The 57671-nt window shown below is 67.0% G+C and carries 45 protein-coding genes and 1 tRNA gene (1 of these 46 running past the window's edge); 12 read left to right on the top strand and 34 right to left on the bottom strand.

Annotated features, from left to right (window positions below):
- Positions 1-2488, bottom strand: partial view of a DNA polymerase I gene (polA, locus tag F7O44_RS00230; protein ID WP_222850910.1) — the 5' portion only. It extends 197 nt beyond the left edge of the window; the window shows 2488 of its 2685 coding nt (coding positions 1-2488); it begins with the start codon at positions 2486-2488; the stop codon falls past the left edge of the window.
- 62 nt (positions 2489-2550) lie between these two features.
- Between polA and F7O44_RS00225 the strand changes: the two genes are divergently transcribed.
- The 4 genes from F7O44_RS00225 (at position 2551) to F7O44_RS00210 (ending at position 6426) form a co-directional block, all read left to right on the top strand.
- Complete coding sequence (locus F7O44_RS00225; protein WP_162448204.1) at positions 2551-2988, top strand: PaaI family thioesterase; 438 nt, start codon at positions 2551-2553, stop codon at positions 2986-2988.
- Positions 2989-3221: 233 nt separating this feature from the next.
- Complete coding sequence (locus tag F7O44_RS00220) at positions 3222-4175, top strand: ABC transporter ATP-binding protein (protein ID WP_162448203.1); 954 nt, start codon at positions 3222-3224, stop codon at positions 4173-4175.
- On the top strand, positions 4172-4948 hold the full coding sequence (locus tag F7O44_RS00215) for an ABC transporter ATP-binding protein (RefSeq protein ID WP_162448202.1): 777 nt from the start codon (positions 4172-4174) through the stop codon (positions 4946-4948). Before F7O44_RS00220 ends, F7O44_RS00215 begins: the two co-directional genes overlap by 4 nt.
- A 125-nt stretch (positions 4949-5073) precedes the next feature.
- A complete protein-coding gene (locus F7O44_RS00210; protein ID WP_162448201.1) occupies positions 5074-6426 on the top strand; it encodes an ABC transporter substrate-binding protein in 1353 nt (450 codons plus the stop codon).
- 421 nt (positions 6427-6847) lie between these two features.
- On the opposite strand, the gene F7O44_RS00205 is transcribed toward F7O44_RS00210, so the two are convergent.
- The 5 genes from F7O44_RS00205 to F7O44_RS00185 form a co-directional block, all read right to left on the bottom strand.
- On the bottom strand, positions 6848-7840 hold the full coding sequence (locus F7O44_RS00205; protein WP_162448200.1) for an ABC transporter permease subunit: 993 nt from the start codon (positions 7838-7840) through the stop codon (positions 6848-6850).
- A 13-nt stretch (positions 7841-7853) separates the two neighbouring features.
- Positions 7854-9212 (bottom strand): branched-chain amino acid ABC transporter permease, encoded by a 1359-nt coding sequence (locus F7O44_RS00200; protein ID WP_222850909.1) that lies wholly within the window; start codon positions 9210-9212, stop codon positions 7854-7856.
- Positions 9213-9451: 239 nt separating this feature from the next.
- The gene (locus F7O44_RS00195; RefSeq protein ID WP_162448199.1) at positions 9452-10864 is read right to left on the bottom strand and encodes an ABC transporter substrate-binding protein; all 1413 of its coding nucleotides are present in this window, start codon (positions 10862-10864) and stop codon (positions 9452-9454) included.
- Positions 10861-11502 (bottom strand): response regulator, encoded by a 642-nt coding sequence (locus F7O44_RS31440; RefSeq protein WP_162448198.1) that lies wholly within the window; start codon positions 11500-11502, stop codon positions 10861-10863. The genes F7O44_RS00195 and F7O44_RS31440 overlap by 4 nt, the downstream gene beginning before the upstream one ends.
- Before the next feature lie 55 nt (positions 11503-11557).
- On the bottom strand, positions 11558-12325 hold the full coding sequence (locus F7O44_RS00185; protein ID WP_162448197.1) for a transcriptional regulator: 768 nt from the start codon (positions 12323-12325) through the stop codon (positions 11558-11560).
- Between the two features lie 51 nt (positions 12326-12376).
- Between F7O44_RS00185 and F7O44_RS00180 the strand changes: the two genes are divergently transcribed.
- Positions 12377-12459, top strand: a tRNA-Leu gene (locus F7O44_RS00180).
- Between the two features lie 64 nt (positions 12460-12523).
- Here F7O44_RS00180 and F7O44_RS00175 read toward each other — a convergent pair.
- Positions 12524-13465: a DUF6263 family protein gene (locus tag F7O44_RS00175; protein WP_162448196.1), complete on the bottom strand. Its 942-nt coding sequence runs from the start codon at positions 13463-13465 to the stop codon at positions 12524-12526.
- A gap of 108 nt (positions 13466-13573) precedes the next feature.
- Complete coding sequence (locus F7O44_RS00170) at positions 13574-13939, bottom strand: rhodanese-like domain-containing protein (RefSeq protein WP_222850908.1); 366 nt, start codon at positions 13937-13939, stop codon at positions 13574-13576.
- Between the two features lie 310 nt (positions 13940-14249).
- Here F7O44_RS00170 and F7O44_RS00165 point away from each other — a divergent pair, with 310 nt between their 5' ends.
- Together F7O44_RS00165 and F7O44_RS00160 are read left to right on the top strand one after the other, a co-directional pair.
- Entirely contained in the window at positions 14250-15599 is a 1350-nt protein-coding gene (locus F7O44_RS00165) for a pyridoxal phosphate-dependent decarboxylase family protein (protein WP_162448195.1), read from the top strand.
- A complete protein-coding gene (locus F7O44_RS00160; RefSeq protein ID WP_162448194.1) occupies positions 15596-17698 on the top strand; it encodes a hypothetical protein in 2103 nt (700 codons plus the stop codon). The genes F7O44_RS00165 and F7O44_RS00160 overlap by 4 nt, the downstream gene beginning before the upstream one ends.
- Before the next feature lie 59 nt (positions 17699-17757).
- Here F7O44_RS00160 and F7O44_RS00155 read toward each other — a convergent pair whose 3' ends face one another.
- The 4 genes from F7O44_RS00155 to F7O44_RS00140 form a co-directional block, all read right to left on the bottom strand.
- Positions 17758-18723, bottom strand: coding sequence for a hypothetical protein (locus F7O44_RS00155; protein ID WP_162448193.1), 966 nt, complete (start codon positions 18721-18723; stop codon positions 17758-17760).
- Entirely contained in the window at positions 18720-21302 is a 2583-nt protein-coding gene (locus tag F7O44_RS00150) for an acylphosphatase (RefSeq protein WP_162448192.1), read from the bottom strand. Before F7O44_RS00150 ends, F7O44_RS00155 begins: the two co-directional genes overlap by 4 nt.
- A 91-nt stretch (positions 21303-21393) precedes the next feature.
- Positions 21394-22293 carry a hypothetical protein gene (locus F7O44_RS00145; protein WP_162448191.1) on the bottom strand — a complete coding sequence of 300 codons (900 nt, stop codon included), beginning with the start codon at positions 22291-22293 and terminating at the stop codon, positions 21394-21396.
- A complete protein-coding gene (locus F7O44_RS00140; protein ID WP_162448190.1) occupies positions 22263-23459 on the bottom strand; it encodes a homogentisate 1,2-dioxygenase in 1197 nt (398 codons plus the stop codon). Before F7O44_RS00140 ends, F7O44_RS00145 begins: the two co-directional genes overlap by 31 nt.
- A gap of 159 nt (positions 23460-23618) precedes the next feature.
- On the opposite strand from F7O44_RS00140, the gene F7O44_RS00135 reads away from it, so the two are divergent.
- Positions 23619-24290 carry an IclR family transcriptional regulator gene (locus F7O44_RS00135; protein WP_162448189.1) on the top strand — a complete coding sequence of 224 codons (672 nt, stop codon included), beginning with the start codon at positions 23619-23621 and terminating at the stop codon, positions 24288-24290.
- Positions 24291-24393: 103 nt separating this feature from the next.
- On the opposite strand, the gene pyk is transcribed toward F7O44_RS00135, so the two are convergent.
- The 7 genes from pyk to trpB all read right to left on the bottom strand — a co-directional run bounded on the left by pyk (position 24394) and on the right by trpB (position 36893).
- Positions 24394-25833 (bottom strand): pyruvate kinase, encoded by a 1440-nt coding sequence (pyk, locus tag F7O44_RS00130; protein ID WP_162448188.1) that lies wholly within the window; start codon positions 25831-25833, stop codon positions 24394-24396.
- A gap of 256 nt (positions 25834-26089) precedes the next feature.
- Positions 26090-27559, bottom strand: a complete 1470-nt coding sequence (locus tag F7O44_RS00125) for a glutamate synthase subunit beta (protein ID WP_162448187.1) — start codon at positions 27557-27559, stop codon at positions 26090-26092.
- Positions 27552-32084: a glutamate synthase large subunit gene (gene gltB, locus F7O44_RS00120; RefSeq protein WP_162448186.1), complete on the bottom strand. Its 4533-nt coding sequence runs from the start codon at positions 32082-32084 to the stop codon at positions 27552-27554. The genes F7O44_RS00125 and gltB overlap by 8 nt, the downstream gene beginning before the upstream one ends.
- 346 nt (positions 32085-32430) lie before the next feature.
- Positions 32431-33558 (bottom strand): prolipoprotein diacylglyceryl transferase, encoded by a 1128-nt coding sequence (lgt, locus tag F7O44_RS00115; protein ID WP_222850907.1) that lies wholly within the window; start codon positions 33556-33558, stop codon positions 32431-32433.
- Between the two features lie 27 nt (positions 33559-33585).
- Complete coding sequence (locus tag F7O44_RS00110) at positions 33586-34407, bottom strand: DsbA family protein (protein WP_162448185.1); 822 nt, start codon at positions 34405-34407, stop codon at positions 33586-33588.
- 328 nt (positions 34408-34735) lie between these two features.
- On the bottom strand, positions 34736-35536 hold the full coding sequence (trpA, locus tag F7O44_RS00105; protein ID WP_222850906.1) for a tryptophan synthase subunit alpha: 801 nt from the start codon (positions 35534-35536) through the stop codon (positions 34736-34738).
- Positions 35537-35621: 85 nt separating this feature from the next.
- A complete protein-coding gene (gene trpB / locus F7O44_RS00100) occupies positions 35622-36893 on the bottom strand; it encodes a tryptophan synthase subunit beta (RefSeq protein ID WP_162448183.1) in 1272 nt (423 codons plus the stop codon).
- Positions 36894-37166: 273 nt separating this feature from the next.
- Here trpB and F7O44_RS00095 point away from each other — a divergent pair, with 273 nt between their 5' ends.
- Together F7O44_RS00095 and F7O44_RS00090 are read left to right on the top strand one after the other, a co-directional pair.
- Positions 37167-38066: a hypothetical protein gene (locus F7O44_RS00095; RefSeq protein ID WP_162448182.1), complete on the top strand. Its 900-nt coding sequence runs from the start codon at positions 37167-37169 to the stop codon at positions 38064-38066.
- Positions 38066-39847, top strand: coding sequence for a GMC family oxidoreductase N-terminal domain-containing protein (locus tag F7O44_RS00090; protein ID WP_162448181.1), 1782 nt, complete (start codon positions 38066-38068; stop codon positions 39845-39847). Before F7O44_RS00095 ends, F7O44_RS00090 begins: the two co-directional genes overlap by 1 nt.
- A 572-nt stretch (positions 39848-40419) precedes the next feature.
- Here F7O44_RS00090 and trpC read toward each other — a convergent pair.
- The 6 genes from trpC to hisI form a co-directional block, all read right to left on the bottom strand.
- Positions 40420-41229 (bottom strand): indole-3-glycerol phosphate synthase TrpC, encoded by an 810-nt coding sequence (gene trpC, locus F7O44_RS00085; RefSeq protein ID WP_162448180.1) that lies wholly within the window; start codon positions 41227-41229, stop codon positions 40420-40422.
- A 210-nt stretch (positions 41230-41439) separates the two neighbouring features.
- Complete coding sequence (locus F7O44_RS00080) at positions 41440-41844, bottom strand: winged helix-turn-helix domain-containing protein (RefSeq protein WP_162448179.1); 405 nt, start codon at positions 41842-41844, stop codon at positions 41440-41442.
- A gap of 2 nt (positions 41845-41846) precedes the next feature.
- Positions 41847-42110, bottom strand: a complete 264-nt coding sequence (locus tag F7O44_RS00075) for an HGxxPAAW family protein (protein WP_162448178.1) — start codon at positions 42108-42110, stop codon at positions 41847-41849.
- Positions 42111-42202: 92 nt separating this feature from the next.
- Positions 42203-42814: a Trp biosynthesis-associated membrane protein gene (locus F7O44_RS00070; protein WP_162448177.1), complete on the bottom strand. Its 612-nt coding sequence runs from the start codon at positions 42812-42814 to the stop codon at positions 42203-42205.
- A 7-nt stretch (positions 42815-42821) separates the two neighbouring features.
- On the bottom strand, positions 42822-44351 hold the full coding sequence (locus tag F7O44_RS00065; protein WP_174255861.1) for an anthranilate synthase component I: 1530 nt from the start codon (positions 44349-44351) through the stop codon (positions 42822-42824).
- A gap of 3 nt (positions 44352-44354) precedes the next feature.
- Positions 44355-44756, bottom strand: a complete 402-nt coding sequence (gene hisI, locus F7O44_RS00060; RefSeq protein WP_162448176.1) for a phosphoribosyl-AMP cyclohydrolase — start codon at positions 44754-44756, stop codon at positions 44355-44357.
- 214 nt (positions 44757-44970) lie between these two features.
- On the opposite strand from hisI, the gene F7O44_RS00055 reads away from it, so the two are divergent.
- Positions 44971-45489 (top strand): septum formation family protein, encoded by a 519-nt coding sequence (locus F7O44_RS00055; protein ID WP_162448175.1) that lies wholly within the window; start codon positions 44971-44973, stop codon positions 45487-45489.
- A gap of 130 nt (positions 45490-45619) precedes the next feature.
- Here the strand turns inward: F7O44_RS00055 and F7O44_RS00050 are convergent, their stop codons facing one another.
- The 6 genes from F7O44_RS00050 to hisH all read right to left on the bottom strand — a co-directional run bounded on the left by F7O44_RS00050 (position 45620) and on the right by hisH (position 52753).
- The gene (locus F7O44_RS00050; protein ID WP_222850905.1) at positions 45620-47413 is read right to left on the bottom strand and encodes an ABC transporter ATP-binding protein; all 1794 of its coding nucleotides are present in this window, start codon (positions 47411-47413) and stop codon (positions 45620-45622) included.
- Entirely contained in the window at positions 47410-49353 is a 1944-nt protein-coding gene (locus F7O44_RS00045; RefSeq protein ID WP_222850904.1) for an ABC transporter ATP-binding protein, read from the bottom strand. Before F7O44_RS00045 ends, F7O44_RS00050 begins: the two co-directional genes overlap by 4 nt.
- A 354-nt stretch (positions 49354-49707) precedes the next feature.
- Positions 49708-50469: an imidazole glycerol phosphate synthase subunit HisF gene (hisF, locus tag F7O44_RS00040; protein ID WP_162448174.1), complete on the bottom strand. Its 762-nt coding sequence runs from the start codon at positions 50467-50469 to the stop codon at positions 49708-49710.
- 85 nt (positions 50470-50554) lie between these two features.
- Positions 50555-51283, bottom strand: coding sequence for a bifunctional 1-(5-phosphoribosyl)-5-((5-phosphoribosylamino)methylideneamino)imidazole-4-carboxamide isomerase/phosphoribosylanthranilate isomerase PriA (gene priA / locus F7O44_RS00035; RefSeq protein ID WP_162448173.1), 729 nt, complete (start codon positions 51281-51283; stop codon positions 50555-50557).
- A gap of 85 nt (positions 51284-51368) precedes the next feature.
- Positions 51369-52118: a class I SAM-dependent methyltransferase gene (locus tag F7O44_RS00030; protein WP_162448172.1), complete on the bottom strand. Its 750-nt coding sequence runs from the start codon at positions 52116-52118 to the stop codon at positions 51369-51371.
- Positions 52115-52753 (bottom strand): imidazole glycerol phosphate synthase subunit HisH, encoded by a 639-nt coding sequence (gene hisH / locus F7O44_RS00025; RefSeq protein WP_162448171.1) that lies wholly within the window; start codon positions 52751-52753, stop codon positions 52115-52117. Before hisH ends, F7O44_RS00030 begins: the two co-directional genes overlap by 4 nt.
- Before the next feature lie 29 nt (positions 52754-52782).
- Here hisH and F7O44_RS00020 point away from each other — a divergent pair, with 29 nt between their 5' ends.
- Positions 52783-53982 (top strand): alpha/beta fold hydrolase, encoded by a 1200-nt coding sequence (locus F7O44_RS00020; RefSeq protein ID WP_162448170.1) that lies wholly within the window; start codon positions 52783-52785, stop codon positions 53980-53982.
- A 77-nt stretch (positions 53983-54059) separates the two neighbouring features.
- Here the strand turns inward: F7O44_RS00020 and hisB are convergent, their stop codons facing one another.
- The 3 genes from hisB to hisD are packed head-to-tail and all read right to left on the bottom strand — an operon-like array spanning position 54060 to position 57090.
- Positions 54060-54659, bottom strand: coding sequence for an imidazoleglycerol-phosphate dehydratase HisB (hisB, locus tag F7O44_RS00015; protein ID WP_162448169.1), 600 nt, complete (start codon positions 54657-54659; stop codon positions 54060-54062).
- Complete coding sequence (locus tag F7O44_RS00010; RefSeq protein WP_222850902.1) at positions 54656-55768, bottom strand: histidinol-phosphate transaminase; 1113 nt, start codon at positions 55766-55768, stop codon at positions 54656-54658. Before F7O44_RS00010 ends, hisB begins: the two co-directional genes overlap by 4 nt.
- Positions 55765-57090: a histidinol dehydrogenase gene (hisD, locus tag F7O44_RS00005; protein WP_162448168.1), complete on the bottom strand. Its 1326-nt coding sequence runs from the start codon at positions 57088-57090 to the stop codon at positions 55765-55767. The genes F7O44_RS00010 and hisD overlap by 4 nt, the downstream gene beginning before the upstream one ends.
- Positions 57091-57671 lie beyond the last annotated feature (581 nt).

Here is a 57671-nt window from a genome sequence, read left to right as displayed (position 1 = left end):
GCTCGACTCCGAGCATCGCGACCTTGATGATGTCCGCGGCGGATCCTTGAATCGGCGCGTTGAGCGCCATCCGTTCGGCCATCTCACGCCGCTGGCGATTGTCGCTGGTGAGATCCGGGAGGTAGCGCCGCCGGCCGAGGATGGTCTCGGTCCAGCCCTCGGCCGAGGCACGCTTCACGATTTCACGAAGATAGTCGCGGACGCCCCCGAAGCGTTCGAAATACTCGTCCATCAACGTTTGGGCTTCGGAGACCTCGATGGTCAGCTGCTTCGACAGTCCGTACGCGGACAGGCCATATGCGAGCCCATAGTTCATCGCCTTGATCTTGGCCCGCATCTCGCCGGTGACTTCTTCAGCCGGAACCCCGAAAACACGGGACGCGGTGACCGAGTGAAAATCCATCCCGGAACTGAAGGCGTCGATCAAGCCTTCGTCGTCCGACAGGTGAGCCATGATGCGCATCTCGATCTGGCTGTAGTCAGCCGTCAGCAAGCTCTCGTGCCCCTCGCCCACCACGAAGGCCTCCCGGATACGCCGCCCTTCGGCGGTACGGATCGGGATGTTCTGCAGGTTGGGGTCGGTGGACGATAGCCGACCGGTGGCGGCGATGGTCTGGTGGAACGTGGTGTGGATCCGGCCGTCGTCCGCGACGGACTTCAGCAACCCTTCGACCGTCACGCGTAGCTTCGCCGCGTCACGATGCCGCAGCAATGCCTCGAGGAACGGGTGTTCGGTCTTGGCATAAAGCTCGGCCAGCGCCTCCGCGTCGGTTGTGTAGCCGGTCTTGGTGCGCTTCGTCTTGGGCATGTTGAGTTCTTCGAACAGCACGACCTGAAGTTGCTTCGGCGAACCCAGATTGACTTCGTGCCCGATCGCGTCATAAGCGTCCGCGGCCGCCTGTGCCACAGCCGAGGAGAACGAGGATTCCAGCCCCTCGAGGTAGTCGACATCAACGGCGATCCCCCGGCGCTCCATACTGGCCAGCACACCGACCAACGGCAGCTCGACGTCGTCGAGGAGCTTACGCCCGCCGCGCTTGGCCAGCTCGGCGTCGAGCGTGTCACCGAGATCGAGGACGGCGCGGGCCCGGACGGCCTCGTCCTGCCCGAGCTGCAGCTCGTCCCCACCATCGAGGGAAAGCTGCACCTGCGCCGGTGTGTTGTCGCTGCGCAATTCCCGCCCGACGAAGCGCAGCACCAGGTCCGCGAGGTCGTAAGAACGCTGGCCCGGCAGCGCGATGAACGCGGACAACGCGGTATCGGCGGCCAAGCCGGACACTTGCCAGCCACGCGCGGCAAGAGCATGCAGTGGGCCCTTCGCTTCGTGCATGACCTTGGGACGCTCCGGATCGGCCAGCCACGCGGCCAAGGCGGCGTCGTCATCCGGCGTCAGCTTGGCGGTCTCGAACCATGCCACCGCTGAGTCGGCCGCCGCCAGCGCTACCTCCGTGACGTAACCGCTGGCCCGGGCCCAGATGCCGCGGACCGACACGCCGGTACGACCGGTGGACGCGTGCTCGGTGAGCCACCCTCGCACCTCTCCCGGCTCGAGCCGGACGGCCTCGATCTCGTATCCGCCTTCCGCCTCTGGCTCCGCTGCCTCCAGGGTCTGGTACAGACGGTCCCGCAGCACCCGGAACTGCAGCGCGTCGAAGACGCTGTGGACTTCCTCGCGGTCCCATGACTGGCGTACAAGGCTGTCTGTGCGCACCTCCAGAGGGACGTCTCGAACAAGCTCGGTGACCTGTCGGTTGGTCATCACCTGTCCCAGGTGTGCCCGCAGCGCATCGCCGGCCTTGCCCTTGACTTCGTCGGCGCGCTCGACCAGCTGCTCCAGCGAGCCGAACTGCACCACCCATTTGGCGGCCGTCTTCTCTCCGACGCTCGGAATGTTCGGCAGATTGTCCGACGGGTCGCCACGCAGCGCAGCGAAATCGGGGTACTGAACCGGGCTGAGGCCGTAGCGCTCCTGCACGGCATCCGGCGTCATCCGCGAGAGGTCGGACACACCGCGCTTCGGGTACAAGACGGTGACGTGTTCGTTCACGAGCTGGAAGGTGTCTCGGTCGCCGGTGCAGATGAGGACATCCAGCCCATCCGCTTGCGCGTGGTGAGCCAGCGTGGCGATGACGTCGTCGGCCTCGAATCCTTCTTTCTCGATGGCCGGTATACGCAACGCGGCGAGGATCTCCTTGATCAGGGCGACCTGCCCTTTGAACTCGTCCGGCGAACTGGTCCGGTTGGCCTTGTACTCCGGGTACATCTCGTTGCGAAACGTCTGCCGGGAGACGTCGAAGGCGACGGCCACGTGCGTCGGCGCCTCATCTCGCAGCACGTTGATCAGCATCGAGGTGAAGCCATACACGGCGTTGGTGTGCTGTCCGGTGGTGGTGGAGAAATTCTCCACTGGCAGCGCGAAGAACGCCCGGTAGGCCAGCGAATGACCATCGAGCAACAACAGGCGAGGAGTCTCAGCAACATCGACCACGGCGCCACCTTAGTCCCCGCCGCCGACAATGTCCCCAGCCGCATGAGGCAGGATCGTCTGCCATGAATCAGATCGAGCCTGGCAAGACAAGCACGAAGGTGAATCCGGAGGACATACCGGCTTCGGCACTCGATCAGCGGATGGGCATCACCTTCGTGGAACTGTCACCGGATCGTGTCGTGGGCCGGATGCCGGTCGAGGGCAATACCCAGCCGTTCGGACTGCTGCACGGCGGTGCTTCGTGTGTGCTCGCCGAGACCCTGGGGTCGACGGCGGCGGCGCTACACAGCCGGCCCGGCCGAGTTCCACTCGGCGTCGAGATCAACGCCACGCATCACCGTGCGGCTCGCGAAGGACACGTCACCGGGGTCGCCACACCGATACACCGCGGCAAGACCTTCGCGACGTTCGACGTCGTCATCACCGACGACGACAACCGCAGGGTGTGCACCGCACGTATCACGTGTTTCCTCCGCGAGATGCCTCCAGAGCCCTCCTGAACGCATGCTGACCAGGGTTGAAGGCGGCAGACAGTCCCGCATCGCGGATCACCCTGACATATCGGTCTGGAAACATCTGAGCGGTACGAATCGCGGCGATACGTCAACGCCGGGTCCAACGGTTATGCTCCTCCAACTGCGGGCCGTCCCGCGTGGTATCGAAAACGAGGCCACGCGGAGGATACTTGAACCGTGACGAGCGATCCTCGTCGACAGAAGGGAGCTGGCATCCCATGGCACCATCGGTTGCCACAGACCTGTTCGCCGACGTTCCGCACACCCCGGGTGCGCCCAAACGGGACGCCATCCTCGTGGCGGACAACGTCGTTCGACGGTTCGGCGGGCTCACCGCCGTCGATATCGAACACGTCGAAATCCAACGCGGCGCGATCACCGCATTGATCGGGCCCAACGGGGCGGGGAAGACGACGTTCTTCAACCTCCTGACCGGTTTCGACCGCGCCAACTCCGGCACCTGGACGTTCGAAGGACAGCAGTTGTCCGGCCATCCCCCCTACCAGGTCGCGCGCGCCGGAATGGTCCGCACCTTCCAGCTCACCAAGGCGCTCACCCGCATTCCGGTCATCGAGAACATGCGCCTCGGCGCCACCAACCAGCGCGGCGAGCACCTCTGGCGGTCGTGGCTGCCGTTCCTGTGGAACCAGCAGGAGCGATCCATCACCGACCGCGCTGAGCAGCTACTGGCCCGTTTCAAGCTCGATCACATGCGCGACGAGTACGCCGGCGAACTCTCGGGCGGGCAGCGCAAGCTCCTCGAGATGGCCCGCGCGCTGATGGCGGAACCCACCATGGTGATGCTCGACGAGCCGATGGCCGGCGTCAACCCGGCGCTGACGCAATCTTTGCTCGGCCATGTCAAAGACTTGCGCACCTTGGGCATGACCGTGCTGTTCGTCGAACACGACATGGATATGGTGCGCGACATCTCCGACTGGGTCATCGTGATGGCCGAAGGCCGCATCGTGGCCGAAGGTCCGCCGGAGGCCGTCATGGCCGATCAAGCCGTGATCGATGCCTACCTGGGTTCGCACCACGACGCCCCGTTGACCGAAGCCGAAGAAGAGCGCCAGCTCGCCGAGATCGGCGCCGAACTCTTCGCCGAACCGGCGTCGAACGACACCACCGGTGCCGAGGAAACAACACCTGCCAGCGGGGAGCCACGATGAACGCCGCCGATGCCGTCAGCTCCGACCGCAGCGTGCACCTCGCGGGCGCCGAGAACGCATTGATCCGCACAGACAAGCTCGTCGCCGGATACTTCACCGGCGTCAACATCCTCCACGAAACCGACATGTACCTGAACGACGGCGAGCTGGTCGGCATCATCGGGCCGAACGGCGCCGGGAAATCCACCCTGCTCAAGGCGATGTTCGGGCTGGTGAAGGTCACCTCGGGCACCGTGCAGTTCCGTGGCGAGGACATCACCGGGCTCAAAGCGAACGAGCTGGTCTCGCGCGGGGTCGGGTTCGTCCCGCAGAACAACAACGTCTTCCCGTCGCTCACCATCGCCGAGAACCTCGAGATGGGCCTCTATCAGCAGCCCAGCCGGTTCGACGAGCGTTTCGAGTTCGTAGCCTCGCTGTTCCCTGCACTCGCGAACCGGCGCAATCAGCGCGCCGGCTCGCTCTCCGGCGGTGAGCGGCAGATGGTGGCGATGGCGCGGGCGCTGATGGCCGAGCCCGCTGTACTGCTCCTCGACGAGCCGTCGGCCGGCCTGTCGCCTGTGCTGCAAGATGAAGTGTTCATCCGGACTCGGCGAATCAACCGGGCAGGCGTGTCGGTGATCATGGTCGAGCAGAACGCCCGGCGGTGCCTGCAGATCTGCGACAGAGGTTACGTGCTGGACCAAGGACGTAACGCTTACACCGGCCCAGGCCCTGACTTACTTCACGATCCCAAGGTGATCGAGCTGTACCTCGGCACACTGGCGCGTGCCTGACCTGCCCGGAAGTACCCCGGAAGGTCACCTCTCGATCACATCTAGGCGTCACGAGCGCGACATCGCTGGCGCACGCAAGTTCGCAGATGTAGCGTCCCGAACACGGACCTATGTACGGAGGAGACATGAAACGATCCCGAATGCTGAGAGGGGCAGCGGTCGCGGCAGTGCTCGCGCTCACGCTGTCAGCATGTGGCAATGATGACGATGCCGAGGTTGATCCCGAGGACATCGTCGAGGAAGAGCCCGACGAACCAGAGGAAGACGAGCCTGAAGAAGACCCGGAGGAAGACCCCGAGGCAGAAGACGTCGAGATCGACCGTCCAGGTCGAGATGACGTTCTGGACTTCGGCTACGTCATGCCCGAGACCGGCCCGCTCGCTTTCCTCGGGCCGCCCCAGATCAACGGCGTTCAGATGGCCATCGAGGAGATCAACGAGGCAGGTGGCGTCAACGGCAACGACGTCACGCTCGACACCGGCGATGAGGCCGGCGACGCCGCTATCGCCCAGCAGAGCGCTGCTCGGCTGATCAACGGCGGTGCTGACGCGATCATTGGCGCGGCGGCATCCGGCATGTCTCAAGAGATCATCCAGATGCTGTACGACAACCAGATCGTGCAGTGCTCGGCCTCCAACACATCGCCGGCGTTCACCGACCAGGACGAGAACAACGGCTTCTACCGGCGCACGGTGCCGCCGGACGAGGCCGTGACCCCGGTCATCACCGACACGCTCTTCGGTGACGGACACCAGAACATCTCGATCGTGGCCCGCGCTGACGACTACGGCGTCGCACTCGCCGACCTGATCCAAGACGGCGTGGAGGCCGCCGGTGGCTCGATCGTGTCGCGTAACGACTACGACCCTGACACTGCTGACTTCTCCGCCGAGGTCTCCGACGTGACCGGCGCCAACCCGGACGCGGTGGCCGTGGTCGCATTCGGTGAAGGGGCCATCTTCATCCGGCAGGCGATCGAGGCCGGTATCTCCGCCGACCAGATCTACGGCAGTGACGGGCTGTTCGGGCCGACACTGTCGGACGACGTGAACCCGGATGACCCAGGGTTCATCTCGGGCATGAAGGTGATCGGTGCGGCCGGTGGCGCCGAGTTCAACGAGCGCCTCGAGGAAGCCCTGCCGGACGCCGAGTCTGGCAACTACATCTACGGTGGCCAGGCTTATGACTGCGTGATCATCGTCGCCCTCGGCGCGATCGCTGCCGACTCGGTGGACCCGGTCGATTTCAACGACGCCATTGCTGACGTGACCAAGGACGGAGAACCGTGCTCGTCCTTCGCTGAATGCCGTGATCTGCTTGAGGCCGGCGAGGACATCGACTACCAGGGCGCCAGTGGCCCGCTTGAGATCGAAGGTACAGACCCGGCGTTCGGCCGTTACGCCATCGCCGAGTTCCAGGACGACGGCTCGCTCGAGGTCGTCGGCGACCAGGACATCGACCTGGGCGAACTGGAATGATCATGAGTCGCTGACTCAACAGAAACAAGGCTTGTGGGCCGGTCCCCCGTCATCCGGGGTGCCGGCCCAAAGTCGTTTCAGCTACACTCCGCCGCTCTGGCTCTTCCCACGTTCCGCTAGTCGCTGCGGGTGTGGAGGTCGGCCACGAAGGTAGCCTCACGCCGCCGTCAATGATCGTTGGCGGTTCCGTACTGCTGTGAGGTGAGGGTTGGCGGCCCCACCCCGACGGATCGGCCGAGAATGTCGTTCAGGGGTACCAGGCCAGCCCCACAGGATACCGACGATGAGTCCCTACCCTTGGTGATCGTCAGTGCGCTGTGGTCGCCGCATGAGGCGATTTGCCCCGATTTTGCTCCGTCATCAACGACCACAACCCACTGACGATCACCGGCATGGTGGGGCGGGTGACCGCTGAGACCGGTCAACGGGCGCCGAGAATCATCTCTTTCTTGCTCCCGAGAATGCCTTGCGGCCGGAAGATCATCAGCAACACCAAGGCCAAGCCGACCAGCGCCATGACCGTCGCACCGATCGCACCTCCGGTGGCCATGAAGCCCGGCAACAGATCGGCGCCGGCGGCCTGCCGGAACCCGGTACTGATCGAGCCAAAGAGGAACCAGAACAACACCGCGCCGAGCAAAGGACCGAATCGTGAGGCAGCGCCACCGAGAATCAAGATCGTGTATGCGAAGAACGTCACCTGCGGCTGATACGTGTCCGCGTTGACCGTCTGGCTCCCGAGGGAGAACATAATGCCTCCCATCGCACCGATGACACCACCGATCATCAGGCTCTGGAGCTTGTAGCTGAACACGTTCTTACCCAGCGAACGAGCCACTTCCTCGTCCTCGCGAATGGACTTGATCACGCGGCCCCACGGACTCCGAATCAGCATGATCACGAGTACCGTCGCGAGGATCGCGACGGTCCATGTGACGATCAGCGTCCACAGCTGTCCGTGCGGGTACGAAACCCGGCCGATTCCGTAACTGCCCACGGGTATGGGATTGAGTTGCTGAAACTCCGGCGCGATTGTTTGCAGGCCGAATGGCCCACCAGTAACATCCCGCGCCGGACTGGATCTGACGATCAGCCTGAGGACCTCAGCCCCGGCGATGGTAGTGATGGCGAAATAGTCTGCCCGCAGCCGGAGCGTGGGAATCCCGACGATCAACGCCAGCACGAGTGCGCCACCGAGACCCACCAGGATTCCGAGCCACAGCGGCCCACCGTAGGTGACCGTGGTGATGCCGACTCCATACGCGCCCACGAGCATGAAGCCCACCTGGCCAAAGTTGAGCAAGCCAGTGAAACCGAAGTGCACGTTGAGGCCGATTGCCAGCAACGCGTACGCGGCCGCCTGCGGGCCCAACGCGGTACGCATACCGTCGGTCAGTATTACTAGCCAATCCACGTCGCGCCTCCCACTAGCCGACCCGCTCACGCCGGCCGAGGATGCCTTGCGGCCGCACCAACAAGACCACGATCAACGCCAGCAACGCCCACATGAACTTCAGCTCAGACGGGAACCACAGCACCGACAACTCGGTGACCATGCCGATAACGAGGCCACCCACCATGGCGCCGTAGGCTGTACCGATACCTCCGAGGATGACCGCCGCGAACATCAGCAGCAGCAGCCTGAACCCCATGAAATAGTCCATCGACACGGCAGACCCGAAGAAGATGCCGCCGGTGGCCGCTAAACCCGCGCCCATGACCCACACCGTCAAGATCACCCGGTCGACGTCGATTCCGGAGGCCGAGGCCAGGGCCGGGTTGTCCGACACCGCCCTGATTGCTTTACCCATGCGAGTGCGCTGGAGCACCGTCGCAACGCCAGCCAGGATCAACAGAGACAGACCCATGATGGTCATGTCCCGCGGCGTCAGCGACACCGGCCCCATCTGGATCGCCTGTTGACCGACGTAATCACGATATGTCCGCGGCGAGCCACCGAAGGCCAGGAGCAGGATGTGGCGGATGATCAGTCCCAGCCCGATCGTGATGATGACCAGCTGGAATATCCCCAGCCGCCGTCTTCGAAGCGGCCGGAACAGGCCGCGCTCAAGCCCAGCGCCGAGCAAGGCGACCAAGGTAATGGACATGATCGCGGCGACAATGAGCTGGAAGCCCGGGCCACCCTGGTTGGCCAGACCCACGTTGAAGAACCACGCCAGCAACGCGCCGACGGCGACGAGCTCGCCGTGGGCAAAGTTGATGAGTCCGGTGGTACTGAAGATCAGCGAAAGCCCGACCGCCGCCATCGCGATGATCAAGCCGAACTTCACGCCATTGGCCGTCGCACGCCCCACGGCCTCGATCTGCGCTCGCCCCAGACCAGCTTCACCTAGCTGGAAGATGGCAGGTGCCGACCTCCCCGAAGTAACCCGGACCTCCAGTGGATTCCGTTCCGGGTCACGCAGGTCGACGCCTTCGGGCAAGCTGGTTTCGTCGAGGAGCACAGAGTAGGTGCCAGGCCCTGGTAGCGGAACCTGCCACCGCCCGTCCGCGTCGGTCGTGGCCACACCGATTTCATTGTCATCGGTGTCGCTGACGATGAACACCACATCTGGTACGGGCTCGTTCTCGTCGTCTCTAAGCGTGCCGCCGACGCTCTCGTCGGCTTCTTCCTGAGCGCTGACGACCTCTCCGGCTTGTGCCGGAACGCTGGCCGATGCCGCATTGAGCTGACCGGACACGGCCGCTGCGGCCGGGACCCCGATGAGAATGGCGAGCAACGACGTGACTCCGGCTGTCACGATGATGCGGCGAATCCGCAACAAGCGCGTCTCCTCCCGACATGCCCGCATGGTGGTGCGCACAGTGGACAGACAGCCCCATCCGCACGTTTGAGGCAATCTATGCTGTCTTGGCGTCTCGCGCAGCAGCAGACCGACCTTAACGGCAGGTTGTTAAGTCACTGTGACCTGGGTGCCCACCAAACGGTGATTTACCAGCCTGCCAGGCCGTTACGGCAAAGGGCAGCACCGGCCGGACCGCCGCACCTGGTTCCGGAAGTGGCTCAGGAACCAGGCTCCAGCGTTGTCCATTGACCACCGCGGACGACCATGAATACCGGGATTGAACCCGCCCGGTCGCCGTACTCGTCGAAAGCCACCTCCGCCGTTGCACCGGCTACGGCGACCTCCGCCAGCTCGCCGATGCACCCGCGCCGTGCCGCGGTCGCCGAACTGGCCGGCGGCAGGCACGCGGTCAGGACAGTGCCGACGGCCATCCCGGCGTCGTACGCACCCGCCACGTTCGGATCGGTGACGTCGAGTCCGGCCCCGGACAGATCGGACTCGGCCTGTTCCGCGACGGCGTTCGCCTCCGTGCCGAGTTCGCCGTGGGTAGCCGTCCATGCTCCCTCGGCCGCGGAGCCCGCCTCGGCCAGGAAGTCGTCGCTCAACATCACTGAGCCGCCCAGCAGCTCGATATCCCCTCCGGTTCGGGCGAGTTCGTCGGCGACCGCCGCGGCGAGGTCCGCGCTCCCGGCAACGAAGACAGCCTCGGCATTCTCCGCGCGGGCCGAGGCGACCATCGCGGCGGCATCCGGCGTCCGCGAAGACTCGCCGTCGCCGGCCTCGCCGTCGTCACCGTTTTCATCGCCGTCGTCACCGTTCTCATCGCCGGCCTCGTTCTCGTCGCCGTCGTCGCTGTTCTCATCCGCCTCGCCGGCGTTCTCGTCGCCGTCGCCCGCGCCAGAGTCGGTGTTTGTGTCCTCGCCGCCCTCGTCGTCGGCTTCATCCTCGAGATCTGGGCTTTCCTCGTCGTCGTGCCCCGCGATCCGGACCAGGTCGCCACCAGCGTCGTCAACGGCCTCGGCGAAGACGGCAGCCTCATCGGACTCTCCGGCGTCGATCACCGCTACGCGGCTCGCTTCGAGGCTGCCCACCGCATACCGGGCAAGCGCCTGCATGGGGTCTTCGCCGATGGCCGACGTCCGGTAATAGTTGGAATACGGCCGCAGCGGGTTACCTGGATCGGCACCGCGCGTGTGTTCTGGAACGGTATCCGCCGGCGAGACGAACAGCACCGAGCCGGAACTCAGGACGGGCTGCACGGCCCGGACAACGTCCGTGGACAGCCCGCCGATCACCGCGATGACGTCGTCGCCGACCATTTCCCGGGCCAGCTCCGCCGGGCCGTCGTCGTGACCGGCGTCGTCGACGAAATCCACATCGATCGTCCAGCCGCCGATGTCGCCGGCGGACTTGTCGATCGCGAGTTCAACTGCCGCCAGGACACTCTTGCCGCTGGCCGTCCCATCCGGCGCGAGTACCACCACGGTCGCCTCCCGCGGACCGGCCTCGTCATCGGCGACAACTCTCTCGAACAGGCTGCACGACGTGAGCGCGGCGGCCGCGCTGAGCGCCAGGCCCGCACCCAGCGTGCGGCGGCTCAGGCCGAGCCGGCCTTGCCACCCGCACGTCATTGGTCCGAACCGGTCTCCTGCACTGTTTCAGCCTCGGCAGCTTCACTCAAGATCACTTCGGCGACATTGCGCATGGAGGTGCGCTTGTCCATCGCCGCCTTCTGGATCCAGCGAAAGGCGTCGGGCTCGCTCAGACCGTACTGGCTCTGCAACACACCCTTGGCGCGGTCGACGAGTTTGCGGGTCTCCAGCCGCTCGCCGAGATCGGCCGCTTCTTTCTCGAGCTGGATGATCTCCTCGTGCCGGGACAGCGCCATCTCAATGGCGGGCACCAGATCAGCCTTGGTGAACGGCTTCACGATGTAGGCCATGGCGCCGGCCTCACGTGCCCGTTCGACGAGGTCACGCTGCGAAAAAGCGGTGAGGAAGAGCACGGGGGCGATCCGCTGCCGGGCGATGCGCTCCGCAGCCGAAACGCCGTCGAGCACCGGCATCTTCACGTCCATCATGACCAGGTCGGGTCGGTGTTCCTCGGCCAACCGCACCGCGGTCTCTCCGTCGGCGGCCTCGGCAACGACGTCATAACCCTCTTCCCTGAGCATCTCGATGAGATCGAGACGGATCAGGGACTCGTCCTCCGCCACGAGTACGCGTCGGGCCGGAGCGGACTGGGGCTCGGTAGCTGGCGTATCGGTCACCCCGGCAGCCTACCGGCACCGGCCGGTCCGATAGCACGCGACACCGTACAACCCCCTAGTTCTTCGGCCCGATGAACGAATCGAGGATGGCCACGCTGGCACGCCGCGCGACCGAAATCACCCGCGGTCGGCTACGTCGCCACTCGACGCCGAGCGCATCACAAGCCTGGGTGAAGATCTCCCTGATGTCGGCCGACGCGTTCGTGAACTCGTACCGAGGATAGGGCGCGTAATCCGTCCCCACCGCACGGTTGAGCACCCGGCATCCGTCCGAGTGGATGAGACCACGCAGCAATGGACGCGGATCCTCGTCGACCAGCACTTGCTGCCACGGAGCCAACTCGATCTTGCGGGTGTGCTTCATGCCAGGTCCGTGCTGCGGAAACAGGCACGGCCAGTGCTTCGAATAGGAGTAGACCTCCACGTAGCCGACATTCTGCACACGGCCGACCTTCGTCGGAAGCACCGCGGACATCGCATTCTCACACTCCTGCATCAATCCCGGGTGGCTGTCGGCACAGGCGATACGCAGCCGGTACACCCCTCTCCTGCCGCCGCTCAGGCAGCCGTCACCTAGGTACAGTCCAAGGAGATAGACGTAAGCCGGGCGCGGCAGGCTTTCCACTCGGTCCGCACATACCGGGCAGCCGTACCGGCTAGCTCCCGAGAATCCCGAACGCCCACCTTCGAAGTCCGGCACGTTCCCGAACAGCCACTCGCGGATTGTCCACCGCGAGATGCCAGTAGCACGAGCGATCTCGGACTTGTTCATGCCATCGGCCCACAGTCTCATCACGAGGGCGACTTCGTCCGGGCTTCGCATCCACGCTATCCTTTCCGTGGTCCGAGTCGCGATGGTCGGCTCAGCCACGATGCCCGAGTGATGGAACGGCAGACATGATGGATTCAAAATCCATTGCCCTTTTGGGCGTGTGGGTTCGACTCCCACCTCGGGCACCTCAGCAGTCTCCCAACCTAGCGGCTGACACCGACAGAGTCCGGTCGGCGCAGGCTCAGCGGTTCAGCGGCGTCGTTCGAACCCTCGCTCGTGGACGGTCGTGCGCTCGCGCGTCTCCACTGCCCCGTCTCGCTCGACTTCCTCCTCGAGCTCATGGCTGACCACGATGGATGAGGTTTCCGGTAGAGGGGAGCCGAGAGTGCCACTGCTGGTGATGGACCCCGCTGTGGAGCCGCCGACGACCTCGGCCGACATCGCGCCGTCACGTTCCACGGTGGTGGGAACGACGTCCTCGGCCCACTCGACCGATACCTCGTAGGATTCGTCGTCCAACGCTGTCAGGGTGTACGTCGTCTGGATACACGCCGGCAGGACGTCGCCATCGGTGGGATACGCGGTGGTCCACCGGCCGCCTATGCCCACGGCTTCGTCAGGGAACAGCACCGGCATGTCTGTCAGCATCCACTCGAGATCGCCGAGTACCACGGGCACCTCGTGTCCTGCGCCGCTCTCCAGCTGTGCGCGATCGGCGATCTCGACATCGGCGAACCCACCGGACCTGCTCGTGGTCAGGGTGCCCGTGAGGCCGGCCACACTCTCCACGGCTTCGGTCATCGCCACGTGGGTTGCGGTGGTGGCGCGGGCGTCGTCGTACTCGAACGACATGACGATCTCGTCGTCGTTGACCTCGTCGACGGTCACCACCATCCCGAGGTGGATGTCCGGAGTGTCCACGAAACTTGAATCCTCGCCATCGATGAGCAACTCCGTCTCGACAGCGGTCCACATCTCAAGCTCTATCCGGTCGCCGGCGGCGGGTGAGAGCTCGAGGATGCGTTGCGGATCATCGCCAGCGTCGTGCAGCGTGGCTTCCAGGGGCCAGCCGCAGTCCCCGGCGGCTGCGCCCGCATCGCCGGACGGTTCACCGTTCAGGTCGTCGCCGCTGCAAGCCGCCAGTGTGAGCAGCAAGAGGGCACATGGCACACTGGCGAACGTCCGGGGCATCACGTTTCCTGTTCGTCTCGGGGAATGCCTAGATCAACCTGAGCGACGATAACAAGCGTCGTCATCAGGTGAGGCACGAGGTCCGGCGTGTGGAACGCGTCAGCGTCGTCATCGGCTGAACCACCGCCACGGGAACCTACGACGACGCGCGCGCACCGGTTCCGGACCGGCCACGGTGGGCAAACCGGCGGCTTCCCACGCCTTGGTACCGCCGCGCAGGGAGAATGCTGTCCGGCCGAGCCGGGCCAGCGTTTGAGCGCCTCTGAGTGAACGGTTGCCCAGGGAACACACCGTCACGATCTGGCCGTGCGGAAGCTCTCCGATGCGCGCCGGCAACTCTCGCAGTGGGATGTTCACCGCCCCGGCCACGTGGCCGCTCGCGTACTCCTCCGGCAGACGTACGTCGACAACGACGTCACCGGAGCGCACCATCGCATATGCGGTAGCCACGTCGATCTCCTCCGCCGTGGTCACGCTCGGCCACCTCCCGCGATCTCATCTGGTGCCATTGTGCCGCCATGTACCGCGTCCCGAGCGGACTTCCCCTGCCGAACGGGCTGCGGGGGGTGTGTTCGGAAGATCGCAACGAAAGACAACGAATCGATTACGCTGGAATATCGAAATGATCACGTCGGTGATTGACTTCGAGTCGCGCCGATGGCACCGTCGGTGCTTGGCAAGCCACCGCGATCATCCAGCGAGGCCGTCCGAACTGGGCTATGCAGCAGGTCAAAGGTCATTTTCAGGCAGCCCCGGCTGCCGAGAAGGGAGCGCGATTCAGGACATGAGCGTAACGCCGGGGTCTGCTGATCAACCTCTCTCCCGATTCCCAGCGCACGGCCTGCCGGCCGGCGAACTCCGTGACCGGCTGCGTGCCAAGAGCTCCGGAGATGTCGACTGGCGCAGCGGGCGAATCTGGAGCCTCGTCTACTCCACGGCGTCCGAACACGACGACGTCGTACACGAGGCCTACCAGCAGTTCGCATCCGAGAACCTCCTGGGCCCCACCGCGTTCCCTAGCCTGGCCACCATGGAGAAGGAAGTCGTGTGGATGCTCCTTGATCTGCTCGGCGCCGATCCCGGGACGGCCGGCGGCACCATGACCTCGGGCGGCACGGAAAGCATCGTGCTCGCCGTCAAGGCGTACCGCGACCGGGCCCGCGTGCAGCGCCCGGAAATCACCGCGCCGGAGATGGTCGTGCCCGTCACCGCTCATCCGGCTTTCCTGAAAGCTGCCGACCTGCTCGGCGTCCGGGCGGTCCCGGTGCCGGTGGACCACACCTACGGTGCGGACCCAGCCGCCTTCGCCGCCGCGATGTCCCGATCGACCATCCTCGGCTGCGCCTCGGCGCCTTGTTTCCCGTACGGCGTCGTCGATCCCGTCGAAGAGCTCGCCGACATCGCGGCCCGGCGGGACGTCGGCCTCCACATCGATGCCACCATCGGCGGCTTCGCTCTTCCGTTCGTGCGGGAACTCGGCTACCAGGTCCCAGCGTTCGACTTCAGTGTCCCGGGAGTCACGTCCATCGCCGCCGATATGCACAAGTACGGCTACGGACCGAAAGGATCCTCGACGATCCTGTACCGCGACCGGGGCCTGCGTCGGTACCAGTTCGCGGCCTACACGGACTGGCCCGGGGGTATTCTCGCCTCGCCCACCTTGCTCGGCACCCGGCCGGGCGGTGCGATCGCCGGCGCCTGGGCCGCCATCGTGTACGAGGGCCGGGAAGGCTACCGACGGATCTTCTCCACAGTTATGCAGGCGACCCAGCGGCTTCGAGACGGTATCGCCTCGATCCCGCAGCTGAACGTGATCGGCGATCCCCCCATGAGTGTGCTGGCCGTCGGATCCGACGAGGTGGACATGATGACCGTGGCTGACCGGCTCGAGACCCGCAAATGGCGGATCGACCGCCAGCGCGACCCCGACAGTATCCATCTCATCGTCAACCCGACGCACGTACCGGTGATCGACGAGTTCGTCGATGATCTGCGCTGGGCCACCCACGACGCCCCACCGGCCGGGTCCGCAGACAACGGCGCCACCCTGTACGGCGTCACGTCACGCCTGGAAGCCGGGGCCGACGTCGAGGTCGCCGTGCTGGATCAACTCGAAAGCCGCTACGATTCGTGACCGACGCATCGCTTTCCCCCGCCGTACTGGAGAGTTCCGGGCGGACACCACCGGTGCCCTGGCCCGTCATCGAAGCGTGTGGACTACCGGAGATAGGCCCCCGGCTGTCCGGACTGTCGGTGCGTATCGACCCTATGCTGGAACGGTCCTTCGTCCTCGCCGACGCCACCGTCATCTTGCGGCCGGACAACGCGGCCACAGTCACCGGTGCCGCTCTGGTGCTCCGTGAGGCCATCGAGCTCACTGCCACTGGCAACGTCCACACCGGCTGGGCCGAGCGGATCCTGGCACACGCGACGGCGGTGTGTTTCGGCGCCACCGGTCTGACCGCACGTGGCGAGCCGGCAGCCCTCGCGGCCTTCTCACCGGTCTCCGAACGCGCGACGGAGATTCTCGGGCTCGCCGACAATCTTGATGCACCGGGCACCGCGCGGGCCATCGCGGCACACATCGCCCAGTTCCTTCACGAGCGCGACAAATCGTCGGAGCCCTGCCCGGACAACGAGATCACCCGCGCTGCCCGGGCGCTGCCGCTGGCCGCGCCCACGGACGTACTCCTCGCCAGCGGCGGCGACAGCCGGCAGACCATCGACTGGCGCTCCGGGCTGAACTCCTACGGAATACCACCGAGCCCGACGCCGTGGACCTGCCTGTTGGGCTCGTGCACCGCCTCGTCCCCCACACCGCGTGCGTTCGAAGCGGCCACGACGCTGCGCCAGCAGCTGATCGAGGCGGCATTGGCCGACCGGCTGGGGCCGGTCGCGGATGCACACGCGGCGGTGATGCGACACACCCTGCTTGCGGCGCTGGGCGTCACCGCCGATGTCGAAGTGGTCTTCACGCCGTCGGGAACCGACGCCGAACTCGTGGCGCTGCTGATAGCACTGGGCACCGGCGAGCCAGTTCACTCCATCGTCGTCGGACAACACGAGATCGGCAGTGGCGGCCTGCAGGCGGCGGCCGGACGCCATTTCTGTGATCGATTGCCGTCAGGCCGCGCCGGCCACGCCGGCGAACCGATCGCCGGCCTCGATGAAAACCAGGTAGTCACCTCGGTGGTCGACCTCCGCGACGAGCACGGCGCCATGCTCGCTCCGGACGCCCTCGAAGCCGCCATCGAGCAGGCGATGGCCTCGCACGCCGGACAGCACCGGACACTGGTGCACGTCGTCGAGGGCTCCAAGACCGGCATCCGGTTGCCACGCGCGGACACGGTGCGCCGTTGGCGGCAGCGGTACGGCGACCGTCTCGATGTCGTCGTCGATGCCGCCCAGATGCGAGTGGACCAGCACACCGCCGTCGAACATCTCAGCGACGGCAACATCGTGATCGTCACGGGTTCCAAGTTCTTCGGGGGCCCGCCGTTCTCGGGCGCAGTCATCATCCCTGCTGAGCTAGTGTCTCGCCTCGCCCGCGGACGCCGGCTCCCCGCCGGGTTGGCCGAGTACCTGACGCGCGCCGACGTTCCCACCGCGTTGACCGACCTGCATGCCACCGCCCGCTCGGGGCTGAACGTCGGGCTGCTGCTGCGCTGGGAAGCGGCACTGGCCGAGATGCGCTCATTCCACAACGTCTCCCCCGAGATCCGCGATGAGGTCCTTCGCCTGCTGGCGTCCGGCCTTCGGGCGATCCTCGAGCGCACCCCGTGGGTCACACTTGTCGAAAGCCCGTACACCCAGATTCCGGCACCTGATCGGCGCGGTCTTGACGACCTTCCGACGATCTTCACGTTCTTGGTGGTCAAACCGGACGGCGGGCCACTCACCATGGACGAAGCCCGGGTAGCCCACCGCCTGCTGGCGCAGGACCTGCACGACCGGGTACCGGCCGACGACTCCGTGCTAGGGCGCACGTTCCAGCTCGGCCAGCCGGTGCGGATCTACCGGCACGACGACGAGTGGATCGGCGGACTGCGCATCGCGATCGGAGCACCTACGGTGTCCGAGGTCGTCTTCGACCACACCCGCGGCCGGGTGTGGACCGAACGGATCGAGCGCATCCTGGCTGACAGCACGGACGCGCTGCACAAGCTCGGCCTGATCGTGCGGCACCTCGATCTGGACCCCGGTGTCTACTGTGGCTGCGGAAGCTGCCGATGAGCCGGTCGGGCGCCATCCGGTCAATCCGCGGTTGCCGGTGACCGGGCATCAAGGATGCGTTAAGAACCCGCGCGAATAGGCGCGAAGGATCCGGTATGCAGTGGCTCAGCAGCCGCGGCGCTGTGTATCGCCAGCGCACGGTGGCTGGTCTCGCGGGCCGTACGCCATCGAGGCGACGTCACGTAATGGTCCAGGATGGCACCGGCGACGTCACGAGGGGGCCCGTGCACGGGAAAATGCGCCACCGGCGCGGGAGCTGGATCAAGGTGTGTGACGACGGCCCGTGGCGGACCGGCGTCGTTGGCGTCCGCCGTTGGCATCACGAGATCCACCCCGCCGTACGGCAAACCGGGAACCGCGCGCAGGGCGTCGACCGCCAGCTCGGCCACTCGTGGGTCGACCTCGTCGGTCACGTCTACCGCCTCGCCCGTCATCGAGGATTCACGGCTGATCAACCGGTGCACGGCGGCAGGATCGTCGCCCCTGAACCGGGTCGCCGCGACCACAGCGCCGTCAACCACGAACACGTGCAGCCGCTGCCCGGTCACTTCCTCCTCGACCAGCACCGGCCCGCCTTTCGTTGTTTCGTAGGCTCCGACGGCCCGCCGCCACAACGAACGGAACTCGTCGGCGCCGGCGCTGGCCGCTCCACGCCCGCCAACCCGCAGCCTGGCCGGCCTCACGCTGACCCGGCCGCCCAGCTGGGCGGCGAAACGCTCGGCCCGCTTGTACTGCGTCGGCGCGAAAACCGCCCACCGCGGCACCGGAATGCCGCGTGCGTCGAGCAGCGATCGTTGCCCGTCGCGGATCGTGCGGAACACGCGGCCGGCCTCACTGGAATCGGGTCCGTTCATGCCGTGGAAGGTGAGCGCCGCGTCCGGCAGATGCACGAGAACGAGCACCCGGCTCAGCCGTTCGGTCTCGAGGCCGCGCTCTCGCGCGGTGTATTCGAGCACCGCCGAGCTCGCCCGCACACGTTGCGAGAGCCGGTCGGTGACAAATCGTTCCAAGCTGGTGAGGCTCACCGGTGCACCTCGAATCGGTTGGCCGGCTCGACGCCGCTCACATGGGTTGTGGTCACTTGCAGAACCGACGCGCGTCGCGGGCCGTTGATCGCCGCGGCCGCCACTACCCATGCGGCGTGCGGCCCGCCCGTCACCAGCGCCTCGACCCCGCCTCCCGGCAGGTTCCGGATGGAGCCCGCCAGCCCGTTGTCTTCGGCCAGCCGCGCGAACCACTGCCGGTAGCCGACACCCTGGACGCGCCCTTCGATCTCGATCCGCATCGAGAGCACGTCCCGGGGCGGGCCGGGATCGAATCCGGCCAGCTCACAGCCCCGAAGAACCAGATGACTCGAGACGTCCCGCGGGGTGCCGGAGAGTGGGAAGTGATTGAAGGCGGTTGCGGGATTGCCGTTGATCTCGATGATCGCCGCGGCCTCGTCGGTGCCGCGCACATGGTCTCCCATGAGGTCTACCCCGGCATGGTCGAGGCCGGGTACCGCGTGCACGGCTCGCACCGCGAGGTCGAGGATGCTCGGGTGGGTCTGGTCGAGCACTTCGATGCTCTCGCCGCCGGCGGCGATGTTCCCGGCACTGCCCAGACGTACGTGCCGGCCTTGTTCGGGCACGCTGTCCGGGGTCAGCTCCTGGCGCTGCAGCCAGTGCATCGCGGCAGTATCGAATCTGAGGAGGCAACTACGTGTGTGCGGATTCTCCAGGCGTTCCTTGTTCTTCTCGATGACGAGATCGACAACGCTGGACCGGCCGTCGCCCGTCACCGACGCCGGCTTCTTCAGCACCACTGAGACGACCTGGTCGCCGACCACGAGCAGGCGGTAGTCGTCACCCGGGACGTAGGTCTCGACGACGAACGGCTGGCTGCCGAATTTGGTGCCCGCCAACGATTCGATGGCCGCCCGCACGCTTTGTTCGGTCCGCAGGTCCGTGGAGACGCCGGTCCCGTGGATGCCGTTCTTGGGTTTCACGACGACCGGCTTACCCAGCGACGCGGCGTACTGGACAGCCCGTTCGGGCTTCGCCGCGCTGAACGACGCGCCCTGTGGAACCGGAACACCGGCAGCCTGGAGGAGCCGGCGGGTCAGCTCCTTGTCCACCGTGGCTCGATGCGCAGGGGTACCCGTGGAAGCCGTCTTGCTCGGCGTGAAACACAACGGTTCGGCCAGGCGAGGGTGTTCCACCATCACGACGTCGCGGGAGAACCGCCTGGTATTCAGGCCCCGTATCAGGGCGGCGCGCTCGATCAGCGGACTGGCGGACCTGATCTCGCCGCGCTGGGTCGTGAACGGCTGCAGCGGGCCGGTGTCGAACCTGTTCACCGGCAGACCGCCGTACGTCGAGCGCGGTGCCCGGCGCCGCGGCCACTCGAGATGGCGGGTCAGCAAATGGGTGGCGGGTGTGAGCACGGCGGTGCCGCCGAGGCCTGGCCCTTCCCCGGGACGGATCCGACGTGTGTCGTCGTGTTCGACGGGTGGCACGCAGGTGACGGGCCCGCTGATGATCGAACTGGAGAGCGCGCAATAGTCCAAGTTGGGCAACGCGGTCGCCAGTTCGGCCATCGTGCATGCGCCGACCCCCGATATATGGGGCACCGTGGACAGCCCCAGGCGGACGTCGGCGTACTCGGTGTGAAGTTGCCGGGCGACATCCAGGACCGCCAGCGCGCCGCCCACCCGCTGGACATTCAGGCTGATCTTCTTCAGCCCGCTTCCGGCCAGCTTCTTGGCGGTCGCGGCACAGGCGGCGTCGCCCATCAACACGATGCCCGGACCGGACGGATCCGGCGGCACCTTGACGTCGGCGATCGCCTGCCATTCAACCAGGTCGGCCGGTGTGACCGAGTCGTGCGGAGGCTGCAGCACCAGATGACGGGGCAGTTCACCGGCGCTCATACGGTCGGCCAGCATCTCGACGAGCTTCTCGCCTTGAGCGCGGGTCAGTGTTCCCCCCAGCCCAAGCCAGAGCGGCGTACCGAGGCCGGCCACACTGGCTGCCGTCGCCGCTGCATCGATTGCGGCGTCGGGGCCGGCGATGTCGACGAGATTGATCGCCGGGTATCCGGCACACGCGCGCAGATCACGGAGCAGCCGGCTCGACGTACGGTGTGCGCGCACCACGGCGGCAGCCTCGACCGGACGCCGCGTTCCACCCAGGAAGTCCGCCAGCGCCGTGCCCACCGTTTTGGCCGCGAGGTCGGCCAACGCCGCGTCGACGCCGGCGAGCATCCCGCGGAACGCCGCGGCTTCCGGCTCCTTCGACACCGTCGCCGCCAGCGAACGCAAGCCCGCCATGATATCCACGAGATCCGCCCGGGCAGGCTCGGCCCGTGCACGCAGTGTGGTGCCCTCCAGCTGTTGGAGGGCAGAGCGGAGGAACCGCCACGACCGACTTTTCGAATCGCCGGTCAAGGCGCGCCCGCGCGGGGAGGCCTCACCGATTCCCTCGATCGTCCGGCCCCGCATGCCGGCCTCGATCCGGATCAGGACGTTGTGTTCGTAAGAACCGTCGACGCGAGCGCCCCGAGACGACGGGACCCGGAACTCGAGGGCGGTAGCTCGCGTGACGGTGGCACGCTTGCTCAGCATCGGCTCCACCATACCCGCGTGCCACCCTCACCCACCCATGATCATGAACACTAATTGACGAATGTGGTCATCTAGTGTTCATGATCATGGGTTAGGTGAGCCCGAGCACCCGTGCCTCGGTGAGTGGCGTGCTGGTGCTGCATGATCCGTAGCTGACGAGCACTGCGCGGGTCCTGGCCACATGGTCGGGATCCAGCGCCGCGGCTTTGGCGGTCAGCGTGGCCGGATCGGTCACGCGCAACGTTGCCGCGACTTCTTCCAGACCGGATCTGCCGCTTACCGCTTCGGCGGTGGCCATCAGCAGGTTCAGATAGCCGTGGTGGGTGAAGCCCGTAGATGGATCGGTGTAGCGAACGGCATGGTGCAGACCGGCCGTCGCCTTCACCACCACACCGGCGCGGGTCACGGCTATGAGCGCGGCAGCCAGCTGTTCCGGGGACGGGAAGAGCTCGGCCCGGACACCGCCACAGCGCAGTTTCAGGCCCACCGGTCGTTCGTCCTGCAGTTGCGCGACGGCTGGAGCCAGGCTTTCGACGTCCGCCAGCGCCCGTGGCTCCATGAACACCGGGACAGTATCCGCGACCTTCGCTTCCCGAATCACCGCCAGGGCGCTACCGACAGCAGCCGGCGGATCGCTCTCCACGGTCCGTGCCAGCGGAAACTCGACGCTGACCAGCCGCAGCGCTTCATCGGCCGTCGCCGCGGCCACCGCCTGTGCCAGTCCGTCCGGACCGTTGTCGGCGATCAGACCCAGGTCGATGCGATCGCCGGCCCGCAGTTCGGCGCACAACTCGGCCACCCGTGAAACCGGGCAGAGAAACCGGTGGGTCAGGACCCGGCTCCGCCCGGACTGGTCCACACGGTGCCGTGCCACCGCCGCAGGCATGCTCAGCGCGGTGGGGGGAAAGAGCCCGGCATCATCGACCAGGTCCTGCATCAGCTCCGGCTCGGCACGTTGCCTCACCCTGGCGACCTCCGGATCCAGCTCCATGCATACTCCGGATCCTCCGAGGCGAATCCGCCCTCGCCTATGTCCAGCGGACGGAACGTATCGACCATGACCGCAAGCTCGTCGGAGCGCTCCATGCCGATACTGCCCTCGTAAGCCCCAGGCTGCGGGCCGTGTGACCAGCCTCCGGGGTGCAACGAGATGGAGCCCTGGCCGATGCCGGAACCCTTGCGGGCTTCGTAGTTGCCGCCGCAGTAGAACATGACCTCGTCGGAATCCACATTGGAGTGGTAGTACGGCACCGGGATGGACAACGGGTGATAGTCCACCTTGCGCGGCACGAAATTGCAGATGACGAAGTTATGCCCTTCGAACACCTGGTGCACAGGCGGCGGCTGGTGCACCCGCCCGGTGATCGGCTCGAAGTCCGAGATGTTGAACGTGTAGGGATACAGACAGCCGTCCCAGCCGACCACATCGAACGGATGCCGCGGATACACGAAGCGGGTTCCGGCCACCCCCGTTGGCCCGCGATGCTTGACCAGGACCTCCACATCCGCGCCGTCCACGAGCAACGGCTCCGATGGTCCGTGTAGATCACGCTCGCAGTACGGAGCATGCTCGAGCAGTTGGCCGTAGCGAGACAGGTACCGCTTGGGCGGCGCGATGTGTGAGTTCGCCTCGATCACGTACGCGCGCAGTGGTTCGTCGGCGCTCGGTACCCAGCGATGTGTCGTGGCCCGCGGCAGCACAACTTGATCGCCCGGACGTACCGGCAGCACACCGAACACGGTCTCCACCACACCGGATCCGGATTCGACGTACACACACTCGTCACCGATGGCGTTGCGGTAGAGCGGGGACGTCTCACCCGCGACGACGTAGGAGATGCGCACATCGGCGTTGCCGAGCACGAGCCGTCGGCCGTTCACCACGTCGAGGGCTTTCCACTCCTGGCCCTCGAAGAGATTGTGCAACTTCAGGTGCCGGGGTTTCAGCGGATGATTCGCCGTCAGTGACTGATCCGGCAACTCCCACGGCTGGGCATCGGCGATAGCCGACGGAATGTTCTGGTGATACAGCAGTGACGAGTCGCTGGAGAAACCCTCCTCACCCATCAGCTCCTCGTAGTAGAGCCCGCCGTCGGGCCGGCGATGCTGGGTATGTCTTTTCGGTGGGATCTCGCCCACGTGCCGGTAGTACGCCATCGGTGGCCTCCTTGCCGTTACCGCCTTACACCCACCGCACCATGCGTGTCGTTGCACGTCCGATGCGAGGTGCGATAATCGCCCCTATAGTGCATTTACAGCACTACCCGTCACGCTAGGCAGTGGCGGAGAACACGTCAAGGTGATGAGCGAGGTTCCATGGCCGCAACAGGCTCGAAGACGGTCGACAACGGCGTGCAGATCCTCAAAGCCCTGGCCGGGAATCCCCGCGGGCTGACCACCACGGAGCTGGCCCGAGCCGTGGGTGTGCACCGCACCGGCATCTACCGGCTATTGACCACGTTGTCCGGCCATGGCCTGGTCAGCCAAGGCTCCGACAGCCGGTACCGGCTCGGCCTCACGATCATCGAACTCGCCGGCGCCGTGCGGCCCGATCTGCAGAGCATCTCCCAGGCGCCGCTGCGTGAGCTCGCCGACGAGACCGGCGCCACGGCGTTCTTGTCGTTGCTCGACGGCGAGGAAGTCGTCAGCACGGTGGTGGTCGAACCGCTGCACGCCGACGCCCATGTCGCCTACCGGGTCGGCACTCGGCATCCCGCCACGCGCGGATCAGCCGGCTTGGCCATTCTGAGCGCCCGGCCACCCCAAGAGGGAGAACGCGACGAGATCAGCCTGGCACGCCGCCAGGGCTACTCAGTCAGCCAGGGCGAGCTGCAACGCGGCGCGTGGGGCCTGGCCGCGCCGCTGCGCCCGCGCGCAGGTGATGCGGAGGCCTCAGTGGGCGTCGTCGCCCTGCAGCCGCTGGACGAGGACACGACGGCCAGTATGGTCATCCACGCCGCCGACGTGATCGGCAAGGCCCTCCCCTGACCGGTGATCGTGAGCGGATTCTTGCTCCACATAAGCGACATTTGCCCTCAGGGAGCAGCTGATTAACGCCGATTCTCGCTCACGATCACCGGTGGGGTGAAGGTCAGTTGTAGGCGGGGGCGACCTTACCCACGGCGTCGCCAATACGGTGCACCCGCATGGCGTTCGTGGAACCTGGGATGCCTGGTGGCGAGCCGGCGACGATCACGACGATGTCGCCCCTCTCGCAGCGGCCCTGCTCCAGCAGCACCCGGTCTACCTGCTTGACCATCTCGTCGGTGTGCTCGACATGTTCGGCGGTGAATGCCTCGATACCCCACGACAACGCCAGCTGGTGGCGAGTGGACTCGAGCGGGCTGAACGCGAGCAGCGGAGTGACCGGACGCAGCCGCGACATCCGCCGCGCGGAGTCACCGCTTTGGGTGAAGGCCACGATGAACTTGGCTTCCAGCAGCTCAGCGGTCTCGGTTGCCGCCTTGGTGATGACTCCACCCTTGGTACGCGGCCTCGTCCCGAGTGCGGGGATTCGTTCCAGACCGTGTTGTTCGACCGTCTCGACGATCTTGCTCATCGTCGTCACGGTCTCGATCGGATAGGTCCCGACGCTGGTCTCACCGGAGAGCATGACGGCATCCGCACCGTCGAGCACGGCGTTGGCGACGTCGGACGTCTCCGCCCGGGTGGGCCGCGGGCTGTTGATCATCGAGTCGAGCATCTGGGTGGCCACGATCACCGGCTTGGCCTGCCGCCGGCACAACGTGATGGCCTGCTTCTGAACCAGCGGCACATCCCAGAGGTCCAGCTCGACACCGAGGTCTCCACGGGCGACCATCACGCCGTCGAAGGCGTCGACGATCTCCTCGAGATTCTCGACCGCTTGCGGCTTCTCGACCTTGGCGATGACCGGAAGGCGGACGCGTTCCTCGTCCATGATCCGGTGCACGTCTTCGATGTCGGCCGCCGAGCGCACGAAGGACAACGCGATCATGTCCGCGCCCGTCCGCAGCGCCCATCGGAGGTCGTCGATGTCCTTGTCCGACATCGCCGGAACGCTGACCGCGGTGCCGGGCAGATTGAGGCCCTTGTTGTTCGACACGCGACCGCCCAGAACAACGCGGGTCACGACCTCGTTGCCGTTGACCTCTTCGACCTCGAGGGCGAGCCTGCCGTCGTCCACCAACACCTGGTCACCGGGGGCGACGTCGCCGGGGAGCCCGGCATGGGTCGTCGAACTGCGCTCGACGTCGCCGGAGATGTCGTCGGTGGTGATGGTGAACCGCGCCCCTGGTTCGAGAAGCACCGACCCCTGGGCGAACGTGCCAAGGCGAATCTTGGGACCTTGCAGGTCGACGAGTACGCCGACATTGCGTCCTACCTCGGCCGCCGCTTTGCGGACGCGCGCATACCTCTCCTCGTGTTCGAGGTGGCTGCCGTGGCTCAAATTGAAGCGGGCGACGTCCATACCCGCTTCGACCAATGTCTGCAGGCGCTCCGGAGAGTCAGTCGCCGGACCGAGGGTGCAGACTATCTTCGCTCTACGCACGTCCAACTACTTTAGTCCTATCTCCGTTGATAAGGCGACCTGGGCCGCCAATGGCACGTGCTGTTCATGACCTGATCATTGCTTTGTCACTCGCCCGCCGCCCCAAGATTGCGACGATAAAGGCGGACGCCGTGCCGGGTGGTGGGCTTCAGGGTTCTTTCGCCGACCGTCCGGAGGCGCGAGCGTGAGTGCAACGCACGAACGCCGGCGCCGGAGGCCAGGGAGGCGGGAGACCCCTGAAGCCCACCACCCACAGTCACACGACCAACGGGCGGTCGGTCGGCGCGACGGGCGACGGCAGGCGGTCGGCCCCCGTCAGCCAGCGGTCGACGCCGGCCGCGCAGGCCCGCCCCTCGGCGATGGCCCACACGATCAGCGACTGTCCGCGCCCGGCATCTCCGGCCACGAAGACACCCGGCACGCTGGTCTCGTATGCACCGTCGCGGACCACGTTGCCCCGCTGGTCCAGCTCCACTCCGAGCTGTTCGATCAGCGGCGAGCGCTCCGGGCCGAGGAAGCCCATGGCAAACAACACCAGGTCAGCGGGTAGTTCTCGCTCGGTACCCTCGACCGGCTCGAACCCGTTCTCACCCATCCGGATCTCCACCAGCTTCAGTGCACGCACCCGCCCCGACCCATCGCCGAGGAACTCCTGCGTGGAGACCGAGTAGACGCGTTCCCCGCCTTCCTCATGGGCGCTGGAGGTCCGCAGCATCAGCGGCCACGTGGGCCACGGTGTGGACGGATGCGGTGAGTCCGGCGGCTGGGGCATGATCTCCAGCTGGGTCACCGAGGCGGCACCTTGCCGGTGTGCTGTACCCAAGCAGTCGGCTCCGGTGTCACCACCACCGATGATGACCACGTGTTTGCCCGCGGCGGTGATCTGGTCCGGCACGGTCTCGCCGAGCGCGACGCGGTTCGCCTGCGGCAGGTACTCCATGGCCTGGTGGATGCCCTCGAGCTCGCGCCCGGGAACGGACAGATCGCGGGCGGCGGTCGCGCCGACGGCCAGCACCACGGCGTCGTACTTCGACTTCAGTTCCTGCCCGGTGAGCGTCTTACCCACCTCGACACCGGTGCGGAAGATGGTGCCCTCGGCCCGCATCTGGTCCAGGCGCCGGTCGACGTGGCGCTTCTCCATCTTGAACTCGGGGATGCCGTAACGCAGCAGGCCGCCGACGCGGTCGTCGCGCTCGTATACCGCCACCGTGTGCCCGGCCCGGGTGAGCTGCTGGGCGACGGCCAGACCGGCCGGTCCGGAGCCGATCACGGCAACGGTGCGATCAGTCAGCCGCTCCGGTGGTTGCGGCACGACCCAGCCCTCGTCGAAAGCCCGGTCGATGATGGAGACCTCGACGTTCTTGATGGTCACTGCGTCGTCGGCGATGGCGACGACGCAGGCCGCCTCACATGGCGCCGGGCAGACGCGGCCAGTGAACTCCGGGAAGTTGTTGGTCGCGTGCAGCCGCTCGGCCGCGGCACGCCAGTCGTCGCGCCACACGAGGTCGTTCCACTCCGGGATCAGGTTGCCCAACGGGCAGCCCTGGTGGCAGAACGGGATACCGCAGTCCATGCAGCGTCCGGCCTGCTTGGTGATGATCGGCAGAAGTGTCTTGCCGATACCCGGCTCCGGGTAGACCTCTTTCCAGTCCTTGAGCCGCTCCGCGACGGGTCGCGCCTTGGCGCCTTGCCGCTCGGTGGTCAGGAACCCACGGGGATCAGCCATGCGCCGCCTCCATCACAGCCGTGTCAACGTCTCTTCCATCGCGCTCGGCGGCGGCCTTGGCGGCGAGCACTCGTTTGAAATCGCGCGGCATGATCGTGGTGAATCGCGCCGCGGCCTGCTCCCAGTCGGCGAGCAGCGCCTCGGCCACCGCCGATCCGGTCTCGTCGCGGTGCCGGGTGATGATCCCGTGCAGCCGCTCGAGGGCTTCCTCGGACGGCTCCTCCAGCTCGACCATCTCCGGATTGACCCTGGACTCGTCCAGGTCCAGCACGTAGGCCGTGCCGCCCGACATGCCGGCGGCGACGTTGCGGCCGGTGCGGCCCAGGATCACCGCCACTCCCCCGGTCATGTACTCACAGGCGTGGTCGCCGACACCTTCGACGACGGCCGTCGCACCGGAGTTACGCACGCAGAAGCGCTCACCGGCCACGCCACGAATGAACAGTTCGCCGCTCGTGGCGCCGTAGGCGGTGACGTTACCGGTGACGACGTTCTCCTCGGCGACGAACCCGGCATCGCGGTCCGGGCGCAGAATGATCCGCCCGCCGGACAGGCCCTTGCCGAGGTAGTCGTTCGCGTCGCCTTCCAGCCGCAGCGTGATGCCGCGTGGAACGAACGCGCCGAACGACTGACCGGCCGAGCCGACCAGAGTGATGTCGATGGTGTCGTCGGGCAGCGCGTTGGTGCCGAACCGCTTGGTCACCTCGTGGCCGAGCATGGTGCCGACCGTGCGGTTGACGTTGCGGATGTTCACCTGGGCCCGTACCGGCTCGCCGTGCTCGAGCGCGTCCGTGGCCAGCGAGATGAGCTGGTTGTCCAGCGCCTTCTCCAGGCCGTGGTCCTGCGCGACGATCTGGCGCCGGGCAGCACCCTCAGGAAGCTCCGGCATGTACAGCAGCGGCGACAGGTCGAGGCCGTTCGCCTTCCAGTGCTCCACCGCCTCCGTCGTGTCGAGCACGTCGGCGTGGCCGATCGCCTCGTCGAGCGACCGGAAACCCAGCTGTGCCAGATACTCGCGGACCTCCTCGGCGATGTACTCGAAGAAGTTGACCACGAACTCGGCTTTGCCGGTGTAGCGCTGGCGTAGCTCCGGGTTCTGGGTGGCGATACCGACCGGGCAGGTGTCCAGATGACAGACCCGCATCATGACGCAGCCGGACACCACCAGCGGTGCGGTGGAGAAACCGTACTCCTCCGCACCCAGCAACGCCGCGATGACGACGTCGCGGCCGGTCTTGAGCTGGCCGTCGGTCTGTACGACGATGCGGTCACGCAGCCCATTGAGCAGGAGTGTCTGCTGGGTCTCGGCCAGCCCGAGCTCCCACGGCCCACCGGCGTGTTTCAGCGACGTCAGCGGTGAGGCACCGGTGCCGCCGTCGTGTCCGGAGATGAGCACGACGTCGGCGTGCGCCTTGGACACACCAGCCGCGACCGTGCCGACGCCCACCTCTGCGACGAGCTTGACGTGCACCCTGGCCGACGGGTTGGAGTTCTTCAGATCGTGGATCAGCTGCGCCAGATCCTCGATCGAGTAGATGTCGTGATGCGGCGGCGGCGAGATCAGGCCGACACCCGGCGTCGAGTGCCGGGTCTTGGCGATCCACGGCCAGACCTTCGGACCAGGCAGCTGACCGCCCTCGCCGGGCTTGGCACCCTGCGCCATCTTGATCTGGAGGTCGTCGGCGTTGGTGAGGTATTCGGAGGTGACGCCGAACCGGCCGCTGGCGATCTGCTTCACCGCACTGCGCCGCTCCGGGTCGTAGAGGCGCTCGGGGTCCTCGCCGCCTTCACCGGTGTTGGACTTTCCGCCCAGCCGGTTCATGGCGATCGCCAGTGTCTCGTGTGCTTCCCCGCTGATCGAGCCGTAAGACATCGCGCCTGTGGAGAAGCGGCGAACGATCGACTCGACCGGCTCAACCTCCTCGATGGGCACCGGCGGGCGCACGCCCTCCTTGAAACCGAACAGTCCGCGCAGCGTCATCAGGCGCTTGGCTTGTTCGTCGACCCGCTTGGTGTACTGCTTGAACACGTCGTAGCGCCCGGCGCGGGTGGAGTGCTGCAGCCGGAAGACGGTCTCAGGGTCGAACAGGTGGTGCTCGCCCTCACGACGCCACTGGTACTCTCCGCCGACGTCCAGGGACCGGTGGGCGGCCGCTCCACCACCCGGCGGGTAGGCACGCACGTGCCGGCGGCGCACTTCCTCGGCGATGACGTCGAGGCCGATGCCACCGAGCTTGGAGGTGGTTCCGGTGAAGTAGCGATCGACGACGTCGCGCGCCAGCCCGACCGCCTCGAAAATCTGGGCGCCGGTGTAGGAGGCGACCGTCGAGACGCCCATCTTGCTCATCACCTTGAGCACACCCTTGCCCAGCGCCTTGATGAGGTTGGCGACGGCTTTCTCCGGGGCGATGTCCTGCAGCAGCGTGCCGCGCCGCGCCAGGTCTTCGACCGTCTCCATGGCGAGATAAGGGTTGACGGCTGCCGCGCCGTAGCCGATCAGCAGGGCCACGTGGTGCACCTCGCGCACGTCGCCGGCCTCGATGACCAGCCCCACCAGCGTGCGGGTCTTCTCCCGCACCAGGTGGTGGTGGACCGCGGCGGTCAGCAGCAGCGACGGGATCGGCGCTTGGGTTGCGTCGGAGTGCCGGTCGGACAGCACGATGATCCGTGCTCCGGCGTCGATGGCCTTCGAGGCCTCGTTGCAGATCTCGTCCAGCCTGCGAGCCAGCGCCGTGCCCCCACCCGCGACGTCGTACAAGCCGCGGATGACGTGTGTGGCGTAACCCGGCAGGTTCCCGTCGCGGTTGACGTGAATGATCTTCGCGAGATCGTCGTTGTCGATGACCGGGAACGGCACCACCATCTGCCGGCACGACGCCGGTCCGGCATCCAGCAGATTGCCTTCGGGGCCGATGGTGCCGGCCAGGGACGTCACCAGCTCTTCCCGGATGGCATCCAGCGGCGGGTTCGTCACCTGAGCGAACAGCTGGGCGAAGTAGTCGAAGAGCATCCGCGGACGCTCGGACAAGGTGGCGATGGGGGTGTCGGTGCCCATGGAGCCGATCGGTTCCGCACCCTTCATCGCCATTGGGGTGAGCAGGATCCGCAGGTCTTCCTCGGTGTAGCCGAACGTCTGCTGGCGCCGGGTAACACTCGCGTGAGTGTGGGTGATGTGCTCACGCTCGGGTAGGTCGCCCAGCCGGATCAGGCCGGCATGCAGCCACTCGCCGTAGGGCTCCGCGCTGGCTAGCTGCTCCATCACCTCGTCGTCGCTGATGATGCGATGCTCATCGAGATCGGCGAGGAACATCCGGCCCGGCTCGAGGCGGCCCTTGCGGACCACCTTGGACTGCTCGATGTCGAGCACACCGGCCTCGGAGGCCAGGACCACCAGGCCGTCGTCAGTGACCCACCATCGTCCGGGTCGTAGACCGTTACGGTCCAGCACCGCCCCGACCTGGTTGCCGTCGGTGAAGACCACGCAGGCCGGGCCGTCCCACGGCTCCATGATCGTGCTGTGGAACTCGAAGAAGGCCCGGCGCTCGTCCGACAGGCCGGCGTGGTTCTCCCACGCCTCAGGGATCATCATCCGCACCGCGTGTGGCAGGCTCCGCCCGCCCAGGTGGAGCAGCTCGAGAACCTCGTCGAAGCTGGCGGAGTCGCTGCCGGTGGGGTCCACGATCGGGTAGATCCGCGACAGGTCGCCCGGGATGACGTCGCTGGCGAGCAGCGACTCGCGGGCGCGCATCCAGTTCCGGTTGCCCTGCACCGTGTTGATCTCGCCGTTGTGCGCGACGTAACGGTACGGGTGTGCCAGCGGCCAGCTCGGGAAGGTGTTGGTGGAGAACCGCGAGTGGACCACTGCCAGCGCCGAGGCGAACCGGTGGTCGGACAGATCGGGGAAGAACGGCTCCAGCTGCCCGGTGGTGAGCATCCCCTTGTAGACAATGGTGCGCGCCGACAGGCTCGGGAAGTACGTCCCGAGTTCGTGCTCGGCACGCTTGCGCAGCACAAACGCGCGACGCTCGAGGGTCATTCCGCCGGCGTCGCCGGTGCCGGCCACGAACAGCTGCCGGAAACGGGGCATCACCGAGCGGGCGGTAGCACCGACCAGCTCCGGGGTAACCGGGACCTCGCGCCAGCCGACGACGCGCAGCTCTTCCTCGCCGGCGATCCGCTCGATCGCGTCGACGGCCTTCTGGGCGTCCTCGTCGGAGTCCGGCAGGAACGCCGTGCCGACCGCGTAGGAGCCGAACGACGGAAGATCGAAATCAACGACCGCACGGAAGAACGCATCGGGAATCTGCACCAGGATGCCGGCGCCGTCACCGGATCCGGGCTCCGCGCCGGAGGCACCCCGGTGGTCGAGGTTGGCCAGCGCCGTGAGCCCGTGCCGCACGATCTGATGGCTGGCCACACCGTCCAGCGTGGCCACAAAGGCCACGCCACAGGCGTCGTGCTCAAAACGGGGGTCGTACAAGCCCTGAGAAACAGGCTGGTTACGGCTAGCAGGCGTGAGGCGCATCGGCACTCCCGTCGTCTTAGATCCTGGCGGCGGGTCGGGCGGGACAGCGCTGGCCCAAAAAGCTCTGACGAGTTTCGTGGAGGTTACATCATCAGCACAGCGAAATGTTGTCTTGTCTCACCATAAATGGACAAACAACGTCCGGCAGCGACGGCGCCAATGCCGCGCATGACCTACCTCAGGCCACCGATGAACTGGCAACCGCTGGCACTGCGCCAATGCGACCTTACCGTATATCGAGGTCAGAAGCGTCCGGCCGCTGTCGGCGAAGACAGTTGCCGGACGCTACGTAATCTCTACGACATCATCGGTCACGAGAGGTATCACGCGCAATGGGGTCGTCGTGTTACTTCTCACTGCCCGGCGTGTCCTCAGCGTCGGACGAGCCGGATTCGCCGCCCGCCTCGGTCCGCTGCGGCACGGCGACGTCGTCCGCGTCGCCGGACTCGTCGCCGGCGCGGGTAGTGCTGGATTCGTCACCGCTGGACGTGGGGGTGGACTCGTCCTCAGTCGATGTGCCGCCGGGAGCGGCCCCTTCGGGTTTCTCCGCGTCGTCGCTGGTCTCCGCCACATCACCTGGTTCGGCGTATGTGCCGCGCAGTTCCTCCGGTGTTTCGCGGCCCGGCCGAGTCCGCGCCGACCAGATGACGTAGACAACCGCGGCCACGAACAGCAGCGCCGAGACCCATTGATTGACCCGCAGTCCGAGGATCTCGTTCGCCTCGTCGATGCGCAGGTATTCGAACAAGCTGCGCCCCAGCGTGTACCCGGCGACGTACAGCGCGAACACTCGGCCGTGCCCGAGCCGGAACCGGCGGTCGGCCCAGATCAACAGGCCGGCCACCGCGAAGGCCCACAACGACTCGTACAGGAACGTCGGGTGGTACAAGCCGTCCAGCAACACCGGCTCGCCGTCCGGGCCACGCACGGCCCGGCCGTTCTCCATCTGATGGACTTCAAGGCCCCACGGCAGGTCAGTCTGGCGGCCGTAGAGCTCGTTGTTGAAGTAGTTGCCCCATCGGCCGATACCCTGCGCGATCAGAATGCCTGGGGCGAGCGCGTCGGCCATCGCGGGCAACGGGATGTTCCGCCGGCGGCAGGCGATCCAGGCGCCCAGCGCGCCACCGGCGATCGCCCCCCAGATGCCGAGACCACCTTGCCAGATCTCGAAGGCGCGCATCGGGTCGCGACCCTCACTGAAGTACAGCTGGTAATCGGTGACGACGTGATAGATCCGGGCGCCCACGATCCCGAATGGCACCGCCCAGATGGCGATGTCGACGACGGCCTCGGGCACGCCACCGCGGGCCGCCCAGCGCCGGGTGCCCAGCCAGATGGCCACCACAATGCCGATGATGATGGCCAGCGCATACGCACGTATCGGCAGCGGCCCGAGCTGTATCTCGGCCTGCTCCGGACTGGGGATGGACGACGGCAGGGCGACCGGCAACGTAATCGGCAAGATCGTGTTCACGGGGAGACCGTACCGCTGCGGCGGGTTCTAGTCTTCATCGGCGTCGGCATCGTCGTCATCCTCGGCCGCATCGTCCTCGGTGTCGCCGTCCTCATCCGCTCCGTCGTCGGCGGCATCGTCATCGGGGGCCTCGTCGTCGACCTCACCACCAGCGGCTGCCTGGACCGCGGCCGTCAGCCCCTCGGGCGACCAGTCCTCGACCGGCTGATCGTTCACGAAGATGGTGGGGGTGCCCTGGATGCCGGCGTCGCGGGCCGCCTGGGTCATCGCGGACGACCAGTTCGAGTACGTGCCGTCGCGCACGCAGCTCGCGTAGTCGCCGCCGATGCCGAGGTCGGAGCCGAGGCTGACGAGTGAGTTGTTGGTCCACTGCTGAAACTGGGCGAAGGCACCCTTGACGAACTCGTCGGCCATTCCCTCATCCGCGGCGCATGCCAGTGCGTTGTTGGCCCGGCCCGAGTTCACGCCGCCGGTGTAGGTAACGGGGTTGTACACCACGTTGACTTCGCCGGCCTCGACCCATCCGTCGATCAGCGCCGCATTGGTCTCTTCAAAGGTCCGGCAGTGCGGGCACAGGAAATCCATCCAGTTGGTGATAGTGACCGCCGCGTCCGCGTCACCGACCAAGATGCCTTCTTCATCGCTGATCGCGGCCTCCGGGACCTCAACCGGGCCGTCTTCGTCGCCTCCGCGGTTGCTGATCACCGCGACGGCGATGATGGCAATACCCACTAGTACGGCGCCGGCGATACCGAAGCGCATCATCCGCTCGCGGGCGCGATCCTTACGCGCCTGCTCCTCGCGCATCGCCTTGACCCGCTCGCGGGCCTCCGCCTTCTTGGAGCTCATCAGCTGCCTTCCTCACACATGACATGAAACGACACAGGACATCAACGACACCGACCGCCGCACGGCGCAGATGGAAACGCCGACGACGGTACAACTTATACGCGGTACGGGCGAGTTCCCGAGGGGCATCCGCAGGTCACAGATCGGTCAAGGAGACACGAGCCGCGCCTGCCCGGCCGACTTGCTCGCCCACTACAGGCGTCGCCAGCGCCGTGGCATGGTGACCGGCAGCTTGCCCTCTCGCCGGCACCACCATCGTTGTCAAGCCGGTGACGGAGAGGCCACCTGTTGGCGTTTCCGTCACCCACTCGACAACGATGTGTCTGCCTCATGGCCGATGACGAACGCCTCGAGCAAGCTCGCCAGCCAGAGCGGCGGCCGTGCGGGCACCGGCAGCGGCGTCGTCCGCCTCGAGCAGGCAGCGCACAAACGCCGATCCGACGATCACACCGTCGGCGAAACCGGCCACCTCGGCGGCCTGAGCCGCGTCGGAAACCCCGAGACCAACCGCCACCGGCAGGCCCGTCGTCTTGCGGGTCCGCGCCACCAGCTCTGCCGCCGCGCCACCGACCTGATCCCGGGTACCCGTCACGCCCATGGTCGACGCCGCGTACACGAAACCCCGGCACGCCTCCGTGGTCAGCGCGATGCGCTCGTCCGTCGACGACGGCGCCACCAGGAAGACAGTGTCGAGATCGTCGCGACGGGCCGCGGGCAGCCAGTCACCAGCCTCGTCCGGGATGAGATCCGGGGTGATCACACCCGCGCCACCGGCAGCGGCAAGGTCCCTGGCGAATCTGTCGACGCCATAGCGGTCGATCGGATTCCAGTAGGACATGACCAGCGTGGGCGCGTCAGTCGCCGCTGCCACCGCTTCCACCGTGCGAAGCACGTCGCCGGTGTTGGCACCGTTCCTCAGGGCCGCCTCCACCGCTGTCTGGATCACCGGGCCGTCCATCAGCGGATCGCTGTACGGAAGCCCTACCTCCACAATGTCGACGCCTGAATCGATCATCGCCTTGAACGCGTCGATCGCGCCGTCGACACTCGGGTAACCAGCCGGCAGGTAGCCGACCAGCGCCGCGCGTCCTTCCGCACGGGCTTTCTCGAACGCTGCCGCCGTCGTCACTTCTCCTCCGTCACATGGTCGGATACCGTTCCGCTCGCGCTCCGCGGGCGGCTCGCTCCGCATCGCCGACCACTCCGCCCTCGCGTCACTTCTCCTCCGTCACAGAACTGGGCTGATTCTGCTCATCGAGCAAACCGAACCAGCGAGCGGCGGTGTCCACGTCCTTGTCACCTCGGCCGGAGAGGTTCACCAGGATCACCGCACCAGGGCCGAGCTTGGCGCCCAGGCGGCGAGCACCGGCGAGCGCGTGCGAGCTCTCGATGGCCGGGATGATCCCCTCCGTCCGGCACAACAGCCGGAAAGCCTCCATGGCGTCGGCGTCGGTCACGGACTCGTAGGCGGCACGGCCGGAGTCGCTCAGCCAGGAGTGCTCCGGCCCCACCCCGGGATAGTCCAGGCCGGCCGAGATCGAATGCGACTCGATGGTCTGCCCGTACTCGTCCTGCAACAGATAGGAGCGAGCGCCGTGCAGCACGCCAGGGCTCCCGGCGCTGATGGTCGAGGCGTGTCTGCCGGTGTCGATGCCGTCGCCGCCGGCTTCGTACCCGTACAGGGCGACCTCGGCGTCGTCGATGAAGGCGTGGAAGATGCCGATGGCGTTCGACCCGCCTCCGACGCACGCCGCCACCGCATCCGGCAGTTTTCCGGTGAGCTCCAGAACTTGCTGGCGCGCTTCGACACCGATGATCCGCTGCAGGTCGCGGACCAGGGTGGGGAACGGGTGCGGACCAGCAACGGTCCCGAAGACGTAATTGGTGGTGTCGACGTTGGTGACCCAGTCACGTAAGGCCTCGTTGATCGCATCCTTCAGCGTCCGCGAGCCGGTGGACACCGGCACGACCGTCGCGCCGAGCAGCTCCATACGGGCGACGTTCAGCGCCTGCCTGCGGGTGTCCTCCTCGCCCATGTAGATGACGCATTCGAGACCCATCAAGGCAGCCGCAGTGGCGGTCGCGACGCCGTGCTGGCCGGCCCCGGTCTCGGCGATGACCCGTTTCTTGCCGATCCGCTTCGTCAGCAACGCCTGCCCGAGCACGTTGTTGATCTTGTGCGACCCGGTGTGGTTGAGGTCTTCACGCTTCAGCAGGATCCGCGCGCCGGATGCCGCTTCGGCCCCGAATCGGCCAGCCTCCGTGATCGGCGTGGGCCGTCCCGTATACGACTTCAGCAGCCCGCCCAGCTCCGCCCCGAAAGCGGGGTCGGCGACTGCGGCTTGGTATTCACGATCTAACTCGTCGAGGGCCGCGACGAGCGCTTCCGGCACATATCGGCCACCGTATGGGCCGAACCGGCCGGGGGTCTCGGACTGAGTGGTGGCGTTAGGCGTCTCGCTCACGCTGACGACAGTAGTCGCCATTGTCGCGCAGGCGACACGCGGGATGCCTCCCGACACCCACCCTCATCCGTTCGGCCGAGTTCTTCACAGAACCATTGACCGGCCGCCATCGCCTCACTATGGTCAACGCACCCATAAGTTACTTGCGCGTAACCCACGCCGCGACCTCGGCTCATTGCCCGGCTCACCGGCCGGAGTCTGCCTCTGCCCTCTGCCCCTCATCAATGCCGCTCGTCGTCCATACCACCCATCGTCGTTCTCAGCCCGCGCCGACAGCGACCGAAAGATGCGACTATGCCTGATCGACTTATCGCGCGCCGCACATTCCTGGCGCGCATCGGGGTACTTGGTGCAGCCTCCGCGGTGGGCACCGCCATCCCCTTGACACTCCCCCGCACAGCCACGGCCGCCGATGCCGACGTCCTCCTGAAACCCCTGGTCGACCTCCTCCAGCCACTCCTGGCCGAGCTGTCCCGGGACACACTCAGCGGCCTCGTGGTCATGACCTGCCCAGGACCGGACCGGTTCTCCCGCGCGCAGGGAACGCCACGTTCCGAACCTGGCGCGATAGAGGCCGGCGCACCGGACTTCATCATCAACGCGCTCGACAACTTCCTGCCGTTTCCCGACCAGATCGCCACCCCGCTGGCCACCGCGTTGGCCACCGCGCTCGACGACACCGGCATCCCGCTGCCGCCGTCCCTGCACTCATTGCTGCTCGGCCAGGTCAACACCCTCGACCAGGCCCTCATGGTCATCTTGCGAAACGATCAGGCGGTCCCGTTGTCGCTCGTCGTCGCGCTTCTGCTCAACCTCCTGGCCACGCAGGTGAACCCGCTGGCCGTGACCGGCTCGCTGCTGTCGCCGTTCGCCAGGCTCAGCCTCGACGAGAAGTGCCGCGCGTTCGAGTTGCTGGAGGGCCCCAACGCGGACCTGCTCGCGGTGCTCGATAGCAACCTGCCGGAACCTCTCACCAGCTCCCTGGCCGGCCTGCTGCAGTTCCTCGCGGGGGCGCTGCTCGAGTTCTCGGCCTTCGGTGCGCACAACGAGTTCGCTGTCTTCGACCCCGGCACCAAGGAGCTCATCGAGCGCCCCGTCGGCTGGGAGCTGTCCGGCTACCAGCCTGACGGCGTGGTCGACGGCTGGAACGAGTTCATCGGCTATTACGAGGATCGAACCGAGGTGAGCGCGTGATGCGCGACGTGATCGTTATCGGCGCGGGCGGTGGCGGCCCGGTTGTCGCCAAGGAGCTGGCCGCACGCGGACTGGACGTGCTGCTCTTGGAGGCCGGTCCCCGGCACGCCGATCCGGAGTCGGAGTGGACACATCTGGAAAACGACGCGAACAATCCGCTCTCCGGTTTCCTGCGGTTCGGCCCGGAGAACCGCGACGCGCCGGCCTGGTACCGGGAGACACCGCAGAACTCGTTCATCTGGCAGCTGTCCGGCGTCGGCGGCACCACCCAGCACTATTTCGGTAACTCCCCGCGCGCTATGGCAGGGGTCTTCGCCGGGTACGACGGACCGGACCGCGACGCGTATGACACCGCGCACCTGTTCCCGTTCACCTACGAGGACCTGGTGCCGTACTTCGAGTGGGTCGAGGCGACCCTGCCGGTCCAGACCGCTGCCATGGGCACCAAGGAATCCGTCTTCTTCCGTGGCTGCGAGGGCATCGGGCTGCCGGTTCAGACGTCCAAGACCACCACCGAGGACTCGTTCCGCCCGCAGGAGAACGCGATCCTGCAGCCGGGCGGCTGGGCCGGGAAGATCACCGGCCGCGACGACCCTCGCCTGCGTTTCCCGGAGGCCACCGGCTGCACGTTCTGCGGGTACTGCATGCAGGGCTGCTCCAAGCCGCGTGGCGCGCCCCGCAACCTGGCAGCCAAACGGTCCACGGACAACAGCTACGTGCCGATGGCGCTGACCGCCGACGTGTGGGCGGATGGTGGCCGTCCAGCTGAACTGATCGCCGATGCCTACGTCACGAAGATCCACTCCGAGCAGCGCGGCGGGGAGACCGTCGCCACCGGCGTGACCTGGCGAGTGGGCGCTACCGGCGAGCATCACCGCGAGGACGCCGCCGTCGTCGTCCTCGCGGGCGGTTGCACCGAAGACCCGCGGTTGTGGCTGAACAGCGCGCTGCCCAACCCCAACGGATGGGTAGGGCGCGGTTACACCGACCACTTCTTCGACTGGGTGATCGGGATCTTCGATGACGACACCGGCTCGTCCCGGGGCGCGGCGTCGGCCGCGCGAGCGGACTTCCCGGGGCGCGGCGGCATGGAGAACGTCGGGCTGACCCCGGGGTTACAGCAGTTCGCGGCCACGTTCTCCGAAAGCGGCATTCGCGGGCACTACGCCAATGGCCGGGGCCCCGAAGGGCCCTGGGACGGACCGGCCGGCCGGATGATCGGGCCAGAGCTGAAAGACGCACTGATGAACGGGATCGACCGGCTGCTCAACGTGCTGGTGATCACCGACGACGACGTCGAGGCGCAGAACCGGGTCACGCTGTCCGCATTCCCCGCCGACGAGCACGGCCCAGTGCCGAAGGTCCGTTTCCACCAGCGCCAGCGGTCGGCCCGGACGCTGGCCAACCGGGAGTTCGTCGCCCGGCGAGCGGGCGAGATGTTGCGGGCTGCCGGGGCAAGCAAAGTGGTGCGGGTGGACTGGCCGCCCCTGCTGCTGCATGTGCAGTCCTCGATGCGGATGGGTACGTCGGAGGAGGACTCGGTACTCGACGCGAACGCGGAGGCGCGGTGGGTCAAGCGGCTGTTCATTGCCGACAACGCCGCGCTGGCCAACAGCCTGGGCGGCCCCAACCCGACGCTCACCGCTCAGGCGCTGGCCACCCGGACAGCCGAGAAGATCTTCAGCCGCTACTTCGGCGGTGATGGCTGGGTGCACCGCGAGGCCCCGGTGGTCTCCACCGACACCCGGATCTCCGAGCGGCTGGCAGAGCTCGCGCTGTAGCCAGGGCCGACACGCAGCGGTCCGCGTTCCAGGGCGGGACTCCGCCGGCTGCCTCGTGCCGGATAACGCTGCTGGAGACACTGTTCGCCGGCGCGCTGACCGGGCGCGCCGGCCTCAGCAGCCACAGCGCGTCGGGACCCGCGCAACAGCAGGTCGGCGCCAATAAACACAGCACATCGGCACCCCCGGCAACAGCAGGTCAGTGCGGGCCCGACGGCGGCGCGTCTCAGGCAACTGGAACGTGGTTCAGACCGGCTGTTTTACCACGACGATCTTCACAACACGACCGTGAAGATCGTCGTGGTAGAAACGGCCGGTGCCGGCCGAGCCGTGTCAGTTGTCGTGTGAAGCCTGCCCGCCAAAAAGCCCTTCCCGGGGGTCGTGTGCCTAGTCGTGCGCCAGGTCGCCGCCCAGAGCCGCCAGAACTCACACGACAGATGACACACCGATCGTGAAGATCGTCGTGTGAACGACGAGCGCATAACGACGGCAGGCCAGACCAGCGCGGGCGGGAAAGCCGACCAGGCAAGCCGAGACCGGACCAGGCAACCGGGGGCGAGCCCGGCGGGCTGCTACTGGCCGCGGTTGTTCAACGCGGGGTGCGCGCCAGCCGCGACGAGGTCGGCGACAGCGCTTCGCGGATCCTTGCCGGTCACGAGGCTCTCGCCCACGAGCACGGCGTCAGCTCCGGCCTGGGCCAGCTCGATGACATCGTGCGGGCCGCTAACACCTGACTCGGCGATCCGAACGACTCCATCGGGCACCTCGGGCGCCAGCCGGTGGAATGTCTTGGTGTCGACCTTCAGTGTCTTCAGGTTCCGGGCATTGATGCCGATGACGCGTGCTCCAGCGTCGGCCGCCCGCTTGACCTCATCGGCGGTGTGCGCCTCGACCAAGGGTGTGAGGCCGATCGACTCCGCGCGCTCGATCAGGCTGACCAGCGCCGTCTGCTCCAACGCAGCGACGATGAGCAACGCGAGGTCCGCGCCGCAAGCTCGGGCTTCCCACAGTTGATAACTGGAGACGATGAAGTCCTTGCGCAGCACCGGGACCTCGACGACGTTGCGCACCGCCCGCAGATCATCCAGCGTTCCGCCGAAACGCCGCTGCTCGGTCAGCACACTGATGGCGACGGCGCCACCCGCCTCGTAGTCGGTAGCCAGCGCGGCGGGGTCGGATATCTCGGCGAGGGAACCCTTGGACGGGCTCGAGCGTTTCACTTCCGCAATGACAGCGACCCCTGGTGACCTGAACAGCGGCAGCGGGTCGCGGGCCGGCGGCTGCTTGGAGGTGAGCGCCTTCAGCTCGGACAGCGGTACCTGTTCCTGACGCCCAGCAAGGTCGGCGCGGACACCGTCGAGGATCTCCTCGAGTACGCTCACCCTCGCCCTCCACCCTGTGGTTCCGAACAACTCGTGGCAATCATGATGGTCATCATCTGGCTGCTCCAGGTTAGCCGCGCTCTGTTGCAGCCCTTGCCGCACCCCCTGTATTGACCTCACGGGCGTCCGCACACTGCTGCTCTACGCGCAGCTGTTCGCTCGTGTGACACACCATTCGCTCCTGGGATTCGCCGCGGTTACCCGGCTGTTTCACTGCTCTGTCTCTCCGGCTCCAGAGCCCGGCGCTCCTGCCGACCGCTCGATGTGGGCCGGGTGCTCCAAGGCGTAACCCACGCCGCGCACCGCACGGATCCGCAAAGCACCACCCAGCTTGCTGCGCAGCGTCGCCACATGAACGTCGACGGTGCGGGACCCGACCGGATTGGGATACCCCAGCGCCTCGCGCATCAAGTCTTGCCGCGTGCACACCTCACCCGGATGGCTCATCAGATAGGCGAGTAGGGATGTCTGCAAAGGCGTCAGGCGCACGTCCCCGCCAGCGGGGTCGCGCGCCACGCACCGCTTGGATGTGTCAAGCGTGACCTCGCCAACCGATATCGACGACGGGCCCCCGAAGGGCTGACCCGCCGGTACGGCGCCGGGGCCGCCGACCATGACTACCCGCTACGACCCTCGGCTGCGGTGGTGGCCATCTGCTCGGCAGCCTGATCCGGGGTCTGCTCGCGGCTGGCCTTGCCCATGCCCATCATCTGCATCACCTTTCCGGCGATGCCGCCCAGCACGATCAGGCCGATTCCGCCGAACCAGAACACCTGCCAGCTCAACATGATGACGCCGATTCCGGCAACCAAAAACCCAGCCACGATCATGATCACGGCCGTCCATGCCGCTGGGGTGTGGCCGTGGTCCTCGTATGCCATCTCGTCTCCTTTACCAAATGTCTTGCGGGGCAGATGAACCTTTGCAGGGTGCTGTGCGCTCGGTACCACCATTGTGCCGGATGGGGCGGGCGTCATGCCGTTGGGTCATCGCCCCGGTCGAGGGCGTCCCAGGTGTCAGCGGCGTCAACCACCGCAGATTCCGTGCCGGGTCGGTCCGGGCCGGGTTCGCCGGAGCTCTGCTTGGAGGGACGTTCATACCGGCTGCCCATCCCTGGCCACACCGGCCCACGCACCGCCACCAGCAATCCGGCGACCACGACGGCGAAAGCCCCCAGCCCGGCCGCGATCACCCAACCGGCCGATGTCGTCACGGCCTCGATCGAACCGCTGTGATCGGCAGAGCCTGCGATCCAACGCTGGGTGCGTGCGCTGAGATCAGATCCGACAACCGCCGCGTTGACGATGGCCGCAGCTCCCAGAATCACGAGCACGGCGCCGGCGACTCGCCGCCCGATCCGGCGCACGGCCGGCACCAGCAACACCGCCGCCAGCGCGACGAACGGCACCGCCGACACGAACGGTGCGAGGTCGGCGCCGGAGACGTCGGCAACGGTGACGGTGAAGGCCGACGGCACCTCGGCCGACCCCCACGTCTGGCCTCTGGCCACCAGGCCAAGCACGCCTCCGGCCGCCAGCAACCCCAGCGCCGCGAGGTACTCACGTTTGAGCGACTTCGTCACCATGCTGAACTCACGACGACTCTATCGGGCGCATCGCATTGGCCAGCGCCACCGCCCGCAACGCCGACGCCGCCTTGTTGCGTGACTCCGTCCATTCCGCTTCGGGGTCGGAATCCGCGACGACTCCGCCCCCGGCCTGGACATAGGCGACGCCGTCACGGATCAGAGCGGTACGGATGGCGATGGCGACGTCGAGGTCACCCGCGAAGTCGAGATAGCCGACCACGCCCCCGTACAGCCCGCGACGGGTGGGTTCGAGCCTCTCGATGATCTCCATGGCCCGGACCTTCGGCGCGCCGGAGAGCGTACCGGCCGGGAAGCATGCTGCCAGCACGTCCAATGCGCTGCGATCCTCGCGCAGCCGGCCCACGACCGTCGACTCGATGTGCATGACGTGGCTGTAGCGGCGCACCGTCATGAAGTCGACCACCTCGACCGTGCCGGAGGCGCAGACCCGTCCGAGGTCGTTGCGGGAGAGGTCCACCAGCATCAGATGCTCGGCCCGCTCCTTGGGGTCGGCGAGCAGTTCGGCCGCCAGCGCGGCGTCGGCCTCCGGACTGTCACCCCGCCAGCGGGTGCCCGCGATCGGATGCGTCATGACCCGGTCGGCCTCGACCTTGACGAGCGCCTCCGGGCTGGACCCGACCACGGCGAACGCGGCGTTGCCGTCGCCGTCGGGACCGGGAAAGCGCAGCAGGTACATGTACGGGCTGGGGTTGTCCCGGCGCAGCACCCGGTAGACGTCCAGCGGGTCGGCCTGGATGGTGGTTTCGAACCGCTGAGAGACAACCACCTGGAAGGCCTCGCCGGCGTAGATCTCTTCCTTGGCCTGCTCGACCGCGGCCAGGAACTCGGCCTTCGGAGTCCGGCTGTTGTGTTCTGGAAGGGTCTCGGGCACGTACGGGTTCACCGACGACGGCGTGGGTGCGGCCAGCTGGGTGGTCATGCGGTCGAGGCGGCGCAGCGCGTCGGCCCACGCTTCGTCGACCCGCTCGTCGCTGTTGTCCCAGTTGACGGCGTTGGCGACCAGCAGCACCGTGCCTTGCTCGTGATCCAGTACCGCGATGTCGGTCGCCAGCAGGAACGCCATCTCCGGGAGCTGGAGATCGTCGACGGTGTCATCCGGGAGCCGTTCCAGGCGCCGTACGGCGTCGTAGGAGACGAAACCGACCAGGCCGCCGGTAAGCGGCGGGAGCTCGGGCAGCTGGGAGGTCCGCAGGGCCTCCAGCGTGCCCGCGAGGGCCTGCCAGGGATCACCACCCGACGGCAACCCGACCGGCGGATTGCCGTGCCAGATCGCCTCGCCGTCGCGTTCGGTCAGAATCGCCGCGGAATCCGCGCCGATGAACGAGTACCGCGACCAGACGCCGCCGTGTTCGGCCGATTCGAGGAGGAACGTCCCGGGCCGCTCACCAGCCAGTTTGCGGTAGATGCCGACGGGTGTCTCGGCGTCAGCCAGCAGCTTGCGGACCACCGGGATGACCCGCCGCTCCTTGGCCAGGACCCGGAACGACCCGAGGTCCGGTGTCACGTCGCTCACGGGTCACTCTCCGCCCTTGTGTCCTGCATTGTGTGCGTCGGGGGCCTCAGCCTGCAGGACGTCCTGTTCCGGGATCAAACCGTCGTCGAAACATGTCCGGGTGCCGGTGTGGCAAGCCGGGCCTTCTTGGTCCACCTTGACCAGCAAGGTATCGCCGTCACAGTCCAGCCGGACCTCGCGCACCCACTGCCGGTGCCCCGACGTCTCACCCTTGACCCAGTACTGCCGCCGGCTGCGGCTCCAGTAAGTGGCGCGGCCGGTGGTGATGGTGCGGTGCAGGGCTTCGTCGTCCATCCAGGCGAGCATCAGGACCTCGCCGGTGTCGTGTTGCTGGACGATCGCGGCGATCAGACCGTCCGGCGTGCGTTTGAGCCGCTCGGCGAGAGCGGGTGCGAGACCGGGCATGGTGTCCATTCTGCCGGACAAGCGTGCGGTTCAGCGCCGTGACACCTACGCTAGTGCCGCGCCGGCAGGTACCGTAACGAATCTGCTCGGCGGCAAGACCCCTCGGGGCGGTTGGCCGGCTGGTCTGATCCTCGGGCCTCCGACCGGCGGACCTGATCCGTGGTTGGGTACGGACCGGGCCGACAATTGACGAATTCTGACAAGGAGCACTGTTGTGAAACGCACCACCCGAATCTCCGGCACCTGGCGTGTCGCCGCCCTCGCTGGGGCCACCGCGCTGGTCTTGACCGGGTGCTCGGTCTTCGACGACCTTTTCGGGGACGACGAGCCGGACCGCGGCGACGACGGCCAGGTCAGCGAGGTCGTGGAGAGCGCGAGCATCTTCGACATCGCCGAGGGCGATTGCCTGGGCGAGTACCGTGACGACGGCGACGTCCAGGACGTCGATCTGATTCCGTGCGATCAGGAGCATGAGCAGGAAGTCCTCTTGATCACGCAGATCGACGCGGATGAATTGCCTGGTCAAGAAGACATCCAGCAACAGGTCATCGACGAGTGCCTGCCGGCGTTCGAGGAGTTCGTCGGCGTCGAGTTCGACGAGTCCGAGCTGGACATCCACTACCTCTCCCCCTCGCAGGACTCCTGGGACCAGCAGGACGACCGCGACATCGTGTGCACCATCTACGACCCGGCCGGCACTGTCAGCAGCAGCTTCGAGGGCGCCAACCGCTGAGCAACCCACCCGTGATCGTGAGCAGCATCCTGTCGCTCTAGCGACGTTGACCTGCTCACGATCACGGCGGGCGCACGCGCCGGAGCACACGCGGCGATGAGGCCAGGCAAACAGTGAAACCGAACGCGGTTCAGCGGGACTGGGTGATCCAGGCCTCGTGCAACTTCGAGTACACCCCGCCGCCTCCGACCAGCTTGGCGTGCGGGCCCCGTTCCACCAGCCGGCCGTCGTCGAACACCAACACCTCGTCGGCGGCCTCGGCCGTTGACAACCGGTGGGCGATGGTCACCGACGTCCGTCCGCGGGAGATTCCCTCGAGCGCCCGAGCCAGCCGGACCTCGGTGGAGGGATCCACCGCGCTGGTCGCCTCGTCGAGCACCAGCAGATCCGGGTCGGTGAGGTAGGCCCGCGCCAGCGCCACCAGCTGCCGCTCACCGGCCGACAGCGACTCACCGCGCTGCCCCACCGGCGATTCCAAGCCGTAAGGCAACGCCTCCGCCCAGTCGGCCAAGCCGAGTTCGGTCAGCGCGAGCCAGAGGTCGTCATCGGTGGCTTCCGGCCGCCCGAAGCGCAGATTCGCCGCCAGCGTGTCGTCGAACAGGAACCCTTCCTGCGGCACCATGATCACCCGGCTGCGCAGCGAATCGAACTGGACCTCACGGAGGTCGACGCCGTCGATCAGCACCCGCCCCGACATCGGGTCCATCAGCCGGGTCAGAAGCTTGGCGAACGTCGTCTTCCCCGAGCCCGTCTCGCCGACGACGGCCACCCTGGTGCGCGGCGGGATGTCGACGTCGACGTCCTCGAGCACGACCGGACCGTCCGGGTAGGCGTAGGACACCGATTCGAACCGGAGGTCGATGGGTCCGTGCGGCAGCACCGTACCGGCGGCGCCGGGGTCCGCGACGTCGGCGGGGGTGTCCAGCACCTCGATGACCCGCCGCCATCCGGCGATCGCGTTCTGTGCCTCGCTGAGCACCTCGGTGCCGACCTGCACCGGGGCGACGAAGAGCGTGACCAGGAAGATGAAGGCCAGCAACTGGCCCAGGGTGATGTTCCCGGCGATCCCGAGATACACGCCGGCGACGATCACTGCCGCGTTGGCGATGCCCGCGACCGTCTCACCGGTCGAGAACGTGAATGCGGCCAGCCGCTGCGCCTTGACCGCTGCTGTGCGGTGTTGCTCGACGGCGTGATCGATACGCTGCTGGGTACGGGCCTCGATCGAGTAGGCCCGCACCGCCTGCGCGCCCACTACCGACTCCGAGATGGCGCCGAGCATAATGCCGACCCGTTCCCGGACCAGCATGAAGGCAGCCGACAGCATCCGCTGGAACCAGCGCAGCGCGATGAAGAACGGCAGGAAACAGATCCATACCAGGAGCGTCAGCTGCCATGAGTAGATCGCCATGATGACCGTGGCGATGATCAGCTGACCGATGCTCACCAGCAGGAAAACGCCTCCGAACTGGACGAACTGGGAGATCGTGTCCACGTCGGTGGTGACCCGGGCCACGAGTGCGCCCCGCCGCTCGGTGTTCTGGGTAAGCACCGACAGGTCATGCACATGCCGAAAACCCTTGGTCCGCAACGTCGCCAGCCCGGATTCGCTGGCGCGGAAGATGCGGTAGTTCATGAAGTAGGCGGCGCCGACGGTGATCAGGATTCCGAAGGCCGCCAGGAGGCACATCCAGCGCACGTACGTCAGGTCCGGCCCGTCCGGTGCGTTGAGGCCGCGGTCGATGGTCTGCTGCACGGCGACCGGAACGATGACGCGTCCAGCCGTCGCGAGCACGGCAATGGCCAGGGTGATCGACAGGCCTTGCCGCATTTCCGGCGACAACGACAGGCCCCGGCGCACGGTGCGCAGTGCTCCGTCGAACTCGGTGTCCCCCAAACGCGACGACCTGTTGTCGATACTCACGCGGCACCTCCATCGTCGTCGGCGATGGCTGCTCGCTCGGCCGCATCGCGCTCATAGGCGGTGATCAGCCGCTGGTATCCGGGTGAGGCGACCATGAGCTCCTCATGGCTGCCACGTGCGGCCACCCGACCCTCGTCGATGTAGGCGACCTCGTCGGCCAGCGCGATCGTGGCCCGGCGATAGGCCACCACCAGAACCGTCGACGGCAGGTCGGCCTCACGCAGCCCGGCCAGGATGCGCCGCTCCACCTCGGGGTCGACGGCGCTCGTGGCGTCGTCGAGAACGAGCAGGCGCGGGCGTCGGACCAGGGCCCGGGCGAGCGCTAGACGCTGGCGCTGGCCACCGGAGAGGGTCGATCCGCGTTCGCCGACCGGGGCTTCGAGGCCGCCCTCGAGGTCGCGGACAAAATCGTCGCCCTGAGCCAGCTCGAGCGCCGCCCAGACGTCGTCGTCGGGCACGTCGCGGCCGAGGGTGATGTTGTCACGGATGGTGTCTTCGAATACGAACGGCTGCTGAAAGACCAGCGACACCGACTCCGCGATCTCGCCCGGGCGCAGCTGGCGCAGGTCGGTGCCGTCGATGAGGACCGCTCCGTCCACCGGGTCCACGAGCCGGACCAGCAGGCTGGCCAGTGTGGACTTCCCCGATCCGGTGGGGCCGACGATGGCCACCGTCCGGCCCGGTTCGACGTCGAGTGTGACGTCGTCCAAGACCACCGCTGGGCCGTTGGATTCCGCGGCGCCCGCTCCGGCGGCATCCGATCTGGCTGCGGCGGACACGGGCCCAGCGGCCATCTGCCGGCTGACCGCACGCGTCGGCGGCGCGACCTCGTAGTTCCCGCCTTCTGGTGCGGTCTCATACATGAACCGAGCTTGGCGGACCCCCAGGTGAGCGGGGGCCGAGGCACCGTCGAGGTGCTGCTCGCCGTATGGAAGGGAGCCAGTGGCGTCGAGCACCGCCGACACCCGCCGCCACCCGACGACGGCACGGGGCAGCTCCCCGAGCACCCACCCGATGGCCCGGATCGGGAAAGCGGTGATGGTGAACAGGTAGGCGACTTGCACCAGCTGACCAGGTTCGAGGTCGCCGCCGGAGATCCTTGCCGACCCGATCAGCAGCACGGCCAGAATAGCCAGGTTGGGCAGCGCCTCCAGGACCGGATCGAAGGCGCCGCGGATCCGCCCGACGCCAACGTTGGCGTTGCGCAGCTCATGCGCGACCCCCCGGAATCGTTCGGTCTCGTCGGCCTCACGGCCCATGGCTTTGACGACGGCGGCGCCGTCGAACGACTCGTGCGCGACGGCCGACAGGTCCGCTCGCAACGCTTGGGCGCGGGTGGCCAATGGAGACAGCTTGCGCTGATACACGAAGTTGATGACGAGGATGGTGGGAAAGACCAGGAAGCCGACGAGCGCCAGCCACGGATCGACGAGCACCATCGATACGAGGGCGATGATCAGCATGATCACGACGCCGAGCGCGAACGGCAGGGGCGCGACGGGCCAGAACGTGGATTCGACGTCGGCGTTGGCGTTGGAGAGCAGCCGGCCGGCGGGGTGCCGATGGTGCCACGACAACGGAAGCCGCAGGTACTGGCGAGTGACCCGGCGGCGGTAGCTCGCATTGAGCCGGTATTGCCCGATCCCGGCGAAGAGCCGCCGAATGACAATACCGGCAGCCTTCAGGATGGCGGTACCGACGATGGCCAGGGCGACGATCCACATGGTGCCCGCCGTGGTGCGCCCTTCGGCGAAGGCAGGCACGATGGCCCGGTCGGTCACCTGCCCGATCACAGCGGCGGCGACGACCGTGGTGAGCCCGTACAGGGCACTGCCCGCGATGGAGATGCCGAGAATCAGCGGTTCTTCGCGCAGCGCACGGCCGAGGATCCGGAGCCCCTCGATGAGCGTGGCTCGCCGCTCGATCGGTCTGTCAGTCACTTCTCAGCTGCCCTCGTCCTCGTTGAGCCTGAGCAGCATGACGCACGTCGGATACTTGATATGGCTGCCCCGGGTGTGTGTTTCTGCACAGTACCAATCACTCCCGACGGTCGTGAAATTGTTTCGCGATTGCCGCTCCGCTGCCGCTGAGCGAAAATCGCGCCCACGCGCAATCCGTCCCCCGCAGCCCTAGATGATCATGTTTGGTGGGTTTCCTCGTGGATTACCATGCCTGCAGTCCTGTTAACGCCAGAGGAAACCCACCAAACATGATCATCTAGGCGGTGCCAGGGAATGGTGGCGCGGGCGGCAGTGCGACCGCTGATGGCGGCGTCGGGCAGCAGGAATCGCGTGTCAGCGCACGGTGTGACCGGCCTTCGCGAGCGCATCCTTGACCTCGCTGATGCGCATCTCACCGAAGTGGAAGACGCTGGCCGCCAGCACGGCGTCAGAGCCGGCCTCGACAGCGGGCGCGAAATGTTCGATCGAACCAGCTCCACCGCTGGCGATCACCGGAACATCGACGACGGACCGTACCGCGGCGATCATCTGGAGGTCGTAGCCATCTTTGGTGCCGTCGGCGTCCATCGAGTTCAGCAGGATCTCCCCTGCCCCGGAGTCGGCGGCTCGCCGGGACCATTCCACCGCGTCAATGCCCGTACCCCGGCGCCCTCCGTGCGTCGTGACCTCGAAGCCCGACGACGTCGCTCCACCCCGGCGCGCGTCGACCGACAGCACCAGCACCTGCGCGCCGAACCGGCCGGCGATCTCGGAAATGAGTTCCGGACGCGCGACGGCGCCGGTATTGACCCCGACCTTGTCGGCGCCGGCCCGCAACAGCCGGTCCACGTCGTCCACGGAGCGGATCCCCCCACCGACCGTCAGCGGAATGAACACCTCTTCGGCCGTGCGGGACACCACGTCGTAGACCGTGGAGCGGTCGTCGCTCGACGCGGTGATGTCGAGGAACGTCAGCTCGTCGGCGCCCTCGGCCCCGTACGCCGCGGCAAGCTCGACCGGGTCGCCGGCATCGCGCAGGTTGGTGAAGTTGACACCCTTGACGACCCGCCCGGCGTGCACATCCAGGCACGGGATCACTCGAACCGCGACGCTCACAGCACACCTCTTCCCCACCCATGATCATGAACACTAAGTGACCAATATGGTCGACAAGTGTTCATGATCATGAGGAGGGGGCGGTTCATGACGCGACCTCGAGCGCTTCCTCGAGGGTGAAAGCGCCGGCATACAAGGCCTTGCCGACGATCGCACCTTCCACGCCGATACCGACGAGCGATCGCAGCGCTACGATGTCGTCCAGGCTGGACACTCCGCCACTTGCCACCACTGGCCGGTCGGTGCGCTCGCACACCGACCGGAGTAGGTCGAGATTGGGCCCACGCAGCGTGCCGTCCTTGGTCACGTCGGTGACCACGTACCGGGCGCAGCCGTCGGCGTCCAGCCGGCTCAGCACCTCCCAGAGGTCACCGCCTTCGCGTGTCCACCCGCGTGCGGCCAGCGTCGTTCCCCGCACATCGAGCCCCACCGCGATGCGGTCACCGTGGCGCGCGATAGCGCCGGCGGTCCAGTCCGGATCTTCCAGCGCGGCCGTGCCCAGGTTCACCCGCCGGCAGCCGGTCTTCAGCGCGTTCTCCAGCGACTCGTCGTCGCGGATCCCGCCGGAGAGTTCCACCGCGACGTCGAGCCGGCCCACCACCTCTGCCAGCAGGGCACGGTTGGAGCCCCGGCCGAAGGCGGCGTCCAGATCGACGAGGTGAATCCACTCGGCGCCGGCTTCCTGCCACGCGAGAGCGGCGTCGAGCGGCGAACCGTACGACGTCTCGGTGCCTGCCTCGCCTTGAACGAGACGCACCGCCTGGCCGTCCGCGACGTCGACCGCCGGCAGCAGCTCCAGCCGCCCTTCACTCATGCCCATCTCCTCTACCCGTCCGCTTCTCGCTTGTGCTGGATACGACATCGCTCCACGCTGGTCGCACCGATTCGTCGTGCATCGCTCACGCTATTTTGACCGCCCGGAAGCGTAGTCGCCGGTAGTCCGCCCACCACGCGTCGTCGCGCCACAGCGCCGGACGCGCGATCTCGGCGGCACGGCCGATCACTTCAGCCGGGACGTCGGCCAGGACGTCGCCGGCGAACATCTCCAGCCACCGCTCCAAGCCGTCGGGGCCGCTGAGACGGGTCGGCCGGTCGTAGAAGTCCAGCTGGCGAACTTCCAGGCCGGCATCCTCGAGGATCGCGGCATACTGCGCGGGCGACGGGAAGAACCATGGCCAGCGCCGCTCCGGCAGGCCCGCTTCGCGGCACGCCTGCTCCACGGCAGACCTGATCTGCGCGACGTTCCCGGTAGCGCCCATCTCCGCGATGAAACGCCCTCCCATTCGCAGCGCGTCGGACACACAGCCGAGTACCTCGACCGGTGCCGGCATCCAATGCAGGGCCGCATTCGAGACCACGGCATCGACGGGTTGTTCGACAGCGAAGTCATGGGCATCGACGACGCGCAGGTCAGCAGCGTTGCCCAAGCGCTCACGTGCCGCCTCGACCATCGCCGCGTCGGCGTCCATGCCGATCACCGACGCACCCGACTCCATGATGCGCGCGGTCAAATCACCGGTACCGCATCCAAGGTCGATGATCGTCTCGTCCGGCCGGGGTTGCAGCCAATCCAGGAGTTCGACGCCGTAGGCCGCGACGAATGCGAAGTCGCGATCGTAGACTCTGGCATCCCAGTTCGTCACGCTCATAAGCCTTTCACCCAATTTCGAAGGAGGGTAAGCCCGGCGTCGCCGGACTTCTCCGGATGGAACTGCGTCGCCGAGAGCGATCCGTTCTCAACTGCCGCGACGAAACGGTCGCCGCCGTGCTCGCTCCAGGTCACGATGGGTTGCCGCAGACTGCCGGAGGTGGGGAAGTTCCAGCTGCGGACCCCGTAGGAATGGACGAAGTAGAAACGCTCCCGCTCGACATCGGCGAACAGCGCCGACCCATATGGGACGTCGACGGTGTTCCAGCCCATGTGCGGAAGCGGCTTGGCAAGGAGTCGTTCCACGGATCCGGGCCACTCGTCCAGCCCAGGGCTCTCGACACCGTGCTCGACGCCGCGCGAGAACAGGATCTGCAAGCCGACGCAGATGCCCAGCACCGGACGTCCGCCGGCCAGCCGCCGGCCGATGATCTCGTCCCCCCGGACCGCGCGTACGCCTTCGGCGCAGGCCGCGAACGCACCGACACCGGGCACGACGAGCCCGTCGGCATTCTCGGCCGCGGAGCGATCGGCGGTCAGCTCGACCTCGGCCCCGACGTGCTCCAGCGCACGCACCGCCGATCGGACATTGCCGAACCCGTAGTCGAGAACAACAACCCGGCTCGCCGTGCTCATCGCCGCCCCCCTCGTGCCAAACTTTCACCGTGACCGCGGACAAGACCTCGACACCAGACCACCCCAGCACCGGCTCGCCGGCCGGCGAGCTTCTCAGTGCGGCGGCCGAGCCGGCGCGTAAATGGCCGAAGCGCGCGGCCATCGCCTCGGCGACAGTGGTGGTCGTTGTGGTCGCCACCACGGCGGCCGGCGGCTGGTACTACGCCGATGAGCTGTTGCTCGTGGACAAGTCGCCCACCGAGTACGGTATCGAGGTGCTCGACGTGACCGACACGAGCATCGTCCTGACCGGTGAGGACGCGGACCAGCCCGGCCTGACCGGCCTGGAGTGGGAGGGCGGCTACGCGCGGCTCGGCCCGGACATCGAACGCAGCGGCGACACCATCACGCGCACACTCACCCCGTATCCGGACATGCCGGAGCGCAGCGGCATGGCGCGCACCAGTTTCTACGCCTATCCGCTGGAGCTCGCCAGCTTCCGCAAGGTCAGCGAACTCGACGCGGATGAGATCACCTACGACGGACCACTCGGCGCGTATCCGGCCACCTACGTGCCCGGAGAACAGTCCAGGTGGGTGATCCACGTGCACGGCCGGGGCGCGACCAGAGCCGAGGCCTATCGCCTGATCCCCACCATCTACCAGCGTGGGTATCCGCAGCTCGCGATTTCCTACCGCAACGACGACGATGCCCCTCAAGACCCGGACGGCGAGTACGGGCTGGGCTGGACCGAGTCCGAGGACCTCGCGGCCGCCGTGGAGTACGCCCGTTCGCAGGGCGCCGGCGACGTCGTGCTGGTGGGCTACTCGATGGGTGGCGCCGTGGTGGGCAACTACCTCCGGGTGCACGGTTCGGACGGCGTCGCCGGCGTGATCTACGACTCCCCGGTGCTTTCCTGGGGTGACGTCCTGGCCTTCGAGTCCGGCAACCGCAACCTGCCCGCCGTCGCCGGCACCGTCGCCTCCGCCGTGGTCCGCATGCGCACCGGCATCAACCTCGGCGAGATGGACCAGGTGAAGCACGCCGACCGCCTCGACGTCCCGGTGCTGCTGTTTCACGGCAGCGCGGATCCGACCGTTCCGGTCGCATCGTCCGACGCCTTCGCCGAAGCCCGCCCCGATCTCGTCACCTACGTCCGGCCCGATGGTGTCGGCCACGTCCAAAGCTGGAACGCCAATCCGACCGCCTACGAAGCCGCGACGACCAGCTTCCTGAACGCACTGGCGTGAACGCCTCGCTCTTGCGTCCTGCACAACGAGGCTTCGAGAGCACGGTTCGCAGGACGCAAGAAGAGCCGCACAGGGGCTCACAACGCGCCCTTGGTGGACGGCACCCCGCGCTCGCGCGGATCCACGGAGACGGCCGTGCGCAGAGCCCGTGCAACGGCTTTGAACTGCGCTTCGGCAATGTGGTGCGGGTCGCGACCGCCGAGCACACGCACGTGCAGCGTGATACCCGCGTGGTGGGCGATGCTCTCGAGCACGTGTGCGGTGAGCGAGCCGGTGAAATGCCCACCGATCAGGACCTGCTCCTGCCCGGCCGGTTCGCCCGAGTGCACGAAATAGGGCCGTCCGGACACGTCGACGACGGCCTGGGCGAGTGCCTCGTCGAGCGGCACCAACGCGTCTCCGTAGCGGATGATGCCGCGCTTGTCACCGAGTGCTTCGCGCAGCGCCTGGCCGATGACGATGGCGGTGTCTTCGACGGTGTGATGCACGTCGATGTGGGTGTCGCCGCTGGCCTCGACCGTGAGGTCGATCAGCGAATGGCGCGCCAGGGCGGTGAGCATGTGGTCGTAGAAGGGCACCGTCGTGGAGATGCGGTGGGTGCCGGTGCCGTCGAGGTTCAGTTCGACACTGACCTTGCTCTCGCTGGTGGCCCGCTCGACCGAGGCAGTCCTGCTCATTTCTGCAGCACCTTTCGTAGCGCCTGTTTGAAGACTTCGGTTTCCTCAGGGGTGCCGACGCTCACGCGCAGCCAGCCGTCGGGCCCGGTTTCGCGGATCAGGACGCCCTGGTCGAGCAGTCCCTGCCAGACGGCGTGCCGGTCGGCGAAGCGGCCGAACAGAACGAAGTTCGCATCCGATTCCGGCACTTCGAGGTCGAGCGAGCGCAGCCAGGCGGCGAGCTCGTCGCGGATGCTGCGCAACTGTTCGACACGTTCCTGCAGTTCTCCGGCGTGCGCGATCGCGACACGCGCCACCGCTTGGGTGACCGCGGACAGGTGGTACGGCAACCGGACGATGCGCAGCACGTCGATGACGTCGCGGCCGGCGGCGGCGTATCCGAGCCGGGCTCCGGCGAAGGCGAACGCCTTGCTCATGGTCCGGGACACGATCAGCCGCGGGTGATCGTCCAGTAGCGTCAGGGCACTGGGGGTGCCGTCGCGGCGGAACTCCGCGTACGCCTCGTCGACGACGACCATTCCGGGGGCCGCGTCGTGTAGTGCCCGGACCAGCTCCAGCGACACGGCCGTACCCGTGGGGTTGTTCGGTGAGGCGATGAACACCACATGGGGCCGGTATTCGATGACGGCGGCCAGCGCGTCGTCGGGATCGATGGTGAAGTCGTCCCGCCGATCGGCGGTGACCCAAGCCGTGAACGTGTTGCGGGCGTACTCCGGATACATCGAGTAAGTCGGAGCGAACGAGAGCACGCTACGGCCGGGGCCGCCGAATGCCTGCAGGATCTGCATCATGATCTCGTTCGAGCCGTTGGCAGCCCACACCTGCTCGGCCGCCAGTGCGACGCCAGACTCGGCGGACAAGTAGCCGGCCAGATCGGCGCGCAGCTCCAGCGCCTCGCGGTCCGGGTAGCGGTTCAGCCCGAGCACCGCCTCGGCGACAGCCGTGGCCGCGTCGGCGGCCAATGCCTCCGACGGCGGGTACGGGTTCTCGTTGACGTTGAGCAGCACCGGCACATCGAGCTGCGGCGCACCGTAGGGCTTCTCGCCGCGCAGGTCTGCACGGACAGGCAGGCCTGTGTCCGACGGATCCATCGGCTGGTCACCGGTCATTGAGGGAACCTCGCTCGGACGGCCGCGCCGTGCGCGGGCAGGTCCTCGGCGTCGGCCAGTGCCTCGACGTGCGCGGCGACGTCGCGCAGTGCGGCCTCGTCGTACTGGACGACGTGGATGCCCCGCAGGAAAGACTGCACGGAGAGTCCCGACGTGTGCCGGGCGCAGCCGCCGGTGGGCAGCACGTGGTTGGACCCGGCGGCATAGTCGCCCAGACTGACCGGAGACCACGGCCCCACGAAGATCGCGCCGGCATTGCGCACCCGCGCGGCCACGGCCGGGGCGTCACTGGTCTGCACTTCCAGGTGTTCGGCCGCGTAGGCGTCGACCACGGCCAGGCCTTGATCGATGTCGTCCACCAGCACCGTGCCCGACTGCGTTCCGGTCAGCGCCGTCGTCACCCGTTCGGCGTGTTTGGTCTCCGCGACCTGCCGCTCCAACTCGGCATCGACCGCGTCGGCCAGCACCGTGCTGTCGGTGACGAGGATGCTAGCCGCCAACGGGTCGTGCTCGGCCTGGCTGATGAGGTCGGCGGCGACGTGGGCGGGGTCGGCGGATCGGTCGGCCAGCACCGCGATCTCGGTCGGCCCGGCCTCGGCGTCGATCCCGATCAAACCCTTGAGCAGCCGTTTGGCGGCAGCGACGTAGATGTTGCCCGGTCCGGTCACGAGATCCACCGGCGCGCAGACGGCCTCGCCGGCTTCTTCTCGCGCGCCGTAGGCGAACATGGCGACCGCCTGCGCGCCACCGACTGCGTATACCTCGGTTACCCCGAGCAGCGCGCACGCGGCGAGGATGGTGGGGTGCGGCAGCCCGTCGAAGTTCTTCTGGGGCGGGCTGCTGACCGCGATGCTCCGCACACCGGCGGCCTGCGCGGGCACGACGTTCATGACAACACTGCTCGGGTACACGGCGAGCCCACCGGGCACGTAGAGCCCGACCCTTTCTACGGGCACCCAGCGCTCGGTCACGGTGCCGCCGGGGACGACCGTCGTCGTGACGTCGGTACGACGCTGCTCGGCGTGGACCCGGCGGGCGCGGGCGATCGACTCTTCCAGCGCGGCCCGGACCTGGGGCTCGAGCTCGCCCAGCGCCTTGTGCAGCGCGGACTCAGGAACTCGGATATCGTCGATCTCGACGCCGTCGAATCTCGCGGTGAGCTCCTTGAGGGCGGCGACGCCGCGATGGTGCACGTCCGCGCAGATGGGCCGGACCGCGTCGAGAGCGGACTCGACGTCGATGGAAGCACGTGGAACGAGCGCGCGGTAATCGAGGATCTCGCCCTGGGCGAGCCGACCGCGCAGGTCGATGCGGCGTATCACTTACGTAAGTCTAAAGAGGCCATCCATCTATTGGACAACCTGACCGGATATCAAGACGCGAGGCGTGTGCCCACCCCTAACCAAATGAGGCTCTTCTGGTCGTCTCCGCGGGCGGACGCGCCTTGGCGCGACGTGTGTCGACGAGCGGGTTCGGTGTTGTGGCGTATGCCCGAGCCCGTTTTGGGGTTGGGTGGCGGACTGCTCGAACCGCCCGGGGCCCACTGCCCGTCGTGGTTCACACGACGATCTTCACGACAGGCGTGTGCCCACTCGTGTGAATCCTGACGGCGCATAGCGGCATCCCCTGGCACAAAGATCTCCACGACCCCAAAACCACCCCGGCTGCCCGTCGTGGTTCACACGACGATCTTCACAGCCAGCGGCAACCACCCCGCAACGCGTCACACCACAGCCGGACCTCACCGAAAGCCCCGGCGCAAACCGGCCAGCAGCGTGGGGTGCTCCCTACTTTCCGGACTGCGGAGCCCATAGGGTTCTGTTTGGAGAGGAGAGGATTTCGTGGCTAGAAAGAACGGGAAGTTCACGCCTGAGTTCCGTGAGGAAGCGGCCCGGCTGGTGGT

Source organism: Phytoactinopolyspora mesophila (genome assembly GCF_010122465.1).
GTDB lineage: Bacteria > Actinomycetota > Actinomycetes > Jiangellales > Jiangellaceae > Phytoactinopolyspora > Phytoactinopolyspora mesophila.
The sequence above is the reverse complement of the archived record's forward strand: the minus strand, read 5'-3'. Positions and strand labels throughout refer to the sequence as shown.

Excerpts from the sequence above, each read along its gene's own strand:
- F7O44_RS00010 (WP_222850902.1), bottom strand. The coding sequence starts at position 55,768 with ATGACCGGTGACCAGCCGATGGATCCGTCGGACACAGGCCTGCCTGTC.
- F7O44_RS00095 (WP_162448182.1), top strand. The coding sequence starts at position 37,167 with ATGCCTGATCGACTTATCGCGCGCCGCACATTCCTGGCGCGCATCGGG.
- hisH (WP_162448171.1), bottom strand. The coding sequence starts at position 52,753 with ATGAGCACGGCGAGCCGGGTTGTTGTTCTCGACTACGGGTTCGGCAAT.
- F7O44_RS00165 (WP_162448195.1), top strand. The coding sequence starts at position 14,250 with ATGAGCGTAACGCCGGGGTCTGCTGATCAACCTCTCTCCCGATTCCCA.
- gltB (WP_162448186.1), bottom strand. The coding sequence starts at position 32,084 with ATGCGCCTCACGCCTGCTAGCCGTAACCAGCCTGTTTCTCAGGGCTTG.
- F7O44_RS00215 (WP_162448202.1), top strand. The coding sequence starts at position 4,172 with ATGAACGCCGCCGATGCCGTCAGCTCCGACCGCAGCGTGCACCTCGCG.
- F7O44_RS00150 (WP_162448192.1), bottom strand. The coding sequence starts at position 21,302 with ATGCTGAGCAAGCGTGCCACCGTCACGCGAGCTACCGCCCTCGAGTTC.
- F7O44_RS00090 (WP_162448181.1), top strand. The coding sequence starts at position 38,066 with ATGCGCGACGTGATCGTTATCGGCGCGGGCGGTGGCGGCCCGGTTGTC.
- F7O44_RS00135 (WP_162448189.1), top strand. The coding sequence starts at position 23,619 with ATGGCCGCAACAGGCTCGAAGACGGTCGACAACGGCGTGCAGATCCTC.
- trpB (WP_162448183.1), bottom strand. The coding sequence starts at position 36,893 with ATGGCGACTACTGTCGTCAGCGTGAGCGAGACGCCTAACGCCACCACT.
- F7O44_RS00070 (WP_162448177.1), bottom strand. The coding sequence starts at position 42,814 with ATGGTGACGAAGTCGCTCAAACGTGAGTACCTCGCGGCGCTGGGGTTG.
- F7O44_RS00075 (WP_162448178.1), bottom strand. The coding sequence starts at position 42,110 with ATGGCATACGAGGACCACGGCCACACCCCAGCGGCATGGACGGCCGTG.
- F7O44_RS00125 (WP_162448187.1), bottom strand. The coding sequence starts at position 27,559 with ATGGCTGATCCCCGTGGGTTCCTGACCACCGAGCGGCAAGGCGCCAAG.
- F7O44_RS00110 (WP_162448185.1), bottom strand. The coding sequence starts at position 34,407 with ATGAGCTCCAAGAAGGCGGAGGCCCGCGAGCGGGTCAAGGCGATGCGC.
- F7O44_RS00185 (WP_162448197.1), bottom strand. The coding sequence starts at position 12,325 with ATGCGAAGCCCGGACGAAGTCGCCCTCGTGATGAGACTGTGGGCCGAT.
- F7O44_RS00140 (WP_162448190.1), bottom strand. The coding sequence starts at position 23,459 with ATGGCGTACTACCGGCACGTGGGCGAGATCCCACCGAAAAGACATACC.
- F7O44_RS00210 (WP_162448201.1), top strand. The coding sequence starts at position 5,074 with ATGAAACGATCCCGAATGCTGAGAGGGGCAGCGGTCGCGGCAGTGCTC.
- hisB (WP_162448169.1), bottom strand. The coding sequence starts at position 54,659 with ATGAGCAGGACTGCCTCGGTCGAGCGGGCCACCAGCGAGAGCAAGGTC.
- F7O44_RS00225 (WP_162448204.1), top strand. The coding sequence starts at position 2,551 with ATGAATCAGATCGAGCCTGGCAAGACAAGCACGAAGGTGAATCCGGAG.
- hisI (WP_162448176.1), bottom strand. The coding sequence starts at position 44,756 with ATGCCCGGTCTCGCACCCGCTCTCGCCGAGCGGCTCAAACGCACGCCG.
- F7O44_RS00195 (WP_162448199.1), bottom strand. The coding sequence starts at position 10,864 with ATGACGTGCGGGTGGCAAGGCCGGCTCGGCCTGAGCCGCCGCACGCTG.
- F7O44_RS00030 (WP_162448172.1), bottom strand. The coding sequence starts at position 52,118 with ATGAGCGTGACGAACTGGGATGCCAGAGTCTACGATCGCGACTTCGCA.
- F7O44_RS00220 (WP_162448203.1), top strand. The coding sequence starts at position 3,222 with ATGGCACCATCGGTTGCCACAGACCTGTTCGCCGACGTTCCGCACACC.
- F7O44_RS00080 (WP_162448179.1), bottom strand. The coding sequence starts at position 41,844 with ATGGTCGGCGGCCCCGGCGCCGTACCGGCGGGTCAGCCCTTCGGGGGC.
- F7O44_RS00175 (WP_162448196.1), bottom strand. The coding sequence starts at position 13,465 with ATGCCCCGGACGTTCGCCAGTGTGCCATGTGCCCTCTTGCTGCTCACA.
- F7O44_RS00145 (WP_162448191.1), bottom strand. The coding sequence starts at position 22,293 with ATGGAGCTGGATCCGGAGGTCGCCAGGGTGAGGCAACGTGCCGAGCCG.
- priA (WP_162448173.1), bottom strand. The coding sequence starts at position 51,283 with ATGAGTGAAGGGCGGCTGGAGCTGCTGCCGGCGGTCGACGTCGCGGAC.